The sequence below is a fragment of the Mesorhizobium sp. M7A.F.Ca.US.011.01.1.1 genome (assembly GCF_003998295.1).
In the GTDB taxonomy this organism is placed as follows: domain Bacteria; phylum Pseudomonadota; class Alphaproteobacteria; order Rhizobiales; family Rhizobiaceae; genus Mesorhizobium.
Genome location: NZ_RZRT01000004.1, coordinates 56,018 through 110,797, shown reverse-complemented (window position 1 = coordinate 110,797; position 54,780 = coordinate 56,018). Strand labels below are relative to the sequence as shown.

Below are 54,780 nucleotides of genomic sequence, written 5' to 3'. Positions count from 1 at the left end.
CGGCTCGAACCGGCCGGACGGATTGATGCCAGCTGACCTGCCGCGGTTGCGGTCCGGGCGGACACGCATGCCGCTCTGCTCGACCATCGCGTTGGCCATCTCGGCTCTTCCTGCTCCGAAAGCTGCAATGTCGGCGCGCACGATCTGTTCCATTTTCGCCCGCTCCCAGGGACTGTCCATGTTGTGTCGAATCGCTCTGCTCATGAAATTATTCCTATTTCGTTGAGAAGAACAAAGCAAGAACTTTCTATGGTGCGATGCAAAACTGGCGCTGTCGGGCGCTTTCCGCTATTCGGCTAAGGATGCTCAGTGTTCTCATCGAAACCCGCAATGACGAGGAGGGCCTCGCCCGCACGCTCGCCTCGCTGATTGGCGGCGCGGTCGAAGGCGTGGTGCGTGAAGTCATCGTCTGCGACACAGGCTCTACCGACCAGACGCATCATGTGGCGGAGCATGCCGGCTGTCAGTACGTGACGGGCGGTGTCGTTGCCGGCATCCGCCAGGCCAAGGGGGATTGGTTGCTGCTCCTGGAGCCGGGCGCGCGGCTGGTAGAGGGCTGGATCGATGAAGTTGTCGCCCATACGGCCAGGCAGACCATGGCGGCACGGTTTTCGCGCACGCGAGCCAGTCGCACGCCATTCCTGGCCCGGGTCTTTTCGGGAAACCGCGCCTTGGCCGACGGATTGCTGATCAGCAAGCGTCAAGCGGCGGCCGCGGCCAAGAGTGCCAGCAGTGCCGAGGCCATCGCCCGCGGCCTCGCGACGAAGCGGCTCGACGCTGAAATCTGGATGGCGCCGGCCAAGCAGGAGCGCCGCCCCTCGACGTGATTTTTTGCAGTTGCTCAGGTCATTGTGCATTGCACAAAATTTGACGCGGGGTTAGCTTCCGTTCAAGCGGGAATTGGGTTTGGGTCATGCCGAGAGGCGAGCCACCGATGCGGCATCGGTGGTGCTCTCATAGCCGAGGACCCAATGAAGCTTTCAACCCCCGACACATCCGGCGCGGTCAGTCTCGAGGCCATTGCGCGCAACGGCAGCCTGCTGCGGCGCATCGCCGTGCGTATTCCAACCTATCTGACGGACCTGCGTGAGAACCCTGCCTGGCTGCCGATGTTCGTGTTGGCGCGCACCATGCCCGGACGCCGCATGCATTGGCTCGGCGCAAAGCGCGCCCGCCCGGTCGCCCATGCCGGGGATACGATGTTTGCCGGTGTCGAACGGGGAGCGGTCGTCGATGCGTTGCGCTCCGACGGGCTGTTCTCAGGCCTGGTCCTGCCGCCTGATATCCATGAAGAGATCGCCGACTTCGCTGGGCGCACGCCTTGCTTCGGCAATTTCGACCGCCGTCTCGAATTCATGCCGGGGGAACATGCCGAGGCCGAGAAACGCCTTGGCCGCTCGCTGCTTAGCGGGCATTTTTTCGAGCGCATCCTCGACTGCCCGGCGGCGCTTGCCATCCAGCGCGATCCGCTGCTTCTGGATATTGCCGCGCACTATCTCGGCGGCCAGGCGAAACTGATCACGACGCGGGTCTGGTGGAGTTTTCCCACAGGTGCCGCTTCGGATGCCGACAAGAACCTCGCCTCGCTCGGCAAGTATCATTTTGACCTCGACGACTGGCGCATGCTGAAATTCTTCTTCTACCTCAAGCCGGTCGACGCCGACACCGGTCCGCATGTCTATGTCAGGGGCAGCCACAAGCGCCGCAGCCTCAAGCATCAGCTTACCCTTCTGGTCGGCCATCCCGCGCAACAGGTTCTGGATGTCTATGGCGAGCAGAGCCCGGTGACGCTGACCGGCGAGGCCGGTCTCGGCTTCGTCGAGGACCCCTTTGGCTTTCATATGGGCACCGTGCCGGCACGCACGCCGCGACTGATGATGGAAGTCGGCTTCGGCGTATCGCCGCCGTCGCGCCGACGGTTTCATGGCGAGCCGGTCATCCGCTGAGAGCTGCGTATCCGAAGCTCATCTCGACAGGTGTCCAGTGTGTGCGGCGTCTGGCTTGGCGCTGCGCCCTGTTTTCCGTATCGAAGTCGACACGGACCGGCTCCTGGTTGAACCGCTCGCGGTCGTCCAGGGCGTTGATGATGACGATCGCCCTTGCATCGTCATCTCCGGTGATTGCGGCGACGTAGACACCGCACTCCCGGCAGATCAGATAGTCGGCCGTCCTCAGCCCGAACTGATATCTCCGCAATTGCGTCTCGTCCTTGACCGAGATGACCAGTCTGCCATTCGGATCGGCAACGGCGCGCGAACCATGTCTGACACAGAACGAGCATTGGCAAGCGCGAACTTCGGTTTGCGGTGGGTCGAGCTCGGTTGAAAATCCAAGGCGTATGTTGCCGCAATGGCATCCACCGGTGTGCACGGTCATCGTAGCTGCCTTGTCGTGAACGGCGATGATCGCCTTCAGACAAGGTACTTTTCCGAGGTCCGGGTTGGAATGGGGTTTCGAAGGCGCCGGTGCTGTTTTGCCGGGCAAACGCGGCGTGCAACCGGCGCTTTGCCTCGGGTTTTACAGAGCCGATTTGCCGCGCCGCAAATGCTCGTCCAGGCGCGGCATGATCTCGACGAAGTTGCATGGCATGTGCCGGTAGTCGAGCTGCGCCTTCAGGATGCCGTCCCACGCGTCCTTGCAGGCACCTGGCGAACCCGGCAGCACGAAGACGAAGGTGGCGTTGACGACGCCGCCGGTCGCCCGGCTCTGGATCGTCGAGGTGCCGATCTTGTCGTAGGAAATCCGGTGGAACACTTCCGAAAAGCCATCCATGCGCTTTTCGAAGATCGGCTCCAGCGCGTCCGGCGTCACGTCACGGCCTGTGAAGCCGGTGCCGCCGGTGGTGATGACGACATCGATATTCTTGTCCTGTGACCACGCCAGAACCGTGTCGCGGATTTTCTCGCGGTCGTCGGTGACGATATTGCGGGCCCCCAGCAGATGGCCGGCCTCGGTGATGCGGTCGGCCAGCGTCTGGCCGGATTTGTCGTCGGCGAGGCTGCGCGTATCCGAAACGGTCAGCACCGCGATGCGCACGGGAATGAAGGAGCGGCTCTCGTCAATTCTGGCCATCTGCGCCCTCCGATGCGATGCTGCGCGTTGCGGCAACGAACCAGTCGGGCTGGCGGCCGCGGATTTCGGCGGCGGCGCGCTTGGCGACATTGCCGGTTTCGAACAGGCCGAAACATGTCGCGCCGGATCCCGACATCCGCGAGAACCCCGATCCGGCCTTGTTCAGCCAGGAAAGCGCCCTGCCGATTGCGGGTTGCACCTCCAGCGCCGCGGGCTCGAGATCGTTGCGGGTGATCTCCAGCCAGTTGCGCAGGCTGTGAAAATCGATGCTGCGCGGCAGCGGCGGTAAGGCCTCATTGTCGCGCCGGGAAAGCGCTGCAAAGACATCCGCCGTCGACACCGGGGTGCCTGGATTGACCAACACCAGGCCAAGCGCCGAAAAATCCGGCACCATCGACAGTTCATCCCCGATGCCGCGCGCCACCAGCGGCTTTGCCGCCAGGCACATCGGCACATCGGCGCCAAGCGAAAGGCCGATCCGCGCCAACTCGCTGCCATCGATGTCTAGCGCCCATGTCTCCATCAGCCCGCGCAGCACGGTCGCCGCGTCGCTCGAACCGCCGCCGACGCCGGAGGCAACCGGCAGGTTCTTTTCCAGCCGGATAGCGACCGGCGGTGTTCTCTCGTGCCCGGCTGTCTGCCGCAGGGCATCGCGCGCCTTGAGCACCAGATTGCTGGCGTCGAGAGGAACGGCCGGGGCGTAACGGCCGGATACGGTAAACTCATCGCCGTCGGCGGGCGCGATTTCGACCCTGTCGCCAAACCGTGTGAACACCGCCAGGCTCTCGATCAGATGATAGCCGTCAGGGCGCCTGCCGGTGACATGCAGCGCAAGATTGATTTTGGCGTGTGCGTGCCAGCTACGCGACCCGATGTCGGTGTCCACAATCGTCTGCGGGATGATGCTCAGTCCTTGGCCAGCCGGTATTCGCCGGTCTTCGGATCCTTGACCAAAGTGCCGATCGCGCCGTTGGCCGTCTGCTTTTCTGTGCGCCGCACCTTGGCGGTCACGCGCTCGGCTTCCCTAATGAAGGTGCGGTAGCCGAAATAGGCGGCAACGCCAACGACGGCGAAGAAAATGATCTGCGGCATGCCAAAACTCCTCCCACGCTGGGCCGGCGAAGGCGGCCGGTCGGGTCGGTTGGTGCATGTCGACCCGCTTTTGGGAACACGACATGCATGAAACTCAAGCTCTCATGCTAGACGGTTTTGCCGGGTTTTCAAAGCCCGAAGCGAGACCACAATGCGCGCTCTTCCGCCGCATCGATCACGCCGCTGGCGGCAGCGGCTGCGATATCGGGCGCTGAAAAGCCCTTGCTTGAGCCGAACAGGCCGAAGCGGCTAAGGAAACCCCGCGGTGTCGTGATCAGCCTGAGTTGGGTTTTCGCTCCGAAACGGGTCTTGAGCACAGTGCGCATGTCGCCGAGCGCATCGACCAGCCCGAGTTCGAGGCCCTTGATGCCGGTCCAGAACAGGCCGGTGAACAGGTCCGGATCGTCCTTCAGTTTCGTGCCGCGCCGCTCCTTGACGAGGTCGATGAAGGTTGCGTGCACCTCGAGCTGCAGCGCCTTCAGCCGCTCGACATCTTCCTTTTTCTCGGGCTTGAACGGATCGAGCACCGCCTTGTTCTGGCCAGCGGTGTGGACACGTCGCTCGATGCCGATCTTCTTCATCAGTTCCGGGAAACCAAACGAAGCCGAGACGACGCCGATCGACCCGACGATGGAGGACGGATCGGCAAAAATCTCGTCACCGGCGACCGCGATCATGTAGCCGCCCGACGCCGCGACATCCTCGACGAAGACCAGTACCTTTTTGTTCTTTTCCGTGGCCAGGTCACGGATGCGCTTGAAGATCAGCCTAGACTGCACCGGCGAGCCGCCCGGCGAATTGATCGAGATGGCGACCGCCGGCGCGTCGTAGGAAAACGCCTTCTCGATGAGGCCGGCGGTGGAGGCCAGCGACAGGCTCGGCCGGAACTGGCCACCGCCTGCCATGATGGTGCCGTGCAGCCGGATGACTGGAATGGTGACGACGGTGGAGCGCCAGGATTTCGGCAACAGGCGGTTGATGAGTCGTTTCACGAGGGCGCGGTCTCCGGTCGATAGGTTGCAGGCATGTAGGGATTTCCCGGCCAACGGCAATGTCGCCGGGCAGAATAGCTCAATCTCCGAACAGCGAGGCGAGGCCGTTGGTGATCATTTCGCTGCGCTCGTCGGGGCCGTTGCCTGATTGCGCGTGCAGCATCAGGGGCGGGCGGATGGCAAGCTTTCCCCGTGCCCCGAGCGCTGCCCGCACGACGATGCGTATTGCCGCCGCGTCGGGGCGAGGGTGGACGGCGAGCATCTCGGGATCGCCGAAGCGGCCGGCGATCGCATCGAGAATGGCGCCGAGCTGTTCGGGCCGGGCGATTACGGCGAGCCCGCCGCGCGGCCTGACCACCGCCGCCGCACTGCGGATCCAGCTCTCGAACACCCCGCCCTCCATGACATGGGCCTCTTTTCTGAGGCGATCGGGGGAGGCGCGGTCCCGGGGAGCGTTGAAGGGAGGGTTCATGATGACGAAGTCGAAGTCGTTGTCGGTGAGCCCGGCGGCCGCCCGCGCCCGACCCGATACGGTGACATCGGCGACCAGCACGGAGGCGCGATCGCTGAGATGAGCATTGCCGGGATGGGCAAGCGTGGCCGCCGCGAAGGCCGCCATTTCCGACGCTCGTTCGACAAGCACCGCCTCGGCGGCCGGGCAGCGCGACAGCACTGCCAGGCCGGCGGCCCCGGCACCGGCACCGAAATCGGCGAGACGACCGGCAAAGGAGGACGGCACGGACGCCGCCAGCATCATCGCATCCATGCCGGCGCGATGACCGCCATGTTTGGGCTGCACGAGCCAGAACCGGCCGCGATGGAAAGCGTCGACCGTATGGGCCGGCGTGTCCGGGACAAGGGCGGCGGGCGCGGCGGACATTATTTTCCGCGGATTTCGTTGGCGATGCCGGCATCCCTGAGGATGCGCCGTGCCGCGTCGGCCTGGTCGGCATCGACCATGACGCGTTTCTGCAAAAGGCCGATCGACCCTTCGAGAATGCTCATATTCTGATCGGCGACAAAGCAGGCGATGCCGGCGTCGCGCATCAGCGATTCAACAAAGGAGATGATCACGGCATCGTTGGTGCGGACAAGTTCTATCATCGTATGAAACTCGCAGTTTGCGCTATTGATGTAAACGGGCAGGGGATTCCGAGGCAGAGCCCCGTTCCCTGTCGGGTCCCCGTTCCCTCTCGGGTCGTTGACATTCCGTCATCGACGCCGCGCCAATTCGCCACTTGCCGTGGCCATGTCCGCCGCCCTAGAGTCCATGCAGGGACTAAGGGTGCCGTCGCACGCTCTATACCAAGACGGGAGTGATTGTCGTGGGTGTCGTTCTCAACATTGAAAACGGGAAGCGGGAGCCCGCCTCCATCAAGGATCTGATCGATCTGACGGCGGCCGACATGGGGCGCGTCAATGAATTGATCTTGTCCAAGGCCGGCTCCGACGTCGAGATGATCCCGGAGGTCGCCAATCATCTGATCTCGTCCGGCGGCAAACGGCTGCGGCCGATGCTGACGCTCGCCGCCGCGCAGATGTTCGGCTATACCGGCGAGGGCCACGTCAAGCTCGCCACCTCCGTCGAATTCATGCACACGGCGACGCTGCTGCACGACGACGTCGTCGACGAGAGCGGCATGCGCCGCGGCAAGAAGACCGCCCGCATGATCTGGGGCAACCAGGCGAGCGTGCTGGTCGGCGACTTCCTGCTCGGCCAGGCCTTCCGCATGATGGTCGATGTCGGCTCGCTCGAAGCGCTCGATATCCTGTCGAGTGCTGCCTCCATCATCGCCGAGGGCGAGGTTATGCAGCTTGCCGCCGCCAAGAACCTCGAAACCACCGAGGACGAGCATTTCGCCGTCATCAAGGCCAAGACCGCGGCGCTGTTTTCGGCTGCTGCCGAGGTCGGCCCCGTCATTGCCCAGGCGACTCGCAACGATCGTGCGGCGCTGCGCTCCTACGGCATGAATCTCGGCCTTGCCTTCCAGCTGATCGATGACGCGCTGGACTATGGCGGCACCAGCAAGGATCTAGGCAAGAATGTCGGCGACGATTTCCGCGAAGGCAAGGTGACCTTGCCGGTCATTCTCGCCTATCGGCGGGGCACGAAGGCCGAGCGCACTTTCTGGAAGCGTGCCATCGAGGACAATGTCACCGATGACGCCGGCCTGGAAAAGGCGACCGGCCTGATGACCCGCCACGGCGCCATTGCCGACACGATCGGGCGAGCCCGCCATTTCGGCGAGATCGCCCGCGACGCGCTGGCGCCGCTGGAAGCGACGCCGCAGAAATCGGCGCTGATCGACGTCATCGATTTCTGCATCAGCCGGGTGAACTGAGCGGCGTCACCCGGTTGCCGGTTACTTCCCCTTTCCCGGCAAAGCGAAGGCGGCCAGCAGGCTGACAAAGATGCCCGCCGCCGCCAGCCAGAAGGCGATCTTTATGCCATCGGCTATCGCGACCTTCAGTGCATCGCCTGTCAGCCCGCCGACACGGCTGTTGGCGATCGCGATCAATGTTGCCATGCCGATCGCGTTGCCGATGTTGAGCGTCGTGCAGGCCATCCCCGAGGCGACGCCCTGTTCGTCGTGAGCCACGCCTGACGCGGCCGCGATCCACATGGCGGTCCAGACGATGCCCTGTCCAACGCCGGAGATGACCAAGCCGGGAACGAGAGCCAGATAGAAGCTGTCGGCTGATGCTCCAAGGACCATCAGCGCTGTGCCGGCTGCCCCTATGACCATGCCGCCGACCAAGGTGGAGCGGGTCGAAAAGCGCGTCGCCAGGCGTTCACCGAGCTGCGTGCCGGCGGCGATGGCGATCGATGGCACCAGGAACGCCAAGCCTGTTTGCAGGGCGGTGAAGCCATGTACGGTCTGCAACAGCACGGTCAGGAAATAGGGCAGGGCTCCGAACGTTCCCATGAACAGAAAGGTGATCGTCATGCCGGCGACGAGGCTGCGATTGCGGAACAGCCGCAGCGGCATCAGCGGGTCAGCGCTCTTCGCCTCAATCAGCGCGAAGGCGATGATGAAGATCGCTGCCAGCGCGGCACTGGCGACGATCGCTGGCGAACCCCAGCCATATTCAGGTCCCTGGACCAGCGTGAAGACCAGCAGCGTGGCGCCTGCGGTGACGGTCAGCGCGCCCGGCAGATCGAAGTTGCGGTGCTCGCGCCGCTTGGGGTCGCGTGGAATGATGGCAAAAGCGGCGATGATGGCGAAGCCAGCCAGCAGCACATTGACGTAGAAGACCGACGACCAGCCGAAGGCGCCTGTCAGGAATCCACCGGCCAACGAGCCAAGGGTGAGCCCGCTCGCGCCGGCGCCGCCCCACACCGCCAGCGCCCGGTTGCGTTCCGGCCCTTCGGCGAACAGGCGATTGACCAGCGACAATGTCGCCGGAAACAGGAAGGCGGCGCCGATGCCTTGGACGGCACGCGCTGCGATGATGATCCCGGGCGACCAGGCGAGACCGCCGAGCAGGGATGACAGCGCATAGAGCCAGAGCGCGAAGATGAAAATGCGGCGCTGGCCGATGAGATCGGCGGCGCGGCCGCCGAACAATAGAAAGCCGCCGGTAAACACGGTGTAGGCGCTCACCACCCATTGCAAGGTCTGGCCGGAAAAGCCCAGCCCAGCCCCGATTTCGGGCAGCGCCACGAAGACGATGTTGATGTCGAGAGCGATGATAAGTTGGGCGAAGGCGAGCAATGCCAGCGTGGCGCCGCGCTTCGCGCCCGTTCCTCCCTGTGTCGCCGTGGCGCCGAACGGCACCCCTTGATCGAGTGTGCTCATGCCAATCTCCTTTTGATTCTTGATCGATCGACAAAGAATTGAATTTGCAATCCTGAGTCAAGCGGATTATTTGTTGATCGATAAAGAAATGGAGACTGCGATGGCGGGACGGCCAAGGGAGTTCGACAGAGCCCAGGCTCTGCAGAAAGCGCGCGATGCCTTCTGGACGCGCGGCTACGAGGGCACCTCGATGGCCGACCTGGTGTCCATGCTTGGCCTGGCATCGGCGCGAATCTATGCCGCCTTTGGCTCGAAGGAGGGGCTGTTTCGGGAGGCCGTTGTTCTCTACGAAACCAGCGAAGGAAGCTTCGCCACCAGTGCGCTAGCCGAGGAGCCGACCGCAAGGCTATTTGTCGAAAGGCTGCTGCGCGATGCTATCGATATCTATACGAGGCCGGATCTGCCGAAGGGCTGCATGGTTGTCTCGGCCGCCACCAACTGCGCCACTGAAAATGACGGCGTGCTGCATTGGCTGGCCGAGCGTCGACTGGCGCGCAATGCATTGATTGTCGAGCGCTTGAAAAAGGGCATTCGCGATGGCGACCTCAAGCCGGACACCGATCCCGAAGTGCTTGGCGACTACTACACCACGCTGTTGTTTGGCCTCTCTGTGCAGGCGCGCGACGGGGTGCCGAAGAAGCGGCTGCATGACCTGATCACCGTGGCGATGCCTGCACTCGACGGTTTCGTCTCACAGCCTTGAGTCTTGCTTCTGGCGCCTCGCGATTTCGACTGCAATTGGCTCGACAAGCTGCCCTGCCGCAAATTATCTATAAACATGGCAAAGGGCACGGACGACACCATCGCGGTGCGCATCAGCAAGGTTCTGGCGGACCGGATCATTTCCGGTGCGATCGAGCCAGGGGCCAGGCTTCGGCAGGATCATATCGCCGAGGAATTCCAAACCAGCCATGTTCCGGTGCGCGAGGCCTTCCGCCGTCTCGAGGCGCAGGGACTGGCCATCGGCGAGCCGCGCCGCGGCGTGCGTGTCGCGTCTTTCGATCTGGGCGAGGTCAAGGAGGTCGCCGAAATGCGGGCAGCACTCGAAGTGCTGGCGCTGCGCCACGCCGCGCCGCATCTGACATCGGCCATTCTCGATCTCGCCGAGGAGGCGACCAAGGCCGGCGACAAGTCCCGCGATGTCAGGTCGTGGGAAGAGGCCAACCGCGCCTTCCACCGCTTGATCCTGTCGCCATGCGGCATGCCGCGCCTGCTCGCGACCATCGACGACCTGCACGCGGCAAGCGCCCGTTTCCTGTTCGCGGCATGGCGGTCGGAGTGGGAGACGCGCACCGATCAGGACCATCGCGCGATCCTCACCGCCTTGCGGCAGGGAAACACCGAATCCGCGGCCGTCACACTGGGGCGGCACGTCCAATGGATTGGCCGCAAGCCGGTCAGGACGGCTTCCGGAACGACGCGCGAAGCCTTCGCCATAGTAGGTTAGACGGCCTCCGCCAAAGCCAGGGCTTGCAATCCCCAGGGAAGTGTGGATTCGATAATAGATCGAAAACAGAAATTATCTATAATTTGCAATCGATCGAAGGAATCCCAATGACAGACGTCGCATTCTCACCCGGCAAGCCGTCGTTCAGTCCGCTCCAGCTCCAGGATCGTTCTCTTGCCTGGCAGGTTGGAGCCGTCGTGCTTGGCACGCTGTTCCTGGCGCTGGCGTCCTATATCGAGGTGCCGATGGTGCCGGTCCCGGTAAACATGCAGACCTTTGCGGTGACACTGATCGGCGCCCTCTATGGCTGGCGGCTTGGCGCGCTCACCATCGCCGCCTGGCTGGTCGAGGGTGCGGTCGGCTTTCCGGTTCTGTCCGGAGGGGCAGCGGGTGCGGCGCATTTCGTCGGGCCGACGGGTGGCTATCTCTTCGCCTTCCCGCTTGTCGGCGCACTGGTCGGCTGGCTGGCCGAACGCGGCTGGAACGGCAAAAGGGTGATGCTTGCCTTCGTCGCCATGCTGCTTGGCAACCTTGCCTGCCTTGTGCTGGGCACAGCATGGCTTGCCGTCATGATTGGAGCCGAACAGGCCATCACCTTCGGCTTCCTGCCCTTCCTACTCGGCGGGTTGCTCAAGTCGGCGCTCGGGGCGGCGACCCTCATGGCCCTTCCCGGCGGCAAGGCGAAACCGGCCAATCCGTGACGATCAGGCTGCGTGCCCATCACCTCCTTTGCCTGCTCACCTATGTGGGCAAGGGATACAGTCCCGCCTTCACCGCCAATTATGATCGCGTCGCGGAGCGCCTGAGCCGGGGCGAGGACGTCCTCCTCGTTTCCGGCCCGGACGATGTCTGCGCCCCGTTGCTTGATGGGCCGGAACCGCACTGCCTCAACGAGAGCGTCGTCGAGCGGGACCGGCTCGCGGCGCAGGACGTGGAGGAATTGTTGGCACGGTCAATCCAGGTCGGCACCCGCCTTGATCTCGACACGGCGACCCTGGTCCGGATGCGGCAGGCGTTTTCGGCTGGCCTTGTACGCAAGGCCTGCGGCGGCTGCGAGTGGAACGAACTGTGCAGCACGATAGCGGCCGGCGGATATAGCGACACGCTGGTGCAGCGGTCCGCCTCGCCAGCCGAGGGCTGATATTGGCCCCGAGCCTTAGCGGTCGAAGCTGAGCTCAAGGGTCGAATCTGTGATATCTTCGGCGCCGCGTAGGCCATGGCCGAAATTCAAAATCGGAAAACTGCCCCCTGTCGCCATGGTTTGTTAATCGGGTGCCCGGATTGTGAATTCGAGGCGGATTGAAGCGCGACCCCAAAAAGGCCATGCTTTGCCTGGAAAGATCGAGTCTACGCCGATCCCGCTGACGCGGAGATGGCGCCTGGCTGAAAGGGATACGATGCGGCAAGGATGTGCGCGCTGGCTGACAAGGCTGGCAATTGTGACAGGCATGGCGATCTCGGCTTTGCCGGCCTATGCCAAGCAGACCAGCGAACCGGTCAAGATCACGTCGTTTTCGGGCGCCTATCTGGCAGCCCGGATCGCCGAAGGCGATAACGACCTCGACAGCGCCATCGCCTACTATAAGCAAGCATTGGCCTTTGACCCGAGCGACACCGGCCTGCAGCAGAGCCTGATGCTGTCGCTGATCGCGCAAGGGCGCTTCGACGAATCTCTGGTCTATGCCGACAAGCTCAAGGAAGTGCCTGACGTCGAGCGTTTCTCGCGCCTGGCGCTCGCCGTCGATTCCTTCCACAAGAAGGATTTCACCAAGGCGCAGTACTGGCTCAAGCTGTCGCTGGAATCCGATCTCGACCGGCTGATCTCCGGGGTGATGTCCGGCTGGGCGCAGCAAGGCGCCGGCGAGCCCGCCGATGCGATGGCGTCAATCGACAAGCTGCAGGGGCCGGATTGGTTCGGCCTGTTCAAGTCGTTCCACCGTGCCCTGATCGCTGATGCATCCGGCATGCCCGAAAAGGCCGAGGCGATCTATGCCGCGACCATGCAGGACACCGCCGCCGGTGGTGCCGCTCCCGAAACCTGGATGCGCAACGCCCAGGCCTACGCCTCGTTCCTGGTCCGCAAGGGCGACAAGACCAAGGCGCTGTCGGTGCTCGACCAGGCCGAGGCGTTTTCGCCGGGCAAGCTGGAAATCGTCGCCTTGCGCGACCGAATTGCAAAAGGCGACAAGATTGCGCCGCTGGTTGCCGGTCCATCCGATGGCGCCTCCGAAATCCTGCTCGACCTCGCCACCGCGCTCAACCGTGGCGGCGGCGAGCCCTTCGTCCGCCTCTATCTGCAATATGCGCTTGCTTTGAAGCCAGATAGCGACGCTGCCCTTGTGCAACTCGCCGCCGTGTCCGAGCAATTGAAGGACGGCGAAGGTGCCATCGCGCTCTATCGCCGGATTCCCGCCGCTTCGCCGCTGAAGGAGCTTTCGGACCTGCAACTCGGCCTCAATCTTGCCGACCTCGACCGTCACGAAGAAGCGATCACCCATCTGAAAGCCTTGGTCGACGCCCATCCCAATGACATGCGCGCCTATCTGGCGCTCGGTGGAGTCTATTCCTCGAAGGACGATTTCCGTTCGGCCGCCACTCTCTACGATAAGGCCGTCGAGGTGCTGAAGGCGCCGACCGCGGCCAACTGGAACATCTTCTACCAGCGCGGCATCGCCTATGAGCGCCTGAAGGAATGGCCCAAGGCCGAGCCGAACTTCCGCAAGGCGCTGGAACTGTTCCCCGACCAGCCGCAAGTGCTGAACTATCTCGGCTATTCCTGGGTCGACATGAACATGAACCTCAAGGAAGGCCTGGCGATGATTCAAAAGGCCGTCGACCTCAGGCCGAGCGACGGTTACATCGTCGATTCGCTGGGTTGGGCCTATTTCCGCCTCGGCAGGTTCGATGACGCGGTGCGCGAAATGGAACGCGCCGTGTCGCTGAAGCCGGAAGATCCGGTTCTCAACGATCACCTCGGCGACGCCTACTGGCGCGTCGGCCGCAAGCTGGAAGCCACCTTCCAGTGGAACCAGGCTCGCGACCTGAAGCCGGATCCCGATGTGCTGGCCAACTTGCAGCAGAAGCTGATGAAGGGCCTGCCGCCGATCGAATCCAACACGGCGCAGGAGACCCCGAAGGTCAAGCCGGAGCCGGTGCCCGCCCCGAAGGGATGAAGTCAGCCATTTGAATTCAACGCAAACGGGGCTCTTTTCGGAGTCCCGTTTTCGTTTGAACCGCCTATTCGGCTGGCTGCCTCAGAAGAGCTTGCGATAGACGACAAAGCCGGAGTGTTCGGCGACCTTGTCGTAAAGCTTCATCGCGGTGTGGTTGGTCTCGTGCGTCAGCCAGTACACGCGGCCCGAGCCGGCCGCCTGGGCGCGCTCGTAGACGCCCTCGATCAGCGCCCGGCCGATGCCTTTGCCACGCGATGCCTGCGTGGTGAAAAGGTCCTGCAGGTAGCAATTGGGCGCAATCGCCGTGGTGCTGCGATGGAAGAGATAGTGCACGAGGCCGAGAAGCTGTCCCTCGCCTTCGGCCACCAGCGCGTGGACCGGCTCATAGGCATCGAAGAAACGAGACCATGTCATCTGGGTAATCTCACCCGGCAGGGCCGTTTCGCCCGAGCGGCCATAAAATGCATTGTAGCCATCCCACAGCGGCAGCCATTGCTCGAAATCCTGTCGCGCGACAGGGCGGATGACGATCTGGCTGGGCATGGCTGAAACCTGTTGTTCGTTGCTGCACAGGCGAACAGAGCGCAGGCCCCAGAGATGGGCAATGGGCCAGCCCCTGCAAAGCTTTCAACATTGTCCATAATGTCGGGGCGACGGCATCGGCGTGCCTTGCTTGACGCTTTGCTGCTGGGTCTCTAGGACGTGCCGGCAAGCTAGCCTGTGCTGTCGAGGCCACCCGTGACAATTGAAATCCCCGCCCATATGCATCCCAGCCGCTCGTTCCAGGGGCTGATCCTGACCTTGCACAACTATTGGGCGGCCTATGGCTGCGTCATCCTGCAACCCTACGACATGGAAGTCGGCGCCGGCACCTTTCATCCGGCAACGACGCTGCGCGCGCTCGGCCCAAAACGCTGGAACGCTGCCTATGTCCAGCCTTCGCGTCGTCCCAAGGATGGCCGCTATGGCGAGAACCCGAACCGGCTGCAGCATTATTACCAGTATCAGGTGATCCTGAAGCCGAACCCGCCCAATCTGCAGGAGCTCTATCTCGGCTCGCTGGCGGTGATCGGCGTCGATCCGCTGCTGCACGACATCCGCTTCGTCGAGGACGATTGGGAAAGCCCGACGCTGGGCGCCTGGGGGCTCGGCTGGGAATGCTGGTGCGACGGCATGGAAGTCTCGCAGTTCACCTACTTCCAGCAGGTCTGCGGCATCGAATGCGCGCCGGTGGCCGGCGAACTCACCTACGGGCTGGAGCGGCTTGCCATGTATGTGCAGGGCGTCGACAATGTCTACGACCTCAACTTCAACGGCCGCGAAGGCGCCGACAAGGTGACCTATGGCGATATCTTCCTGCAGGCCGAGCAGGAATATTCGCGCCACAATTTCGAATACGCCAACACGGCGATGCTTTTGCGCCATTTCGAGGATGCCGAGGCCGAGTGCAAGGCGCTGCTCGATGCCGGCGCGCCGGCATCGAACGACAATCTGCCGATGCATCGTATGGTTTTCCCGGCCTACGATCAGTGCATCAAGGCCAGCCATGTCTTCAATCTGCTTGACGCGCGCGGCGTGATTTCGGTCACCGAACGGCAGAGCTACATCCTGCGGGTGCGCAATCTGGCCAAGGCTTGCGGTGAGGCATTTTTGAAGACGCAGGCGGGTGGCTTGGCGGCCTGAGTTTCAGGCCCGCTTCATCATCTCGAGCGTAGCGTGGATGGGCAGCACGGTCTGACCGCTGGCACCGTCGATCGTGCGCAATGCCTGCCGAACGCCCGGCATCGAGAAGGCGCCGTGAGCCTGCGCGGTGAAGCAGGCGCTGAGTGCGAGGATTTGCAGAAGTCTGGATGCCGTTTTCATGGTCGTTCAGCCAATAGTTCCCTGCCTGAGCGTGGGTCGCTTCAGCGCTGCGTTCGGTTCATGGAAATCTTTGATCTAAGGACGGGTGGCGCCGCCTCGTCCCGACAGGGCGGCCAAAATTTGTGTAAAGGGTGACAGCGGCCAGCCGAGTTGCTATGCCCCGCCCGGACCACTCTCCCGCATGAGCTGACCCCGATGCCTGACCTGCTTCTAGAACTTCGCTCCGAGGAAATCCCCGCCCGTATGCAGCGCAAGGCGGCGGGTGATCTCAGGAAGATGCTGACCGACGGTCTGGTCGAGGTGGGGCTGACCTATGAGGCGGCACGCGAGTACTGGACGCCGCGGCGTCTGACGCTCGATATCAGGGGCCTGACTGCGCGCTCGAAGGACATAAGCGAAGAGATCAAGGGGCCTTCGACATCGGCGCCTGAACAGGCGGTCCAGGGTTTCCTGCGCAAGGCCGGACTTTCCTCGATCGCCGAGGCGCATGTCCATTCCGATCCGAAGAAAGGCGATTTTTATGTCGCCCACATTTCGAAGCCGGGCAGGGCGGCGGAGGAGATCATCGCCGAACTGGTGCCGGGCATCATCCGCAATTTTCCGTGGCCGAAATCGATGCGCTGGGGGCCGGCCTCGGCCAAGCCCGGTTCACTGCGCTGGGTACGGCCGCTGCAATCGATACTGTGCACCTTCGGCCCGGAGACCGAGGAGCCTGTGGTGGTCGATTTCGAGATCGACGGCATCCGCTCCGGCAACATCACCTATGGCCACCGCTTCCATGCGCCTGATGCGATCACGGTGCGCCGCTTCGACGACTATGTCTCCAAGCTGGAAGCGGCCAAGGTCGTGCTCGATGCCGACCGGCGCAAGGAGATCATCCTTGCTGATGCCCGCAATCTCGCCTTCGCCAACGGGCTCGACCTGGTCGAGGACGAAGGGCTGCTGGAGGAAGTGTCCGGGCTGGTCGAATGGCCGGTCGTGCTGATGGGCGAGTTCGAGGAGGCATTCCTGGCCATCCCGGCCGAAGTGATCCGGCTGACCATCCGTGCCAACCAGAAGTGCTTTGTGACATCGCGCCCGATCTCCCCCCTAGAGGGGGAGATGTCGGCGACGCCGACAGAGGGGGGCGCTGTCCCGCCGTCCTCTCAGCGTGAGGCGCCCCCCTCTGGCCTGCCGGCCATCTCCCCCTCAAGGGGGGAGATCAGCCAACTTTCCAACCGCTTCATCCTAACCGCCAATATCGAGGCGAAGGACGGCGGCAAGGAGATCGCCCACGGCAACGGCAAGGTGGTGCGCGCCCGCCTGTCCGACGCGCTTTATTTCTGGACGACCGACCAGGGCGATTTGCCGGATCTCGACCAGTTGCGGGCATCGGCGGAAAGGTTCGAACTCGATCTGAAAAAACCGCTCGACCAGCGCATGGCCCGCCTCGACCATCTCGGCGTGACTTTCCACGCCAAGCTCGGCACGCAAGGCGAACGGGTGGAGCGGATTGCCCGGCTTGCCGAGGAACTGGCGCCGATCATCGGCGCCGATCCGGCACTGGCGCGGCGCGCTGCCGTCTTGGCCAAGGCCGATCTCACCACCGAAGTCGTTGGCGAGTTCCCAGAACTGCAAGGCGCTATGGGTCGCAAATATGCGCTGCTTCAGGGCGAGCATGCATCGGTCGCCGCTGCAGCGGAGGAACACTACAAGCCGCAGGGCCCGTCCGATCGCGTACCGAGCGATCCGGTGTCGGTCGCTGTCGCGCTCGCCGACAAGCTCGATACGCTGGTCGGCTTTTGGGCGATCGACGAAAAGCCAACGGGTTCGAAAGATCCGTATGCGCTGAGAAGGGCGGCGCTGGGAGTGGTTAGGATTCTGGTTGAGAATTCTCTGAACGTTGAGCTTACCGATGTTTTCTACGCACAGCGCGACTTCGAAATATCAAAAGAGGCTGACGCGATACGTGGGCGAATTGTTGACGGCGTGTTGTCTTCCCGCGAGGCAGCTGCGGAACACTTGGCCGAGACCGAAATCTTGGCGCATTTAGGGAAAGACGAATACCTGCATCTCTACACGCTCTTAGAGGCTGCAGAGAAAGCCAATCGGATTTCCCCTCTCGAAGAAGCAGATGCTCTCAAGATCGCCGACGCATACGTCAGCAGATACACGGCCGTCGAATACCAGGCCAACATGTCTTTGTTTGACGATCTAAGGTCGTTTTTCCACGACCGCCTGAAAGTCTACCTCCGCGATCGAGGCGCACGTCACGACCTCATCGACGCCGTCATAACGCCGCAGTCCGACGACCTCTTGCAGATCGTCCGCCGGGTCGAAGCGCTCGGCTCCTTCCTCGACACCGAGGAGGGCATGAACCTGCTCGCCGGCACCAAGCGTGCGGCGAACATTCTGGCCGCCGAGGAGAAGAAGAAAACGGCGGTCGCCGAAACCGTTGAGCCGGCGCTGTTGCGCGAGGATGCCGAGAAATCGCTGTTTGCGGCCGTGAATCAGGCTGAGAAGCAAGCCGGCGAAGCGATTCAAAACGATGACTTTTCCGCCGCCTTGCTGGCGCTTAGCGTGTTGCGCGAACCGGTTGATTCATTCTTTGAGCATGTTCTCGTGAATGATGAGGATCAGGCCGTGCGCGCCAACCGCCTGGCGCTGCTCGCCCGCATCCGCGCGGCCACCGGTCAGGTCGCGGATTTCTCGAAGATTGCCGGTTAAGGCGAAGAAAATATTCTCTGCCGCCGGCCGTTCGAGCCGGCTTACAGTCATATGGCGATGATCTCTCCGTGGCAAAAGGGACATGTTCCCCAACCCACGGAGGCTTCCATGAATTCCGATCACGAAATCGAAGTGACAGAAGAAACCCCGGCTCCCAACGAGGCGCTTGAATCCGCTTCCGAAACCATTCTCGATCATGCCGCCGCCGCAGCGGTCGAAGCCGCTGACCTGTCTGATGACGACGAAGACGGCGACGATGAAGAAGGCGAAGAGTCCGCCGAAGCTGCCACGCTCTCGGATGACGACGAAGAAGACGAGGACGAAGAAGACGCCGAGGACAGCGTGAAGGCTGAAGGCGACGAGTCCGAAGAAGACGACGACAAGGAAGAAGCGGCCTGATCTTTTCAGCCGCCGGTTCCATCGATGGCAAGGCGGCGCTGAGGCGTCGCCTTTTCCTATCAGCCGTCCCGAAGTCGACTTTGTCAGGCCCGGGCGACGGCCGGTCAGTTCTCGAGAATGCTGACGCGCACGCTGTTTTCGTAGACATCGACCTGAATCAGCGGTTCGCCATTGACGATGGCGCGCTTGGTCGAGGAACTCATGGCGCCGCCGCGTTCCAGCATGCGTTGCAGGTCGGCGCGCTGGCCGTTGGTCCTGAACCAGCCATCAGCCTCGTCGTCGCTGTCACGGCGGTGGAATTTGTGCCAGTTGGCGCGGTCCTGCCGCACCATCTGCGCGGCATTGTCCAGCGCATAGCCGTCACTCGCCTGATGGTCGCGATCGGAAATGCGCGCGACATAAGATCCCAGCATGTCGTCGGCATGAGCCGCGCCGACGCCAAGCAGTGACGCCAGCAGAAGGCCTGCCCCGGTTACGATTCCAGCTTTTCTCATGGTCCCCCCTTTACCACTAGTGATGAAATCCCGTCTGCCAAAACCGCCTGACGAAATACAGGCGATGGCATCCCGCGGCTGACATAAACCGAAACGGGGTTTGCCTGGCAATGGTGCGCCGGGCGCCAGACCGCCGTCAAGTCACGCCATCGATGTCAGCCTGTCTTTGAGCCGCGGCTACTTGGTGTAGCCGTTGGGAGGCATGCGCTGATCTGCTGCCGGCGCCGGAGCGCTCGGCGGGGTGGGTTGGTTTTCGGCGTTCCCCGAGGGGGCTGCGGAGGCGGTGGCCGTTGCCGGCGCGGTGCCAGCGGCCGGTGCGGCACCTGTCGCTGGTGCAGCGATTGGCGCGGGTGCCGGGAAATCGGGACCGGTAACGCCGCCACGAATGACCATCGGACTTGGCTGGAAGCCGTGCCCGGTCGCGGGCTTGTCCGGGATCGCGGCTACCTTTTCATCGGTGACGTCGGGCTGTGCTTCCCCTATTGCCACCACCGACCGTGCATCGCCGGCATTGACTGCATCGGCGGTTCCAGGCTGGTTGGGGGCGCCGATCCTGACGATCGATGGTGTGGAGGATGGCGCGCCTGGAAAAACCAGGGATGACGCCTGGGCTTCGCCGGCCGCAACAGCAAGAATGATACCCAGCAGGATACGCCCAGACACTGATGTCGCTCCCCTTTGCCCAGAAGCTGTTCGATAGCAGGGGGGAATTGATGCCGGCTTTTGCGGAAACATAGCATTTTAGGGATTGATAAATCGCCAATGCTCCTGCTCGCCCAACAATCGTTTACCCAACAGCGACTTGCCCAACGGCCGCCATCGTACTACGCAACCCGCAGCTGTGAGGTGACGAGAGTGGCTGAAATACTTGCCTCGGGCGAGGCGCTGGAGCGGGCGCTGGCGCTGCTCATGGAAGGCGATGTCGTCGCCATCCCGACGGAAACCGTCTACGGGCTGGCCGGCGACGCCACCAACGGCATCGGCGTCGCGCGCATTTTCGAGGCCAAGGGGCGGCCGCGCTTCAACCCGCTGATCGCTCATGTCGCAGACATGGTGATGGCAGAGCGCCTCGCGCTGTTCGATCCGCTGTCCAGGAAACTGGCGCTGGCATTCTGGCCAGGTCCGCTGACGCTGGTGCTGCCGCAACGGCCCGGCAACGGCATCCATCCGCTGGTCACCGCCGGGCTCGATACGATTGCCTTGCGCATGCCGAGGGGCTTTGGCGGCGACCTGATCGCCAGGCTCGGCCGCCCGCTTGCAGCGCCCAGCGCCAATTCATCCGGCAGGATCAGCGCAACGACCGCGCAAGCGGTGGCCGCCGATCTCGGCGCGCGGATCAAGCTGGTCGTCGATGGAGGCGCGACCGCGGTCGGGCTGGAATCGACGATTCTCAAGGCCGAGGGGGAAAGAATGCGGCTGCTGAGGCCGGGCGGCATCGCCGCCGAGGAGATCGAGGCCGCCATCGGCATGGAATTGTTGCGTGGCGGGGCCGCCGGCGTCGAGGCGCCGGGCATGCTTGCCTCGCACTACGCGCCAGGTGCTGCGATGCGGCTCAATGCGGGCACGGTCGGCGAGGGCGAGGCTTTGCTAGGCTTCGGCAGCCAGAGGGCGCAAGGCTGGCGCCGCGCCGAAGCCTTCCTCAATTTGTCCGAAACCGGTGACCTGCGCGAAGCGGCGAGCAATCTGTTCGCCTATATGCAGGAACTCGACCGCAGCGACGCGCGGACCATAGCCGTCGAGCCTATTCCCTTTGACGGGCTCGGCGAAGCAATCAACGATCGGCTGTCGCGTGCCGCCGCCCCTCGTGACATCACGCAGCCCACACCATAGTTTTCCCCCATGACCGAAATCATAGAGACACTCGATCCCGCTCTCATCGATCGCTTCACGGCGATCGTCGGCGAGAAATATGCACTGCGCGACGAGCGTGATATCGCGCCCTACCTCATTGAGCGGCGGGGGCTCTGGCACGGCGCGACATCGCTGGTGCTGCGGCCGGGCAGCGTCGACGAAGTCAGCCGGGTCATGCGGCTGGCGACCGAGACAGGCACGCCAATCGTGCCGCAAAGCGGCAACACCGGGTTGGTCGGCGCGCAGGTGCCGGACAGGTCCGGGCGCGAAATTGTCCTGTCGCTGTCGCGGCTGAACCGCATCCGCGAGATCGATGTCCTGTCCAACACGGTGACGGTAGAGGCCGGCGTCATCCTGCAGACGCTGCAGGAGGCGGCCGACGCCGCCGACCGGCTGTTCCCGCTGTCGCTGGCCGCGCAAGGCTCCTGCCAGATCGGCGGCAATCTTTCCTCCAATGCCGGCGGCACCGGCGTGCTTGCCTATGGCAATGCGCGCGAACTCTGTCTCGGTGTCGAGGTGGTGCTGCCGACCGGCGAGGTGTTCGACGACCTGCGCAAGCTGAAGAAGGACAACACCGGCTACGATCTGAAAAACCTGTTCGTCGGTGCCGAAGGCACGCTCGGCGTCATCACCGCCGCCGTGCTCAAGCTGTTTCCGAAGCCGAAGGGGCGCGAAGTCGCCTTCGCCGGCCTGTCGTCGCCCGAAGCCGCGCTCTCCCTGTTCAGCTTGGCAATGGACCGCGCCGGGGCAGCACTGACCGCCTTCGAACTGATCGGCAAGCGGCCCTACGACTTCACGCTGGCGCATGCCCAGGGCGTGGTGCGGCCCTTGGTCGACGACTGGCCGTGGTACGTGCTGATGCAGATTTCGTCCGGTCGTTCATCGGAGGATTCGAGAGCCTTGATCGAGGACGTGCTTTCGGCCGGCCTTGAACAGGAATTCGTCGGCGACGCCGTCATTGCCGCGAGTCTCGCGCAGGGCGATGCCTTCTGGAATTTCCGCGAGCTGCTGCCCGAGGCGCAGAAGCCGGAGGGCGCCTCGATCAAGCACGACATTTCGGTGCCTATTGCATCGATCCCGCGTTTCATCGCGGAGGCTGCCGGCGCCGTGGCGTCGGTGAGCGCCGGTGCCCGCGTGGTCTGCTTCGGCCATATGGGCGACGGCAATCTCCACTACAACATTTCGCGGCCCGTCGACGGCGATGATGAGGCCTTCCTCGCTCTCTATCACCCGATGAACAAGGCGGTGCACGATGTGGTGCGCAGCCTGCACGGTTCGATCTCGGCCGAGCACGGCATCGGCCAGTTGAAACGCGACGAACTGATCGCCACCGCGCCGCCGATGGCGATCGATCTGATGCGAAGGGTGAAGGCCGCTTTCGACCCGGCCGGCATCATGAATCCGGGTAAGGTTATCTGATCCTTTCGACATCTTGTGGCTGGTGGGATTCCGATAACCATCCCTGAGATCAGCAAAATTTAACCGACTTTCTTAAGCGGGGCGGTAAGGAGCCCGCGCTACTGTCTCCATACAAACGAGGCTGGAAAAACCGGCCCGGAGAGAACCGGACACCGGCTCTCAGGAGACAGACAGGAAGGCCACTCTATGAACACCGGACTGAAGCCAGTCTGGGCGGGACGCAACATGCGTCTCGACCCATTCCGCCTGCCGCAAGTGGTGAGCTACGCGACTCGCGACGACTACGGCGATGTAACCTTCACCATCGACCAGCGCGGCGCCGTGATCCGCCGCCTGCTCGAGATGAGCGGCCTGCCCGCAATCATCGTTCTGCCCTCCAATGCGTTCCGCGGCGTTGCCGCCCGCGCCATGGAAGACCCGGACGGCAATGTCACGGTGACCCTGGAACTCCTGCACAACGACCCGATGCTGTCGGTGCCGCTGCTTGTGGCCGACGATCTCGACGATGTCGCAGCCGACTGGCGCGCCTGGGCCGACGCTTACCGTCTGCCGATGCTGCTGATCGAATCGGACGGCGTTGCCCGCACCCTGGAAGAATCGCTCGGCGCCGCCATCAAGACGCTGCCGCCGCAGGATAGGCGCAAGGGGCGGATTTCGAACACGCGCCGCCCGCGTTTCCTCGCTCGCCGCAGAGCAGGCGCCCTCGGTCTCAGGCTGGTCATCGACGGCCAGGAGATTATTTCGCGGGAGTAGTTTCGCTTCACACGCGACGGCGATTGGCGAAACCGCCAATGACAGCCTTCTTCTCCCCGTCACTATACGGGGAGAAGTGCCCGGCAGGGCGATGAGGGGCGGCGCTGACCAAGCCGGTTGTCGATCTCAAAAAATCTGACGCATGCCATATCGCGGCCGTGAATTGCACCTTACCTGCGAGGTTGGCGCTGCCCCTCATCCGGCTGCCGCCACCTTCTCCCCGTATAGTGACGGGGAGAAGGGAGATTAAACCAGCGGCTTCAGCGCCACCCACACAGCGCCGCTGATCAGGCCGAGGAAGATCAGCCAGCCGACCTGGTTGTTCGACCTGAACAGCCGCAGGCATTGGTCTGGATTGTCGATATCCAGAACCGCGATCTGCCGCGCCATATGGGCGCCGGCGGCGATCAGTCCGGCCAGCGCCACCACCGGCGCCTGCGCCGACGCGAAAGCGATCGCAAAACAGATCAGCGCGCCGCCATACAGCCCGGCCAGCCACGACTTGGTGTTGTCGCCAAACAGGCGTGCCGTCGAGCGCACGCCGACGATGGCGTCATCTTCCTTGTCCTGATGCGCGTAGATCGTGTCGTAGCCGATCACCCACAGGATCGAGCCGATATAAAGCATGACAGCAGGCCCATCGAGATCGCCGAACTCGACCGCCCATCCCATCAGCGCGCCCCAGGAAAAGGCAAGGCCAAGCACCAGTTGCGGCCAGTTGGTTATCCGCTTCATGAATGGATAGATGGCGATGACCGCCAGTGAGCAGATGCCGAGCAGGACGGCGAAGCTGTTGAACTGGATGAGCACGACGAGGCCGACCAGGGCCTGCAGGACGAGAAACAGCCATGCCCGCCGGCGCGTCGCCTTGCCCGACGGCAGCGGTCGCGAGCGCGTGCGCTCCACCTGGCTGTCGATGTCCTCGTCGACCAGGTCGTTGTAGGTGCAGCCGGCGCCGCGCATGGCGATGGCCCCGACCAGGAAAAGCACGAGATACACTGGTGCCGGCAGCAGCGAGAGCAGCGGGTCGCCGGGACGCGGATAGGCGCTTGCCGCCAAGGCAGCCGACCACCAGCACGGCCACAGCAGCAGCTGCCAGCCGATTGGCCTGTCCCACCGCGCAAGCTGCGCATAGGGCCATATCGAGCGCGGCAGCACGCGGTAGACCCAATGGCCGTTCGGCGCATCGGCGACACGGCCCTGGGCCGCTTTCGACTGGATGTTTTCCATGTCCATGGAGTGGCAGCAGCGGCGGAAACCGTCAAGCGGCAAGCGGTGCTCGTCAGCCTTTCACGAGGCAAAGATGTCGCGGGTGGCGAACCAGTCCTTGGCCACCTCGACGAAGGCCAGCGCTGCATTAGACACACGCTGATGCGTGTCATAGGTGAGCAGGATCCGCTGCATGGGCAACGGATCGGACAGCGGTTTGCAGATGAGCGGCAGGCCATCATAGCTGCGGTCGCCGTGCGGGCGGGTGTAACTGACCGCGACGCCGAAGCCGTTGGCGACCATGGAGCGCTGCAGTTCGAACGAGCTTGTCGTCGTATCGGCCACCGGCGAAAGGCCGCGGCTGCGAAACAGGTCGAGCATGTGCTGCCAGCTGTGCGGCTGGTCCGTGGTGATCAGCGGATAGGCGGCCAGATCGGCAAGGCTGACCGATGGCCGGTCCGCCAGGGCATGGCCCGCCGGCAACAGGGCGTGCGGGCGAAGTTCGCGCAGCAGGATGCGGGCGAAATGCGTCGGCAGGCTGAGGTCATAAGTCAGGCCGAGATCGATGGCCGCATCCCCCAGCCGTCGTCCCAGCGTCTCGAACGTCTCGTCGCGAACGACGATTTTAACTGCCGGATAGCGTTCGGAAAAGGCGCGGATCAAAGCCGGCGCGAAGAAAGGCGCCAGATCCTCGAAGCATCCCAGCACCAACTCACCGCTGACAGCCGATTTGCTTGAACCCAGGCCGACGAGTTCGTCCGTTTCGGTGAGAACCTGCCTTGCCTTGGCCACGACGGCGCGGCCGAACGATGTCGGCGACACGCCGCTTCCGCGCTGGCGGACGAACAGCTTCTGGCCGAAATTCTTTTCGACCGCGTCGATCGCCACCGAAATCGACGGCTGAGAGACGTTCAGCATCTTTGCCGCGCCGGTGACGCTGCCGTGACGCGCCACGGCGACAAGATAACGCAATTGGGTCAGGGTTACATTCATAGGTTTGTCCTATGTATAAAATGGAAAGTTATTATTTTACTGAATGAGGGCGGGTTGCGATAGTCGGTTCTTTCCAAGAGGAGAACGACATGGTTTCCGCAACCGACACCCAGGCGATCGACACCCAGACAATCGATGCAAAGACAATCGCCGACTATCAGCGTGACGGCGCGGTCTGCATCCGCGGCGCCTTCAAGGGCTGGATCGACACGATCGCCGCCGGCATCGAACGCAACATGCAGAACCGCAGCGCCACCGCATCCGACATCGCCAACGGCCGCGGCAGTTTCTTCGACGACTACTGCAATTGGGAACGCATCCCCGAATTCGTCAGCCTGGTGCGGGACTCACCCGCCGCCAAACTGGCGGCGGCGGTGATGCAGTCGCGCACCGCGCAGTTCTTCCACGATCATGTGCTGGTCAAGGAGCCCGGCACGCAGAAGCCGACGCCCTGGCATCAGGACATCCCCTACTATTTCGTCGATGGCCAGCAGACGGTGAGCTTCTGGATACCCATCGACCCGGTGAAGGAAGCGACGCTGCGCCTGATCGCCGGCTCGCACAAATGGGACAAGATGATCCTGCCGGTGCGCTGGCTCGACGACAGCAATTTCTATGCCGGCGAGGGCGACTATCTGCCGGTGCCCGATCCCGACAAGGATCCGTCGATGAAGGTGCTCGAATGGGAAATGGAGCCGGGCGACGCCATCTTGTTCGACTTCAGGACCGCGCACGGCGCGCGTGGCAATATGACCGCGGCGCGGCGTCGGGCGCTGTCGCTGCGCTGGGTCGGTGACGATGCGCGCTATGTCGAGCGGCCGGGCCGCACCTCGCCGCCCTATCATGGCCACGGCATGCAGCCGGGCGAGAGGCTGCGCGAGGACTGGTTTCCGGTGGTCTACCAGGGCTGAGCGGCAGCCAGAATATGAGCGCCGGTATTCGACGCCCATATTCTGGCTGGGGTAACGTTCCCGTGCGCAATTCCGATCAAAACACCCTGATGCCTTGACCCGTCGCCCGGAGAGCAATAGCGGGTGCTCCAAGAGACTGTTTCGAAATTCGCGCTGGCGAGTCATATGGTGGTGGTTTCGAGAACCGTAGCGGAGCGGACATTTGGTCCGTGAGCAACGGAAGCGCAGAAAACGCCATCAGATGGCCGCCAGAGCAGAATTTCGGCATCAAGAGGTGGCCATGAACGTTCTTCTTCTGGGCTCCGGCGGCCGCGAACATGCGCTCGCCTGGAAGATTGCCGCATCACCGCTGCTGACAAAGCTCTACGCGGCTCCCGGCAATCCGGGCATCGGCAGCGAGGCTGAGCTGGTGAAGCTGGATTTAGCCGACCACGCCGCCGTGGCCGCGTTCTGCCGGGAGAAAAAAATCGACCTCGTGGTGGTCGGTCCGGAGGGGCCGCTGGTCGCCGGCATTGCCGACGATCTGCGCGCCGAAAATATCCGCGTCTTCGGTCCCTCCAAGGCTGCCGCACAGCTGGAAGGTTCGAAGGGATTCACCAAGGACCTCTGTGCCCGCTACGACATCCCGACTGCCGCCTATGGCCGCTTCAGTGATCTGGCCTCGGCCAAGGCCTATGTCGAAAAGACCGGAGCGCCGATCGTCATCAAGGCCGACGGGCTCGCTGCCGGCAAGGGCGTCACCGTCGCCATGACACTCAGTGAAGCACAGGCAGCACTCGATGCCTGCTTCGATGGTTCCTTCGGCGCCGCCGGCGCGGAAGTAGTGGTCGAGGAGTTCATGACCGGCGAGGAGGCGAGTTTCTTCTGCCTGTGTGACGGCACCACCGCGCTGCCCTTCGGCACCGCGCAGGACCACAAGCGCGTCGGCGACGGCGACACCGGTCCGAACACCGGCGGCATGGGCGCCTATTCGCCGGCACCGGTGATGACGCCGGAACTGGTCGAGCGCACCATGCGCGAGATCATCGAGCCGACCATGCGCGGCATGGCCGAACTGGGGGCGCCGTTCTCCGGCGTGCTGTTTGCCGGGCTGATGATCACGGACAAGGGGCCGAAGCTGATCGAATACAACACCCGTTTCGGCGATCCGGAATGCCAGGTGCTGATGATGCGGCTGAAGGATGATCTGCTGGTCCTGCTCAACGCGGCGACCGACGGCCAGCTTGCGCATACTTCGGTGCGCTGGCGCGACGAGGCGGCACTCACCGTGGTGATGGCGGCGAGAGGCTATCCCGGCACGCCGGAAAAAGGCTCGGTCATCCGTGGCGTCGAAGACGCGGCGAGCGACGGGGTCCAGATCTTCCACGCCGGTACCGCCATCAATGGCGGCGCACTGGTGGCCAATGGCGGCCGCGTCCTCAACGTCACGGCATCAGGCGCCACGGTCGGCGAGGCACAGAAAAGGGCCTATGCAGCGCTTGACCGCATCGATTGGCCGGACGGGTTCTGCCGCCGCGATATCGGCTGGCAGGCCGTGGCGCGCGAACAGGGAAACTGAAGTTCCGCGTTGGCTCACCGCTGGCCGCGATCGAGTTCGGTGGAAGCGGTGCTGAGTGGATCGGACACGGCAAAGGCAGCGTCGAGTTGTGCGGGTGAACGCCGTTCGGTCCGCTTCCAGGCGACATATTGGACAATGCCGAAGCCCGGCCGTCGCGGCACCGTCTTCACGACTGGCATGCGGAAGCCGTCGCGGAAACGGGACCAGCGTGTGCCCAACGCTGCAACCATGTCCTCGAAAGTCGGCGGCGCGGCCACAGACGCATAGGTGATGGTGACATTGCCGGCGAGGCCGGCCTCGCGTGAGACCGGAAGCGGTATCGAGGCGAGATAGTCCGGCGGCACGTCGATAAGCCCACCGAACGGCCATTGCGCGCGCAGCGTGGCGGCGTCCGTCGGCGCGACGTTGACGTCGATGTCGTTGGGCGTGCCGGCAACCCTGTAGGGGCAGCGGAATCGGCCGCAATTGGCTTGCGCGGAAAACTGCCACAGCGCGTAGCCTTGCCAGTTGCCCATCGGAAAATGCACGTCGATGTCGTTGGTGTAGCGCGCATACCAGAGCGGCAACCGCGACAGGAGCCGGTATCGGTAGCTGTTGTCGGCAATGTACTGGGCGGTCTTGCCGTTGGTGTAGAGCACCGGGAAACGGCCGATGCGCCGATGCACCTGGCGTACGAACTCCTCGGCATCGTCGAGCGACATCCATTGCGAGGGATCATTGCCCTCGATGTCGAGAGCCATGAGGTCGTCCGGTGCGGGCTCGGCGAAATCGAGGAAATTATTGGCCTGCTCGACCGGATTGCCGGGGCGGGCAAGGTGATAGGCGCCCCATTTCAGGCCAAGTGCCTTGGCCACCACCCGGCGCGTCTGGAACAGTTCGCGCGTCACCGCATGACGTTTCCACAGCGCCTTGCAAAGCTTCACCTCAATGTCGTTGCCCAGGCAGAAATAGGGCGGCGGCATGCCGTCGGAGGCCTTGTTGATGAAGCCGACGACCCGCTTGTCGGTGGCGAGCTGGGCCCAGTCGATGGAATTGTATTCGTAGGCATCGACGACCAGAGCGCGGTCGGCGTTCTTCCACGGCTCGGAAAAATCCGAGGCCGTTGCCGCCGTCGAAAGCGCCATCGTCGCCGCAAGAGCGAGGAGCGCCAGCGCATGCCGGCCAAAAGTGTGCAGCGGTTTTGGGGCAACGACATGCGCAGGAAACAGAGGCTTGAAGGGCGTCGGTACGACACTCTTCAAGCGGCGAAATAGGCGCGCCGTCCTTTTCAAAACAGGGAATCCCCGTTGATCAAAGACAAATCCTGAACGGCTATGGTTAAGGAAGTGCTTTCGGGGGCTGGCCTCAGAAAAGCTGGCGACGCATCAGCTGCTAGAATTCAAACGGGTCCGGCGCCGGCTCTTGCCGCAGCGTGCCTTCGGCGGCGCGTTTGCGGTGGTGGGCGAGCGAACATTGCGGCGAGCACAATATGCCGCGATCCGACCAGTAGGCGGCACCGTGGTCCAGTCTGCCCCCATGGTAGCAGAACCCCTCCGCTCGATAGGGCAGGCCGCATTCGATGCAGCGGTAAGCGTCGGGTCTGGCAAGCATGGGCGGTTCCGGTTGCTGGTTCTGATTCCATCGCCGGTCGACTTGATCCGGCATGGGTTGAACTTAATACGCGCCGCCGCGATTGCAAAATCCGCGTGACAAAATTTGACGTTTACGTAAAGAGAAGGTGGGAGACCGCTGATACGGCGGGTGGTTTTGCAGCGGCACCGGCTCTAGGGTTGGGCGGGCCGATGCATCAGAAGGAGTGAGCGGCATGTATAGGGCACCGGTCGAGGATATCGCCTTCACGCTCAAGCACGTGGCCGGCATGAAATCGGCGCTCGATGCCGGCACCTTCGGCGATCTCGGCGAGGATCTGGTCGATGCCGTTCTGGGTGAGGCCGGCCGTTTCGCCACCGAAGAGGTCGCACCGCTCTACACGATCGGCGATCGGCAGGGTGCGGTGCTGAAGGGCGCCGCCGTCACCACGCCGCCCGGCTGGAAGGAACTCTATCGCCGCTGGATCGAGGGCGGCTGGAACGCACTCTCCGGGCCTGAAGCCTATGGCGGGCAGGCGCTGCCGACCATGCTCGGCGTCGCCGCGCTCGAAATGTGGAACTCCGCCGCCATGGCCTTCGGCATCGGCCCGACGCTGACCATGGGCGCGGTCGAGGCGCTCGACAAACACGCTTCCGAAGACCTCAAGGCGAAATATCTCGAAAAGCTCGTCTCCGGCGAGTGGATGGGCACCATGAACCTGACCGAGCCGCAAGCCGGCTCGGATCTCGCCGCCTTGCGCGCCCGCGCCGAGCCGGTCGGCGACGGCAGCTACCGCATCTTCGGCCAAAAAATCTTCATCACCTATGGCGAGCACGATTTCACCGACAACATCATCCATCTGGTGCTGGCGCGGCTGCCCGACGCGCCGGCCGGCACGCGCGGCATATCGTTGTTCCTGGTGCCGAAATTCCTGGTCGGCGACGATGGCGCGCTCGGCGCCCGCAACGACGTCTTCTGTTCGGGACTTGAGCATAAACTCGGAATCCATGCCTCGCCGACCTGCACCATGATCTATGGCGACGGCTTCGAAGGTGCCGAACCCGGCGCCGTCGGCTGGCTGATCGGCGAGGAGAACAAGGGGCTAGCCTGCATGTTCACCATGATGAACAATGCGCGGCTTTGTGTCGGCATGCAGGGGGTAGCGGTCGCGGAAGCCGCAACGCAGAAGGCGATCGCCTATGCCAATGAGCGCCGGCAGGGCAAGGCCGCGAGCTACACTGGCACGGGTATGGCGCCTATCGTCCATCACCCCGATGTCCAGCGTAACCTGCTGACCATGAAGGCGCTGACCCAAACCGCACGCGCCATCAGCTATTCCTGTGCCCACGCCATCGACATGGCCCGTGTTTCCGCCGGTGACGAGGCGGCACACTGGCGCGACCGCGCCAATCTGCTGACGCCGCTGGCAAAGGCGTTCTCGACCGATATCGGCGTCGAGGTTGCCTCGCTCGGCCTCCAGGTTCATGGCGGCATGGGCTTCATCGAGGAGACGGGAGCGGCCGCCTTCTATCGCGATGCCCGTATCGCGCCGATCTACGAGGGCACCAACGGTATCCAGGCGATCGATCTGGTGATGCGCAAGCTGCCGCTCGGCGGTGGCGGCCATGTGCATGGTTACATCGCCGAACTGGCTGATGTGGCCGGAGCGGTGCGGACCTCGAACATGCCGGGTTTCGGCCGCACCGCCGACGCTCTCGACGCGGCACTTGGCGATCTCAGCGAAGCGACCCGCTTCCTGCAAAAACTGACGGCCGATGGCCGGTCGGAAGAGGCGCTGGCAGGCGCCACGCCCTATCTCAGGCTGATCTCGCTTGCCGCCGGCGGCGCCTATCTGGCGCGCGGTGCTCTTGCCGATCACAACCGCATAGCGCTTTGCCGTTTCTTTGCCGAAAACCTGCTCGGCGAGGTCAGCGCCTTGAGGGCGCGCGTCATCGATGGCGCCGAAAGCCTCGCCGCTGCCGGCAAGACGCTCGTCTCCGCCTGACGTGTCACAAGGAAAACACCGTGACAGACCATATCCTCGTCGAGCGCCAGGGCGCCATCCAGATTATCCGCATGAACCGGCCGGACAAGAAGAACGCGCTTACGCGCGCCATGTATTCGAAAATGTCAAAAACCCTGGCCGAAGGCGACGCCGACCCGGCGATCCGCGTCCACGTCTTTCTCGGCGTGCCCGGCGCTTTCTCCTCAGGCAACGACCTTGCCGACTTCATGGTCGTCGCCACCGGCGGCGACGGCGGCACCGAAGTCTGGGATTTCCTGATGGCCCTGGCCAAGGTCGAAAAACCCATGGTCTCCGGCGTCGACGGCATCGCGGTCGGCATCGGCACCACGCTCAATTTGCATTGCGACCTGACCTTCGCCACGCCACGCACCGTGTTCAGGACGCCTTTCGTCGACCTTGGCCTGGTGCCTGAGGCGGGATCGAGCCTGCTGGCACCGCGCATCCTCGGGCAGCAGGGTGCCTTCGCGCTGCTCGGCCTCGGCGAAGGCCTTTCGGCTGAACGGGCGAAGGCCGCCGGCCTGATCTACGAGGTGGTCGAGGAAGCAGCGCTGGAGGCCTCGGTACTGGCGGCGGCCGGGCAGATCGCGGCCAAGCCGCCGCAGGCGCTGAAGATCGCGCGCGACCTGATGCGCGGCTCGCGCGATGATCTCCTCGCCCGCATCGGCGAGGAAAGCGAGCATTTTCGCGAGCGCCTGAAATCGGATGAGGCCCGCGCCGCGCTCACCGCGTTCATGACGAGAAAGAAGGCCTGAGCCTCAGGGATAAAGCCGTGTCTTGTCCCAGCCGTCCTTCGCACTGCGCGTAAAAACGAGCCGGTCGTGCAGGCGGAACGGCCTGTCGTGCCAGAACTCGATGGTGCTGGGCACGATTCGGAAGCCGGACCAGTGCTTTGGCCGGGGGATCTCGCCGATCGGATAGCGTGCCGTGTATTCTGCCACCGCCGTTTCCAGCGCAAAGCGGCTTTCCAGCGGTCGCGACTGTTTCGAGGCCCAGGCGCCGATGCGGCTGCCGCGTGGCCGCGTCGCGTAATAGGCGTCGGCTTCGGCGTCGCTGACGATCTCCACCGGTCCGCGAATGCGCACCTGGCGGCGCAGCGACTTCCAATGGAAACACATCGCCGCCTTCATGCTGCCAAGAATCTCCTGGCCCTTGGCGCTCTCGAAATTCGTGTAGAAGACAAACCCGCCTTCATCGAACCCCTTGAGCAACACCATACGCACATCCGGCATGCCGTCGGCATCGACGGTCGCCAGAGCCACGCCGTTGGGGTCGTTCGGCTCGCTTTTCGTTGCGTCGTCCAGCCATGCGGCAAAGAGGCGAAACGGCTCGGCAGCCTCGGTAAAGTCACCGCTTGTTAACTCAGTGTCACTCATAGTTTTTCTCAAATTGTCACGAAGCCAAGATTCTTACAAAACCAAGATTCTTAACGAAGCAAGGGGGAGGCTGCCGATTGTCGCGTATCGCGCAAGCTTTTGACAGCAGGCAATGGAGCGTTATCGCTTCGGCCAGCGCGAAAGCCGCGATCGTGGCGGTCGCCTTGCCGCTTGCCGCTTGTGGCGCCGGCGGCTTCAGCCTGGAAAAAGCCGAAGTCGACCGTTCGATTCTGACCAGCAGCACGTCGGCCTCGGCCGCGCCGGCCAATTTGGATCGCGACTCCGACCAGACGACGATCGGCAATGCAGTCTCCTCGGCCGACATTGAGCAGCTCGGCGGGCAGGCCGTCCCATGGGCCAATGCCGATACCGGCTCGCGCGGTTCCATCACCGATCTGGCGGAATTGAAGGACAACGGCCAGACCTGCCGCCGCTTCAAGGCCTCGCGCGAAAGCTTTGACGGCGTTGCCATGTTCGAAGGCGAACTGTGCCTGGCCAGCGCCGGCGGCTGGCGCATGCAGGACTTCAAGGCACTCTGAGCCTGATCCGCAAGTCGATCGGACCGGCTCTGATTTCCGCGTCTGATATGCGGCTCCAGCACTGGAATTTCTTCCTATGCGAGCGCATATAGGGGGCAGCTAGAGACTCAACTCTTCTCCAGGGCAGTAAGCATGCGCGACCCCTATGAGGTGCTGGGCGTTGCCAAGAACGCATCGGCCAAGGATATAAAATCGGCGTACCGGAAACTCGCCAAGAAGCATCATCCGGATCAGAACCCGAATGATCCCAAGGCGAAGGACCGTTTTGCCGCGGCCAACCAGGCCTATGAGATCGTCGGCGACGAAAAGAATCGCGCTGCTTTCGATCGCGGCGAGATCGACGCCGACGGCAAGCCGCGATTCCAGGGCTTTGAAGGCGCTGCCGGTGGCGGCGATCCCTTTGGCGGCTTTCGCCGGCAGCAAGGTCCGGGCGGTTCGCGGTTCGAATTCCGCTCCGGCCGACCGGGTGGCGATCCGTTCGACGGCAACAGCGACATCTTCAGCCAGATTTTTGGCGACACCTTTTCGGGTGCGCGCGGTCCCGGCATGGGCGATCGTCGCCAGCAGGCGACAGCAGCCGATCTGAACGTCACGCTCGACATCACCATCGAGGAAGCGGCGACCGCCGAAAAGGTGACGGCGATGTTCCCCGACGGCCGCAAGGTGGCGGTCAAGCTGCCGGCCTATGTCGAGGATGGCCAGACCATCCGCCTTAAAGGCCAAGGCGAGCAGGGGCCGGGCCAGCCAGGCGACGCGCTGGTCAAGATCCATCTGCGCCGCCATCCACGCTACCGCATCGAGGGCCGCGACCTGCACGCCGATCTGCCGGTGGCACTGGCGGATGCGGTGCTCGGCGCCAAGGTGCCGGTCGAGACGCCGACCGGCAGGCTTGCGGTCAACATTCCGGCCTGGTCGAGTTCCGACAAGGTCCTGCGGCTGAAGGGCAGGGGCCTGCCGGAAAAGGCCGGCGGCCATGGCGACCTCTACGCCCATGTGCGGATCATGCTGCCGGAAGGAGGCGACAGCGCGCTCGAAGCGCTGTTGCGCAGCCAAAAAGGCTGATCGGCGGCTTTTGTCCCCTGAACTGTCCGTTTTGAGCGCTTGAAGGGGCTCTGTGCCTGTGCGATAGGGCAACCCACAAAGCTGAAATCTTGCGGAGAGCGCTCACATGGCGGGTGGACAGGGCCTAATGGCCGGCAAGCGCGGCCTCATTCTTGGCGTCGCCAACAATAGGTCGATCGCCTATGGCATCGCCAAGTCGTGCGTCGACCATGGCGCCGAGATCGCGCTGACCTATCAGGGCGAGGCGTTCAGGAAGCGCGTCGAGCCGCTGGCGGCGGAACTGGGCGCCTTTGTCGCCGGCCATTGCGACGTCACAGATCCGGCGAGCCTGGACGAGGTTTTCGCCAATGTCGCCAAACATTGGGGCAAGCTTGATTTCCTCGTCCACGCCATTGCCTTCTCCGACAAGGACGAGCTGACCGGCCGCTATGTCGAGACGACGCGCGACAATTTCCTGCGCACCATGGACATTTCGGTCTATTCCTTCACCACCATTGCCAAGCGCGCCGAGGCGCTGATGACCAATGGCGGCTCGTTGCTGACGCTGACCTACTACGGCGCCGAAAAGGTCATGCCGCACTACAACGTCATGGGTGTCGCCAAGGCGGCGCTCGAGGCCAGCGTGCGCTATTTGGCGGTCGACCTCGGCGCCAAGAAGATCCGCGTCAACGCCATTTCGGCCGGCCCGATCAAGACGCTTGCGGCCTCCGGCATCGGCGATTTCCGCTACATCCTGAAGTGGAACGAGTACAATTCGCCGCTGAAGCAGACGGTGACGCAGGAGGAAGTCGGCGATTCCGGCGTCTATTTCCTGTCCGACCTGTCGCGCGGCGTCACCGGTGAAGTGCATCACGTCGATTCGGGCTACCACGTCGTCGGCATGAAGGCGGTCGACGCGCCTGATATTTCGACGGTCAAGGACTAACACCCGGCCAACCGTCGTCCGTCCCGATCCCGCACCGGAAGACCTGATGTACCCGCTGGTTTATATCGCGCGCCACGGCCAGACCGCGTGGAACGCCGAAATGCGGCTTCAGGGGCAGGCCGACACCGATCTCAACGCTCTTGGCCGCGAGCAGGCGACCGGAAACGGGCTTCGGCTAGCCGCGTTGGTCCCAAATCCCTGGGAATTCGATTTCCTCGCCAGCCCGATGAAGCGGACGCGCGAAACGATGCAGCGTATTCGCGCTGCGATGAAGCTCGATCCGGGTGCCTATCGAACCGACCCGCGCCTCGTTGAAGTCAATTTCGGCGATTGGCAGGGATTTACCTTTCCCGAGCTCGAGACACGGTATCCCGGAGCGAGCATGACGCGGGCTCTGGACAAGTGGAACTTTCAGCCGCCCGGCGAAGGCGCCGAGAGCTATCAGATGCTGCTCGAACGGGTGAGGCCATGCTTCGACGCGATCGAAAGCCAGACGATATGCGTAACCCATGGCGGCGTCATGCGCACCTTGTTTCGCTTCGTTCTGGGGCTGGCCGAGGATGAGGCCGCGAACCTGGAAATACCGCAGGATCGCCTGCTCAAGCTCGAAGGCAAGAGTCTGGAGTGGCTTTAGGCCAGTTCGCACGCGGCTCGGCGAAAGCTGAACCGCAAACACTGCATTCAATTGAGGTTGGAAGCTCTAGTTGGCAGAGCTGTCCGGCAGTTCCATGTCGGTGACGATGTTTTCACCATTGGTTACATCGTAGGCGATGACGATGTCCATGCCCGGCTTCAGCGCGTCGAGATCGGTCTCGGCGTTCAGCTTGTAGGACTTGCCGTCATCCAGCGTCAGCGTCGCCGTGTCCTTGTCGATCTTCTTGATCAGGCCTTCGGTCTGGCCGGCGAAAGCGGCGGTGGAAAGCAGCAGCGTGGCGGCAATGGCGCCAATCAGGGTACGCATAATCGTTCCTCTTATCATTGCACCGGCACGGTGGCGGCGGATACTCAACGGCGGATGGAAGAAAGCAGAAACCAGCCGAATGTGTCAAAACTTAAACGGCTGGGATGACAGTTTGACCACTGCGAAAAACGCCAATAGAAGGCAGGCTTCAGCCGGCTCCGCTGCCGGGCAGGGCACTTTCCATGTCTCACAACACGTTCGGCCACCTTTTTCGCGTCACCACCTGGGGTGAAAGCCATGGCGCCGCCCTCGGCTGCGTGGTCGACGGCTGTCCGCCTGGCATCCGCTTTAAGCGCGACGACATCCAGGTCGAGCTCGACAAGCGCCGGCCGGGCCAATCACGTTTCGTGACGCAGCGTCGCGAACCAGATGAAGTGAAGATCCTGTCAGGCTTCATCCTCGACGAGGACGGCGAGACGATGATCACCACCGGCACGCCGGTGTCGATGCTGATCGAGAATGTCGACCAGCGCTCGAAGGACTATGGCGAGATCGCCCGCCAATACCGGCCCGGCCATGCCGACTACACCTATGACGTGAAATATGGGGTGCGCGATTATCGTGGCGGCGGCCGCTCCTCGGCCCGCGAGACGGCTGCCAGGGTGGCGGCCGGTGCCTTGGCGCGCAAGGTGGTTCCGGGCGTGGTGGTGCGCGGCGCGCTGGTGTCGATGGGCGAGAAATCGATCGACCGCGCCAACTGGAACTGGAACTTCATCGGCGACGCGGAAAATCCGTTCTTCACCCCCGATCCGGCTTCCGTTCCCGTCTTCACCAGCTATCTCGACGGCATCCGCAAGGCGGGCTCCTCGGTCGGCGCGGTGATCGAAATCGTCGCCGACGGCGTTCCAGCCGGCCTTGGCGCGCCGATCTATGCCAAGCTCGACCAGGACATCGCCTCCGGCCTGATGTCGATCAACGCCGTCAAGGGCGTCGAGATCGGCAATGGTTTCGAGGCCGCCCGTATCACCGGCGAGCAGAATGCCGACGAGATGCGCATCGGCAATGACGGCAAGCCGGTGTTCCTGTCCAACAATGCCGGCGGCATCCTCGGCGGTATCTCGACCGGCCAGGCGATCGTCGCCCGTTTCGCCGTCAAGCCGACCTCGTCGATCCTGACGCCGCGAAAGTCGATCGACAAGGACGGCAAGGACGTCGAGATCATGACCAAGGGCCGCCACGATCCATGCGTCGGCATCCGCGCCGTGCCGATCGGCGAAGCAATGGTTGCCTGTGCTATCGCCGATCATTATCTGCGGCATCGGGGACAGACGGGAAGGGAATAGGGGAATAGGGGAATATGTTGCGCTCTTAGCCCGGCCGGCCAAATCTTTTTGCTTTTCCCTACTCCCGTACTGCCCTACTCCCTTATTCCCCTGCGAGCGAAGCGAGTACCCATGCCTTACGACCAGAAGAAAATCGTCGAAGCCCTGCGTGCTTTCGAACGCGGCGAGATCGTCGTCGTCATGGATGATGACGGGCGCGAGAACGAGGGCGACCTGATCGTCGCCGCCGTCCACTGCACGCCCGAAAAAATGGCGTTCATCGTTCGCCACACGTCCGGCATCGTCTGCACGCCGATGCCGCGCGAAGAAGCCAAGCGGCTTAACCTTGCGCCGATGGTCGCCGACAACGATTCCGCCCATACAACGGCTTTCACCGTCAGCGTCGATTTCAAGCATGGCACCACCACGGGCATCTCGGCCGAAGATCGCACTTTGACCGTTCGCAATCTTGCCAACGGCAATGTCGGCGGCTCGGATTTCGTCCGGCCCGGCCACATCTTCCCTTTGATTGCGCGCGAAGGCGGCGTGCTGATGCGCTCCGGCCATACCGAAGCCGCGGTCGATCTGTGCAAGCTCGCCGGCCTGCCGCCGGTCGGCGTCATTTCCGAGCTGGTCAATGATGACGGCACCGTCAAGCGCGGCCCGCAGGTGCAGGCTTTCGCCGAGGAGCATGGGCTGAAGCAGGTTTCGGTCGCCGACCTCATCGCCTACCGGCAGCGCAAGGAAACGCTGGTCGAACGCGTCGCGTGCTCGGAAATCGACACGCTCGGCGGCAAGGCGCAGGTCTTCACCTACACGCTGCCCTGGGACTCCATGCATCACGTCGCCATCGTCTTCGGCGACATCCGCGACGGCGAGGAGGTCCCGGTGCGTCTGCATTCCGAGGATGTGGTGACCGATGTGTTCGGCACCAGCCACCGGCTCGACGCCATCATGAAGGCAATGGGCGAGCGCAGGCGCGGCGTCATCGTCTATCTCAGAGAAGGCTCCGTCGGCGTTGCGCATCAGGAACGCAAACGGCCGGCAAGCGGCGACCGCGAGGATCACGAAGAGGCTCGCCGCCGCGAAAACGAGTGGCGCGAGATCGGGCTCGGCGCGCAGATCCTCAAGGATCTCGGCATCTCCTCGATCAACCTGATCGCCTCGCGCGAACGCCACTATGTCGGCCTCGAAGGTTTTGGCATCCACATCGCAAAGACCGAGATACTCTAGGCAGCTAGCGCCCGGCTCGAAACCGGGCGCTATCTGATTATTCCGCGGCAATCGCGGCCGCTTCACATCCGTCCATCTCGCACTCAGTCGTGGCAAGGCTGCGCTGGCCAAGCAGCACCGTGGCCAGGGCGATGGTGCCTGAAGCAACCGACACCCAGAACCCGTTCTGTGCACCGAACGCATCCACCACCGCGCCGGCGGCAAAAGAGCCCAGCGCCATGCCGATGCCGATGCCGGTCATGACCCAGGTGATGCCTTCGGTCAGCATCGCTTCCGGCACATGCCGCTCGATCAGGCCGAAGGCCGTGATGAAGGTCGGCGAGATCGCCACACCGCTGATGAACACGGTCAGCGCCAGCAGCGGCACGGTGTCGGCGGCGAGCGGCAACAGCGTGCCGAGCGCGACGAGGGCGACTGCGATGGCGAGCTGGCGTCGCAGCGGCGCCTTCAGGCTGAGCGCGCCGACGATGATGCCAAGCACGAACGATCCCAGCGCATAAACGCCGATGACAAGGCTGGCGGCGCCCGGCTGGCCAAGCTCCTTGGTGATCGCCACGGTGGTCACTTCCGTCGTCGCGAAGGTTGCGCCGACGAAGATCAGGGCAAGCGTGATGATCTGAACCGGCCGCAGGCGGATCGCCGAGCCGCTTGAGCCATGGTCCACCGGCCGCACTTGCGGCTCCGTCGAGCGTTGCAGGATGAAGGCCGCTGATCCGAATGCGAGAAATAATGTGCTCACCAGAACACCGGCTTCCGGGAACAGAGCAGCACTGAGGCCGACCGACAGCGATGCCCCGGCGATATAGACCAGTTCATCGGCCACGGACTCGAAGGCGAATGCGGTGTTCATCTGCGGCCGTCCTCGGAAAATCTCTGTCCAGCGCGCCCGCACCATCGCAGGTATGCTTGGCATGGCGGCGGCCAGGAGTGCCGACACGAACAGCGTCCACACCGGCCAGTCCTGGTTGGCCGCCGCTATGAGGACGGCGAAAGCCAGCACCGCGATGATGGTGGTGGGCACGACGATTCGTGTCTGGCCCAGGCGGTCCACCAGTCTCGATATTTGCGGCGCGACGAAGGCGTTGGCCAGCGCGTATGTCGCCGAGACGGCTCCAGCCAGCCAATATTCGCCGCGCGCCTGCGACAGCATCGCCACGATGCCGATGGGAGCCATGGCGATCGGCAGGCGCGCTAGGAAGCCGGCGGCCGCAAAGCCCTTGGCGCCGGGGGCACGAAAGATTTCCGCATAGGGATTTTGCATCGGTTGGTTCCTCGACAAAGGACAATTGGACAATTACATACGGAGCGTATGATTATTAGATAGAGCATACGCCGCGTATGTCAATTGGCATACGAAGCGTATGTGAATAGGTCCAGGACACATGCACAAACCCCGCAAGGAGATGATCGCCGAGACGCGCGCCAAGCTGATCGCGGCGGCCCGCCACGCCTTTGGCACAACAGGCTATGCGGAAGCCTCGATGGATGATTTCACCGCTTCGGCCGGGCTGACGCGCGGCGCGCTCTATCATCATTTCGGCGACAAGAAGGGGCTGTTGCAGGCGGTCATAGCCCAGATTGACGGCGAGATGGCGGCGCGCATCAATGAGGTTGCGTCGAGAGCGCCGACCCGTTGGCAACATTTCGTCGACGAGTGCTCCACCTATATCGAGATGGCGCTGGAGCCGGAAATCCAGCGCATCATGTTCCGCGATGGCCCGGCCGTGCTGGGGGATCCAGCGCAATGGCCGAATGCCAGTGCGTGCATCGCTTCAATGACCGACCATCTGACCGCGCTGCAGGAGGAGGGGGTCGTTGTCTCCAGCCTCGACCCCGAAACGGCCTCGCGACTGATCAACGGAGCGAGCAGCCAGGCGGCGCAACGGATCGCCAATTCGACCGACCCCGAAGCGACGTCGAAGAAGGTGGTGACGGCGTTCAAGCAACTGCTCGAAGGCCTGCTCAAGAAGCCGGACCCGCAGTCGAATTGAAGTTCCCACCGGGCGTGGTGCCAGGCAGGGCTCCGAACTTAGCTTAACAAAAGGCCTGGCGGCAGCCAGTTCGGCGGTGTTGGCAGCTTTTGTGCCGGTAGCTTCTCGCGATAGGAATTTTTTTTTGACTGGGTGACCTCAGCTATGGTACATATTTGCCTATGGTGCTGATTTGCGCCAGTGACCCGCCGCACAGGCGGGTTTTTCGTCTAATGCTCCGTCAGCCAACGCGCCGGCGGGCTCCGAAGGAAACCGTTAACCCGAGTTCGTTGCACTGTGGCGCCAGGGCCGGCAATTGACAATCGCCGGGTTGAGTTCATCCTCTGCCATCATCTCTGAGGCGGAGATTCGGGGCATGTGGGATTTCGATATAGGCAGGTCGGTGTCCATCATGATGCGGACCTGGCCGTTCATCGTCTTTCGCATGATCGTCTATTTCGGCATCACGTTGGCCTACATCATGGCGACCGGCACCGGTGCCTCGGTCGGCTATGGTGTCGGGCATATCTCCACCGATCCCGACGGGCCCATGTCCTTTGCCCTGTGGGGCGGCGTGGTCGGGTTCGGCATCGTCTCGATCGCGGTCTACTGGATCCGCGAATACATCCTCTATATCGTCAAGGCCGGCCACATCGCCGTCATGGTTCATCTGATCGACGGCCGCGACATTCCCGGCGGTCAGGACCAGATCGCCTACGCCAGGGATGTCGTCACCCAGCGTTTTGCCGAAGCCAACATCCTTTTCGTCGTCGACCAACTCGTCAAGGGTGCCATCCGTGCCATCACCGGCCTGCTCGGCGGTATCGCCGCCTTCCTGCCGATACCAGGCCTGAGCGGCCTGGTCTCCTTCATCAACACGGTGATCCGTCTGTCGCTGACCTATGTCGACGAGATCATCCTCGGCTACAACATCCGCATCAATTCAGCCTCGCCCTTCGAGACGGCGCGCCAAGGCGTCGTGCTCTATGCCCAGAACGGCAAGGTCATGGTCAAGAACGCCGTCTGGCCGGCGGTCATCATGTGGGGCATGTCGTTCATCATCTTTCTGATCATGCTGGCGCCTGCCGGTGCGATTCTGTTCCTGATGCCTGGCCAACTCGCCGGCTGGGCTTTTGTGCTCGCCATCGTCTTCGCCTGGGCATTCAAGGCGGCGTTCATCGAGCCTTTCGCCATCGCCTGCCTGATGCAGGTCTATTTCAAGACCATCGCGGGCCAGGTGCCCGATCCGGCTTGGGACGCCCGGCTGGCCGAGGCATCGTCGAAGTTCAGGGAGCTCAAGGACAAGGCGCTCGCCTCCTTCGGCGGTTCGCGCTGGGATACGGCCGGCGCCACACCCTGATCGGCTGGGCGGGTGGTGTCTGGTGCGGCAGAAACGGTGTTGAGGCGCGCCACGGTGGATTTGAGCTGTGTCTCGCCTTGCCCGGAAAAGGTCTCGCTCATGATCAGCTCCGGCAGCGGCAGCCGCCGTCCCCAGCCATGCGTTTCAAGGTCCGGTTTGGGAGCGAACTCGGAAACACGGCCGACGCAGAGATAGGCGATCGGCGTTACGTGGTCCGGAATGGCCAACAGCCGCTTCAGCGCCTCAGCCTCGATGATGCTGACCCAGCCGACACCAACACCCTCGGCACGCGCGGCCAGCCAGAAATTCTGCACCGCGCAGACCGTGCTGTAGAGATCCATCTCCGGATTGTGCCAGCGTCCCAGCGGCGAACCCTTCGAGCGCTGCCGGTCGCAGGTGATGCAGATGTTGAGCGCGCTCTCGCAGATGCCTTCCAGCTTTAGCTTGCGATAGAGCGCCTGTTTTTCCGCCTCGATCGCCGGCAGTTCCTGCTCGCGCGCGGCCAGGAACAGGTCGCGCACCTCCGCCCGTCGTTTGACGTCGCGAATGACAATGAAATTCCATGGCTGCATGAAGCCGACCGATGGCGCGTGATGGGCGGCAAGCAGCAGCCGTGCCAGCACGTCGTCATCGATCGCGGTGGGCAGGAAATGGCTGCGCACGTCGCGCCGCGTGAACATGGCGCGATAGACCGCATCGCGCGCATCCTGGTCAAATCCATCGTCAATGGCAGCGGTCATGTGTTCCGGCATCGCTTGTCCCCTTGCGATTGCAGATTCAAAACTGACAGAGCGTACTTTGTGCGTCCAAGTAGACGCACGTCGCTCAATGCCATCCGCCTGACCACGCGGATGACAATGCCTGCCAGGCCGGTCTTCTGGCTCGGGATCAACCCGCGTCCGGTGCCTTCCCGTCATCGACAGTGGCATTTACCGGCGCGGTCCCCCTCACAGCGTTGGGCACGCCACGGAATTCAACCGTGTTCCCGATTCTCCCGCTTGCGGCGGGCACCAGGCAGTACCAGGGACCTTACGCCGAAGCGCCCGCGGGGCCAATGCCTGCGGCGACGCGAATGGACGCAGTCGCGATTTTCCCCAGTCATCGGCCGCCCGTGCATGGCCTTTGTCGATCCGGGTCACTAGATTAGGACGATGACCACCCGTCTCTACACCCATCCGATCTTCCTCGAGCATCTCACGCCGCCCGGACATCCCGAGCGGCCCGACCGCTTACGCGCCATCGAGCGCGTGCTCGACGACGAAGCCTTTGCCGGGCTCGATCGTATCCAGGCGCCCGAAGGCGACGAGGCCACCATCCTCTACGCGCATCCCGCCGATTTCGTCGCCCGCGTGCGCGCCGCCATCCCCGACGAGGGGATTGCCCGCATCGATGCCGACACCACTGCCAGCCCGAAGAGCTGGCAAGCGGCGATCACCGCGATCGGCGCCGCCAACGCCGCCGTCGATGATGTCTTTTCGGGTCGCGCCGACAACGTCTTCGTGGCCGCCCGGCCGCCCGGCCATCATGCCGAAAAGACCACGGCGATGGGCTTTTGCCTGTTCAACACGGCGGCGATCGCGGCGCGTTATGCGCAGAAGAAACACGGTGTCGAGCGCGTTGCCGTCGTCGACTGGGACGTGCATCACGGCAATGGCACGCAGGATATTTTCTGGGACGATCCGTCGGTGCTCTATTGCTCGACCCACCAGATGCCGCTTTATCCCGGCACCGGAGCGAAGACCGAAACGGGCGCCGGCAACATCGTCAACGCACCGCTGGCGCCGCAGACCGGCAGCGAAGTGTTTCGCGATGCCTTCCTGTCGCGCGTCCTGCCCGCGCTCGACAATTTCGCGCCCGACCTGATTATCATTTCGGCGGGGTTCGACGCGCACCACCGCGATCCGCTGGCCGAGATCAATCTGACCGAGGATGATTTCGATTGGGCGACCGGGCAGCTGATGCAGCGCGCGGCACGCCACAGCGGCAACCGGCTCGTCAGCCTGCTCGAGGGCGGCTACGATCTGCAGGGATTGGCATTTTCGGTCGCCGCCCATGTCGGGCGACTGATGAAAGGATGAATGATGGCCGATGAGACCAACGAAGACGTCAAGGCGATGAGCTTCGAGCAGGCACTCGATGCGCTGGAGAAGATCGTCGATGATCTGGAGCGTGGCGACGTGCCGCTCGACCAGTCGATCAGGATCTATGAGCGTGGTGAGGCGCTGAAGGCGCATTGCGACCGGCTGCTGAAGGCCGCCGAGGACAAGGTCGAGAAGATCAGGCTGTCGCGAGACGGCAAGCCGGTCGGAACGGAGCCACTCGACGCGGATTGAGGCCCGGTCCGAACGATGGCCTCGCATCACCGGTTTTTGGACATGATCATGATCGAGGATATAACTCGTTCCGCTTGAAACAGCTCAAGGACAAGAGGAGATACGGAAGCGATGTGCAGAAACATCAAGACCCTGTTCAATTTTGATCCGCCGGCAACCAATGACGAGGTGCGCGACGCGGCTCTTCAGTTCGTCCGCAAGCTGAGCGGAACCACGCGACCCTCGAAGCAGAACCAGCACGCCTTCGACCATGCCGTCGAAGCCATCGCGGCCTCGGCGCGCGAACTGCTCGATTCCCTGGAAACCCATCACCATCCGCGTAATCGCGAAGAGGTGGCGGCCAAGCTGCGGGCAAAGGCAGCCATCCGCTTTGCCTGATGCGGCCAGGCGGCCTTCGACCACCGACAAGGAGAGTCCATGAGCTTCTTCCCCGGGAAAGACCCTGAGGCAGGCGATGCCTTCGCCAGCGATCAGATCGAATTGATGGTCATCCCGAACGCCAAGGACATCGGTGGTTTTCAGGTGCGCCGCGCCCTGCCGACGGCAAAAAGGCGGCTGGTCGGGCCTTTCATCTTCTTCGACCGCATGGGCCCGGCGATCCTGCGCGCCGGCCAGGCGCTCGACGTCCGTCCGCATCCGCATATCGGCCTGTCGACGGTCACCTATCTGTTCGACGGCAAGATCCGGCATCGCGATTCACTCGGCACCGAAATGGTCATTCAGCCCGGCGACGTGAATTTGATGACCGCCGGCCGCGGCATCGTCCATTCGGAGCGTACGCCGGAGGAACTGCGTGGCGCGCCGATGTCGGTATCCGGCCTGCAGACATGGCTGGCGCTGCCGGACGACAAGGAAGAGGTGGCACCGGTTTTCGAGAATACCGCAGCGCTTCGGCTTCCCGAGATCGAAGCCGAAGGCGTCAACGGGCGCCTCATCATCGGCGATTTCCAGGGGTTGCGGTCTCCGGTCAGGGCCGACTCGGAGACGCTCTACGCCGACCTGCGCCTGGCGCCCGGCGCCAGCGTGAAAATCCCTGCCGATGCGGAAGAGCGCGCCATTTACACGCTGGAGGGCGAGGTCTCGATTTCGGGTGATGTGTTCCCAGCCGAACGGCTGCTGGTGTTCCGTCCCGGTGACGAGATCGTCGTGTCGTCGCAGACCGGGGCGCATTTCATGCTGTTCGGCGGCGCCTCTCTTGGTTCGAAGCGTTACATCTGGTGGAATTTCGTCTCGTCGTCAAAGGAGCGCATCGAACAGGCGAAAGAGGAATGGAAGACGGGCCGCTTCGACATCGTTCCCGGAGACGAGGAAGAGTTTATTCCGCTGCCGGAAAGCTGATGCCTGTCCACCCAAAAGTGGCAGAACGAAATGCATAGACAAAAGACTAGGGCCTGATCCGCGTCACTGACACGCATTTACTTTCGCCGGCCGGCGGCCTATTCGCCCATCAACCGAAAGCCCGAGCACCGTGAACGCAACGCCGCATACGCCGCTTCTCGACAAGGTCCGCATCCCGGCCGACCTGCGCACGCTTGCCGAGAGTGAACTGCCGCAATTGGCGTCCGAGCTTCGCGCCGAGCTGGTCGACGCCGTGTCCCGCACCGGTGGTCATCTTGGCGCCGGGCTTGGCGTGGTCGAGCTGACAGTGGCGCTGCACTATGTCTTCAACACCCCCGATGACAGGCTGATCTGGGATGTCGGCCACCAGGCCTATCCGCACAAGATCCTGACCGGCCGCCGCGACCGTATCCGCACGCTGCGCCAGGAAGGCGGCCTGTCCGGCTTCACCCGCCGCGCCGAAAGCGAGTACGATCCCTTCGGTGCCGCCCACTCCTCGACGTCGATATCGGCCGGCCTCGGCATGGCCGCCGCCCGCGATCTCTCCGGCGGCCGCAACAACGTCATTGCCGTCATCGGCGACGGCGCCATGTCTGCCGGCATGGCCTACGAGGCGATGAACAATGCCGGCGCGCTCGATGCACGGCTGATCGTCATTCTCAACGACAACGACATGTCGATCGCGCCGCCGACCGGCGCGATGAGCGCTTATCTGGCGCGGCTGGCCTCCGGCAAGGCCTATATCGGCCTGCGCGATTTCGGCAAGAAACTGACGTCCTATCTCGGCAAGCGCGCGGATCGTGCGATCACAAGGGCGGTCGAGCATGCACGCGGCTATGTCACCGGCGGCACGCTGTTCGAGGAACTCGGCTTCTATCACATCGGCCCGATAGACGGCCACAATCTGGAGCATCTGATCCCGGTCCTGAAAAACGTCCGCGACAATGGCGAAGGCCCGGTGCTCATCCATGTCGTCACCCAGAAGGGCAAGGGCTATGCGCCGGCCGAAGCCGCTGCCGACAAATATCACGGCGTCAACAAGTTCGACGTCATCACCGGCGCGCAGGCCAAGGCGCCGGCCAACCCACCGGCCTACACCAAGGTGTTCGCCGAAAGCCTGGTCCAGGAGGGCCGCGAGGACGACCGTATCGTCGCCGTCACCGCAGCCATGCCGAGCGGTACCGGCCTCGACCTGTTCGGCGAAGCGTTCCCGTCGCGCACCTTCGATGTCGGCATCGCCGAACAGCACGCGGTGACCTTCGCGGCGGGCCTTGCCACCGAAGGCTACAAGCCGTTCGCGGCCATCTATTCCACCTTCCTGCAGCGCGCCTACGACCAGGTCGTCCACGACGTCGCCGTCCAGAAATTGCCCGTGCGCTTTCCCATCGACCGCGCCGGCTTCGTCGGCGCCGATGGCGCCACCCATTGCGGCGCCTTCGACACCACCTTCCTGGCGACACTGCCGGGTTTCGTGGTGATGGCGGCCGCGGACGAGGCGGAGCTGCGCCACATGGTACGCACCGCGGCGAGCTATGATGAGGGCCCGATCGCCTTCCGCTATCCGCGTGGCAACGGCGTCGGCGTCGACATGCCGGAGCGCGGCTCGGTTCTCGAAATCGGCAAGGGCCGCATCGTCAAGGAGGGCACCAAGGTTGCATTGCTGTCCTTCGGCACGCGGCTGCAGGATTGCCTGATCGCCGCCGAGGAGCTAGGTGCTGCCGGGCTGTCCACGACGGTCGCCGACGCTCGTTTCGCCAAGCCGCTCGACGAGGATCTGATCCGGCGGCTGGCCCGCTCGCATGAGGTTCTGGTAACGGTGGAGGAGGGCGCAGTCGGCGGCTTCGCCAGCCACGTGCTGCAGTTCCTTGCCCATGAGGGCCTGCTGGAAAGCGGCCTGAAGGTGCGTCCGCTGGTGCTGCCCGATGCGTTCACCGACCACGCCAAGCCGGAAAAGATGTATGCCGATGCCGGGCTCGATGCCGCCGGCATCGTGCGCACCGTGTTCGTGGCACTCGGGCACACAGTCCACGCCCAGCGCGCCTGAATCAAAGTCTCAATGACTTGAATCGGTTTGCCGTCCAACGATCTTAACGCGTTGTTTACGCTGACGTTTGGCGCTTTGCTTACCGTGTCTGTTGGCCGTTTTTCAATGGCGCCCTGCTAGATCGTGATCAGGCAGGGAGACAAGAACAATGAAAACGCTTCTGTGCGGTGCAGCGCTTTGCGCCGTCATCGTCGCGCCGGCCACAGCCGAAACGCGCTATGATCGCAGCCTCGAAAAGGCGGCGATGGGCATCATCGCTGGCAAGATGGGCGACATCCGCGGCGGCTTTTCATTCAAGCAGGTGCCGCAACTGGTGGTTCTGCCGGCCCCTGTTCCCGCGCCTGCGGTTGCCATCGAGCCTGCACGCGAGCAAGCTTCAGGAGGGCGTGAGGATGGGTTGTCTCCAGCCGTCGAGCGTCCGGTTCCGCGAAGCGTATTCTGAGCTGGAGAGCAGCAAGCCTTGATCGGGATTGCCCGATCGTTTCAATGTGCTTGCCGCTGTGCGGGTGATCTAAGAAGGCGCTGGCAATGCTACTCCGCCGCCACCAACTCCGCTTGTTGCGCCGGTTTCTCGGGGCGCCAGGATTGCGCCGCGTGGCGGGCGCGGTCTGCCAGGGCGGCTAGGCGTCCGCGCAGGTTTCGTCCACCCACCACTGACGACAACGTCACCGAATGCGTCGCAAAGCGGCGCTTGAAATCCTCGCCCCCGCAGAGAAAATCGATCGTGGTCAAGCCCCGGTCAAACGACCACTGGATGTAATCCATCATCAAGACCATGCCCGGCGAGGCCCGTTCGAAGGCCGGATCATAGGTGGTGACGAAAGCCATCATCGTTCCATGCTGCTCGAAATTGATCGATATGGCGATGATCTCGTCTTCGCGTTCGAGCACGAAGATGCGCAGCAATCCAAGCTTGGCCAGAACGGATATGAGTGCCGCCAGCGCGGGGGAACCTTCGTCGAAGAGGTCCGAAACGCGGCCGTGTTTTGCAAGCCATACCCGCTTCAGCGCCGCGACGCGCTCCAGCACCGGCTCGCGGGCTTCGTGCGCATCCATCAGGCGGAAACGCAGCGCGCCGCCTTCCTCCATGAATTTGTAGCCACGGCGATAGTTTTGCCGGGTTTTCTTCGACTGGCTTTCAAACCATTGTGCGCCGCGTTGCCCGGCGCCGGAAACTCGATAGCTGACCTCGCTGCGGTGGCTTGGCTGCAAGATATTGTCTTGGCCTGGGGCGGCGGGACCGAGCAGGGTCCGAAATCGGGCATCGGGCAACAGACGATTGAGGTAGGCAAGATCGAAGCCGCCATCGTCGAGGATATGTTGCCAGAGTTGCGGCAGGATCTGTGGCTCGGCATCGGGAGCAAGCAGGACATCGCCATAGTCGCAGTGATCTTTCGCCGCCCATTCCAGCATACGGATGCCCGAGCGCCAGAAGGTCGCGAGCGCAATGACGGCCTCGAGGCGCTCGCCGCTCCAGACCAGGCCGATCCTGAGACCGCGACGGTCCTGATGCGGTGTGGTGTGCCACCAGGCCGAGATCCAGTCGGGATGCTGGAAAACGAGGCCGCCGGCGCGTTGCCAGAGCGCTGCCCAGGCGGGCGCGATTTCTGCCAGTCGCGCTGGCGAGGTCGCAATTTCGATCCGGTGCGTTTGCGGCATCCGGAACACGGCGGGTCCGTTCATGGCTTCCCCCTTTGCGGCGATTGCTGTGGCTCGGGCTTGTCGGTGCGGAAATGTCTGGCGATCTGCCGCCACATCCGCTTCAGCGGCAGGACATAGAGGCCTGCGAGCGACTGGTAGTCGCGCACGTTGCGTTCGATCAAACCGAACTTGAAGTCCTCGTCGGGTCTCGGGACGCACAGAGTTCCGAAGAGCCGATCCCAGAACGAGAAGAGCAGCCCGAAGTTCTTGTCGTAGTGGCGCGGGTCGGTGCTGTGGTGCAACTGATGCCAGTGCGGGCACAGGATCAGATTGTTCAACGGCCCGAACGAGATCTTGAAATGCGTGTGCCTGACGAAATCCATCATCAGGATGTTGCGTATGATGTAGACGTTGACGCCGAAGACCGTCAGCTCGACGAGGTTCAGCGACACCAGCGACCAGATGCCGAAGCAGATGCCGGGAATCACACCGTCCCAGGCCCGGTTCATCAATTCGTCGAGCGGGTGGACGCGATCCTTGGTGATGCCAACCATCACCTCGGCCGAATGGTGGACCTTGTGCAGTTCCCAGAGCACCGGGTAGCGGTGCTGGGCGACGTGATAGAGATAGTACGAGATGTCGTAGGCAAGCAGCATGGTGATGGTGAAGATCGTCACCGTCACCGGCCCTGCCGGCCCTTCGATCAGGGGCGGCTGGATTGCCAGCAGCGTGGAGAGCAACCAGTTCGTCGCATAGCCGACGGCGCTGACGAAGACGACGCCGGCGGGCAGCATGAGGAATGGCATCAGCGCCTTCCGCGTCACCCAGAACAAAAGGTCGGCTTTCGCCGAAGGGTGCGTGATGACCTCATGCGGGACTGCGAACTCGAAGAACTCTTTCCAGCTCTTTTTCTCGACCGTGCGCCAGTAGGCGACCAGGGCGCTGACCAAAGCAGTCAGCAACAGAAGTCCGGTCGCCAGCAGGCCGGCGCCGGAAATCCGGTCAAGAACCTTGTAGACGATATCGCTGGCCATTTCCAAGGTTACCGCCTCTCCATCCGGGTTTTCCGGTCGTCGCGGTCATAACATTGAAGTCCTCAAGCAAATGCGATGAAAATTGGTTAAGAAATCATGAGGCTTTCTAGGTGTTTGGTATTTATCCGCAGGCGGCGAGGCCCCATGCTTCGGCGGTCATCCGTCTCAACGGGCGTAACGCATGGATATTCATAAGGATGGTCGGCGGGACGGAACGCCTCACCATCGTCGCGGTCCAAGATGCTGGGCGTGATGATGGGAACGGGAGACGAAATGCTTCCAGCCGGCGCTCTTGCCATCGTCGTCCGCTTTCGCCATGAAGGCCGATGAATTCCCCTCTGCCAGCCAGCGCACGCCAGCGGCTCGACGACCTCCTCGTCCAGCGCGGGCTGTTTGCCAGCCGCTCACGTGCCCGCGACGCGGTCGAGCGCGGCACGGTGACCGTCGACGGCGTCATTGCGCGCAAGCCCGGCCAGAGCGTTTTGCCGCAATCCCACGTTACCATCGATGATCCGGCGCAAGGCTATGTGTCGCGCGCGGCACTCAAGCTGATCGGTGGGCTCGATCATTTCGGCCTTGACCCTGCCGGCCGCGAAGCGCTCGACATCGGCGCCTCGACCGGCGGCTTCACCCAGGTGTTGCTCGAGCGCGGTGTGGCCCATGTCACCGCCGTCGATGTCGGTCATGGCCAGATGCATCCTGATATCGGCGGCGACCCGCGTGTGACGGTGATCGAAGGGCTGAACGCCCGCGACCTCGCCCTCGCCGATCTCAGCGGGCGTATTCCGGATTTCATCGTGTCCGACGTCAGCTTCATCTCGCTGAAACTGGCGCTGCCGCCGGCGCTTGGTCTGGCGAAGGCTGGCGCCAAGGCCATGTTTCTGGTCAAGCCGCAATTCGAGGCGGGCCGTGATGCGATCGGCAAGGGTGGTCTGTTGAAAGACCCCTACGACGCCTCCCGTGTCGCCGGCCTGCTGCAGGATTGGCTGGACTCCGTTCCCGGCTGGCGTTCGCTGGGGTTGCATTTGTCGCCGATCGAGGGCGGCGACGGCAATCGCGAATTCCTGCTCGGTGGGATCAAGGACCGATGAGCGCGCGCTTCAGCATCAGGAAACTTGGCGCTCAGGGCGACGGTATCGCCGAAACCGAGACAGGCGATCTGTTCATTCCCTTCACACTGCCCGGTGAAACGGTCACCGCCGCGCGCGAAAGGGAGCGCGCCATGCTGATGGCGGTGCTGGAAGCATCGCCGCTTCGCATCGATCCCGCCTGCCGCCATTTTACCGAATGCGGCGGTTGCGCGCTCCAGCATTTCGAAGCCGAAGCCTATCGCCAGTGGAAACGCGAAAAGGTGGCGCACGCCTTGAAGGGCAAGGGCATCGATTGCGAGATCGGCGAACTGGTCGCCTGCGCGCCGCAGACGCGCCGCCGTGTCGTGCTTGCCGCCCGCCGCACCGATACAGGCATGCTGCTCGGCTTCCATCGCCATCTGTCGCCAGAGATCATCGCCATATCGGAATGCCCGATCTCGCTGCCGGAGATCGTCGCTTCGCTCGATCGCTTGAGGGCGCTGGCCGAATTGGTCTGCGCCACCACCAAATCGTTCCGCATGACGGTCACCGTGACCGGTTCGGGGCTCGATGTCGCGGTTCACGAATCCGGCAAGCTCGGCGAGCACCAGCGCCGTATCGCGGCCAATTTCGTCATGGCGCAGGACTTTGCCAGGCTATCCATCGATGACGAAATCATCATCGAGCCGAGGAAGCCGGTCGTCATGTTCGGCAGCGTCGCTGTCGCCTTGCCCCCGGGCGCGTTCCTGCAGGCAACCGAGGCCGCCGAACAGGCGATGGCCGATATCGTCGGCGGGCATCTGAATCGTGCCAAGAAGGTGGCGGATCTTTTCGCCGGTTGCGGCAGTTTTGCTCTGCGCCTGGCCGCGAAGTCTGAAGTCCATGCGGTGGAGGGTGATGCGGCAGCCCTTTCGGCGCTCGACCGGGGATCACGCTTCGCCACTGGCCTGAAGCGGGTGACGGGCGAACGCCGCGACCTGTTCCGCCGGCCGCTGACGTTCAAGGAGTTGAATGCGTTCGACGGTCTGGTGTTCGATCCGCCACGCGCCGGCGCCGAGGACCAGTCGAAGCAGATCGCCCGCTCGGATGTTCCCTACGTTGCGGCGGTGTCCTGCAATCCGGTGACGCTCGCGCGGGATTTGCGCATCCTGCTCGACGGTGGCTACACCTTGAAAAGCGTCACCCCGATCGACCAGTTCCTGTGGTCGCCGCATGTCGAGGCAGTGGCGCTGCTGGAGAAGCCGAAGAAGAGGCGGTAGATCATTCGCTGGTTTGGCGACGCCGTGCTTCCGCGAGCACGCCCGTTTCCATTTCTCTCAATGTTTCCGACTTGCCTCTGTTGGGCAGCGACCCGAACACATCCTCGGGTCGCGTTGGGGAAAGACTGGAGCAGGCCGTGTGACCTGATCGTCGGTTGAACTGGAGGCAACGGATTTTTCTCCAGTGGCCATCGCATCAGACCCGCGTGCCGCCGACCGTCATCTGATTCATGCGCAGATGCGGCTGGCCGACGCCGACGGGCACGCCCTGTCCGGCCTTGCCGCACATGCCGATGCCGGTGTCGAGCTTCATGTCGTTGCCGATCATCGACACGCGGTGCATGGCGTCCGGGCCGTTGCCTATCAGCATCGCGCCCTTGATCGGCTGCGTCACCTTGCCGTTCTCGATCATGTAGGCCTCGGTGCAGCCGAACACGAATTTGCCCGAGGTGATGTCGACCTGGCCTCCACCGAAGGAGACGGCATAGATGCCGGTCTTGACCGAGGCGATGATTTCGTCCGGCTCCATGTCGCCTGATGTCATATAGGTGTTGGTCATGCGCGGCATCGGCTGGTGTGCGTAGCCTTCGCGGCGGCCGTTGCCGGTTGCCTTCATGCCCATCAGCCGGGCGTTCTGGCGATCCTGCATGTAGCCGACCAGCTTGCCGTCTTCGATCAGCACATTTCGGGCCGAAGGCGTGCCTTCGTCGTCGACGGTCAGCGAGCCGCGCCGCTCGGACATCGTGCCGTCGTCGACGACGGTCACCCCCTTGGCGGCGACCTGCTGGCCCAGCAGACCGGCGAAGGCCGAGGTCTTCTTGCGGTTAAAATCGCCTTCCAGCCCATGGCCGACGGCCTCGTGCAGCATGACGCCCGGCCAGCCGCTGGACAAGACGATGTCGAAAGTGCCGGCCGGGGCCGGTATGGCCTCGAGATTGACCAGAGCTTGCCTGAGCGCCTCCTTGGCGGCGTGCTTCCAGCTGTCCTCGACCAGGAATTCGCCAAACGCCTTGCGGCCGCCCATGCCGTAGGAGCCGCTCTCCTGGCGGTCACCATCGCCGACCACGACGGAGACGTTGATGCGGACCAGCGGGCGGATGTCGCGCACCATTTGGCCATCAGCGCGCACGATCTCGACATGCTGCCAGGATGCGGCGAGCGATGCCGAAACCTGCCGCACGCGCGGATCCTCGGCGCGCAGCCAAGCATCGATTTCCTGCAAGAGCTTTGCCTTGGCCTCGAAGGAAGGCGAGGGGATCGGGTTCTCTTCGCCATAGAGATGGCGGTTGGTGCGGGCGGGTGCCGCGGCAAGCGTGCCGGAATAGCCGCCCTTGACGGTCGAAACGGCATCGGCCGCGCGCAGCAGCGAGGCCTCGGACAGGTCACTGGAATGGGCATAGCCGCTGGCTTCGCCGGCAACCGCACGCAGACCAAACCCTTGGTCGGTGTTGAAGTTGGCGGTCTTCAGCCGGCCGTTGTCGAACATCAGCGCTTCGCTCTCGCTGTATTCGAGGAACAGCTCGCCGTCATCGGCGCCGTTGATGGTCTCAGCGACGATCTGCTTGATGCGATCGTCTGAAATGTCGAATTGGCCGATCAGGCTGTTCATGGCGCGTCCGTTCACAGGAGGAATGGGTCTTTGCCACGATGTAGGCGCGAAGGTGCACCGAGACAATCGTTCTGCCGCATTGTGAAGACAAAAGCGGTTTGCCAGCAGCCGGCCGATGTCACTTCTGGTTGATGAAGTCGGTGATGTCGCCGGGCTGTCAGGGGAGCGCGGCGAAGCCGTCGGCAAAACCCTTGAGGTCGACCGGGATGCCGATGCCTTCTTCCGGGGTCTGGAAGACGATGAAGGTGGCCGACGTGCCGGTCTTCAGCGTGTCGAGAAGCGGCTTTTCGAGAATGACCTCGGCATAGCAGCCGTCCTGGAAGCAGCGCACGAAATAGGCGCGGCCGATATCCTTGCCGTCGACATTGAGGCCGAGCCCGTTGGGCAAAAGCACGCCGAGCGGCGCCAGCACGCGCAGGATCTCCGCTTTGTTGTCAGCG

General features: G+C 63.2%; 58 protein-coding genes, 1 pseudogene and 1 riboswitch (2 of these 60 only partly in view). Of the genes and pseudogenes, 34 read left to right on the top strand and 25 right to left on the bottom strand.

What is annotated here, in order from left to right; genetic code table 11:
* On the bottom strand, positions 1-153 hold the beginning of the coding sequence (locus EOA13_RS07380; protein ID WP_023808673.1) for a PA0069 family radical SAM protein. The gene continues 1,002 nt to the left of window position 1, outside the view; the window shows 153 of its 1,155 coding nt (coding positions 1-153); the start codon lies at positions 151-153; its stop codon lies off the left edge, out of view.
* 149 nt (positions 154-302) lie between these two features.
* On the opposite strand from EOA13_RS07380, the gene EOA13_RS07375 reads away from it, so the two are divergent.
* Both EOA13_RS07375 and EOA13_RS07370 read left to right on the top strand, forming a co-directional pair.
* Entirely contained in the window at positions 303-827 is a 525-nt protein-coding gene (locus EOA13_RS07375) for a glycosyltransferase (protein ID WP_127290950.1), read from the top strand.
* Between the two features lie 144 nt (positions 828-971).
* Entirely contained in the window at positions 972-1,946 is a 975-nt protein-coding gene (locus EOA13_RS07370) for a hypothetical protein (RefSeq protein ID WP_127290948.1), read from the top strand.
* Here the strand turns inward: EOA13_RS07370 and EOA13_RS07365 are convergent.
* The 7 genes from EOA13_RS07365 to EOA13_RS07335 form a co-directional block, all read right to left on the bottom strand.
* On the bottom strand, positions 1,936-2,376 hold the full coding sequence (locus tag EOA13_RS07365) for an aldehyde-activating protein (protein WP_127290946.1): 441 nt from the start codon (positions 2,374-2,376) through the stop codon (positions 1,936-1,938). The two genes, EOA13_RS07370 and EOA13_RS07365, sit on opposite strands and share 11 nt — an antisense overlap.
* Positions 2,377-2,517: 141 nt before the next feature.
* On the bottom strand, positions 2,518-3,072 hold the full coding sequence (moaB, locus tag EOA13_RS07360; RefSeq protein WP_127290944.1) for a molybdenum cofactor biosynthesis protein B: 555 nt from the start codon (positions 3,070-3,072) through the stop codon (positions 2,518-2,520).
* Positions 3,059-3,958, bottom strand: a complete 900-nt coding sequence (locus tag EOA13_RS07355) for a 4-(cytidine 5'-diphospho)-2-C-methyl-D-erythritol kinase (RefSeq protein WP_127290942.1) — start codon at positions 3,956-3,958, stop codon at positions 3,059-3,061. The genes moaB and EOA13_RS07355 overlap by 14 nt, the downstream gene beginning before the upstream one ends.
* Positions 3,959-3,978: 20 nt before the next feature.
* Complete coding sequence (locus EOA13_RS07350) at positions 3,979-4,164, bottom strand: membrane protein (RefSeq protein WP_023808667.1); 186 nt, start codon at positions 4,162-4,164, stop codon at positions 3,979-3,981.
* Positions 4,165-4,292: 128 nt separating this feature from the next.
* Positions 4,293-5,156, bottom strand: a complete 864-nt coding sequence (locus EOA13_RS07345) for a S49 family peptidase (RefSeq protein WP_023808666.1) — start codon at positions 5,154-5,156, stop codon at positions 4,293-4,295.
* 79 nt (positions 5,157-5,235) lie between these two features.
* Positions 5,236-6,036: a methyltransferase gene (locus EOA13_RS07340; protein WP_127290940.1), complete on the bottom strand. Its 801-nt coding sequence runs from the start codon at positions 6,034-6,036 to the stop codon at positions 5,236-5,238.
* Positions 6,036-6,260 (bottom strand): DUF2007 domain-containing protein, encoded by a 225-nt coding sequence (locus EOA13_RS07335; protein ID WP_063167652.1) that lies wholly within the window; start codon positions 6,258-6,260, stop codon positions 6,036-6,038. Before EOA13_RS07335 ends, EOA13_RS07340 begins: the two co-directional genes overlap by 1 nt.
* A 221-nt stretch (positions 6,261-6,481) precedes the next feature.
* On the opposite strand from EOA13_RS07335, the gene EOA13_RS07330 reads away from it, so the two are divergent.
* Positions 6,482-7,498: a polyprenyl synthetase family protein gene (locus EOA13_RS07330; RefSeq protein WP_127257013.1), complete on the top strand. Its 1,017-nt coding sequence runs from the start codon at positions 6,482-6,484 to the stop codon at positions 7,496-7,498.
* Positions 7,499-7,519: 21 nt separating this feature from the next.
* On the opposite strand, the gene EOA13_RS07325 is transcribed toward EOA13_RS07330, so the two are convergent.
* Positions 7,520-8,956, bottom strand: coding sequence for an MFS transporter (locus EOA13_RS07325; RefSeq protein WP_127290938.1), 1,437 nt, complete (start codon positions 8,954-8,956; stop codon positions 7,520-7,522).
* Positions 8,957-9,056: 100 nt separating this feature from the next.
* Between EOA13_RS07325 and EOA13_RS07320 the strand changes: the two genes are divergently transcribed.
* The 5 genes from EOA13_RS07320 (at position 9,057) to EOA13_RS07300 (ending at position 13,576) form a co-directional block, all read left to right on the top strand.
* Entirely contained in the window at positions 9,057-9,659 is a 603-nt protein-coding gene (locus tag EOA13_RS07320) for a TetR/AcrR family transcriptional regulator (RefSeq protein WP_127290936.1), read from the top strand.
* A gap of 75 nt (positions 9,660-9,734) precedes the next feature.
* The gene (locus EOA13_RS07315; RefSeq protein ID WP_127290934.1) at positions 9,735-10,403 is read left to right on the top strand and encodes a GntR family transcriptional regulator; all 669 of its coding nucleotides are present in this window, start codon (positions 9,735-9,737) and stop codon (positions 10,401-10,403) included.
* A 107-nt stretch (positions 10,404-10,510) separates the two neighbouring features.
* Positions 10,511-11,104, top strand: a complete 594-nt coding sequence (locus EOA13_RS07310) for a biotin transporter BioY (protein ID WP_127290932.1) — start codon at positions 10,511-10,513, stop codon at positions 11,102-11,104.
* Positions 11,101-11,544 carry a DUF1284 domain-containing protein gene (locus tag EOA13_RS07305; RefSeq protein WP_127290930.1) on the top strand — a complete coding sequence of 148 codons (444 nt, stop codon included), beginning with the start codon at positions 11,101-11,103 and terminating at the stop codon, positions 11,542-11,544. The genes EOA13_RS07310 and EOA13_RS07305 overlap by 4 nt, the downstream gene beginning before the upstream one ends.
* A 256-nt stretch (positions 11,545-11,800) precedes the next feature.
* A complete protein-coding gene (locus tag EOA13_RS07300) occupies positions 11,801-13,576 on the top strand; it encodes a tetratricopeptide repeat protein (RefSeq protein WP_127290928.1) in 1,776 nt (591 codons plus the stop codon).
* Positions 13,577-13,657: 81 nt separating this feature from the next.
* Here the strand turns inward: EOA13_RS07300 and EOA13_RS07295 are convergent, their stop codons facing one another.
* On the bottom strand, positions 13,658-14,119 hold the full coding sequence (locus tag EOA13_RS07295) for a GNAT family N-acetyltransferase (protein ID WP_127290926.1): 462 nt from the start codon (positions 14,117-14,119) through the stop codon (positions 13,658-13,660).
* A gap of 219 nt (positions 14,120-14,338) precedes the next feature.
* On the opposite strand from EOA13_RS07295, the gene EOA13_RS07290 reads away from it, so the two are divergent.
* The gene (locus EOA13_RS07290) at positions 14,339-15,259 is read left to right on the top strand and encodes a glycine--tRNA ligase subunit alpha (protein ID WP_206535268.1); all 921 of its coding nucleotides are present in this window, start codon (positions 14,339-14,341) and stop codon (positions 15,257-15,259) included.
* 3 nt (positions 15,260-15,262) lie between these two features.
* Here EOA13_RS07290 and EOA13_RS37850 read toward each other — a convergent pair whose 3' ends face one another.
* On the bottom strand, positions 15,263-15,439 hold the full coding sequence (locus EOA13_RS37850) for a hypothetical protein (protein ID WP_164780009.1): 177 nt from the start codon (positions 15,437-15,439) through the stop codon (positions 15,263-15,265).
* Between the two features lie 195 nt (positions 15,440-15,634).
* On the opposite strand from EOA13_RS37850, the gene EOA13_RS07285 reads away from it, so the two are divergent.
* On the top strand, positions 15,635-18,145 hold the full coding sequence (locus EOA13_RS07285) for a glycine--tRNA ligase subunit beta (RefSeq protein WP_127290922.1): 2,511 nt from the start codon (positions 15,635-15,637) through the stop codon (positions 18,143-18,145).
* 108 nt (positions 18,146-18,253) lie between these two features.
* Complete coding sequence (locus tag EOA13_RS07280) at positions 18,254-18,544, top strand: ATPase (RefSeq protein WP_127290920.1); 291 nt, start codon at positions 18,254-18,256, stop codon at positions 18,542-18,544.
* 104 nt (positions 18,545-18,648) lie between these two features.
* Here EOA13_RS07280 and EOA13_RS07275 read toward each other — a convergent pair whose 3' ends face one another.
* Positions 18,649-19,038 (bottom strand): hypothetical protein, encoded by a 390-nt coding sequence (locus EOA13_RS07275; RefSeq protein WP_127290918.1) that lies wholly within the window; start codon positions 19,036-19,038, stop codon positions 18,649-18,651.
* Between the two features lie 177 nt (positions 19,039-19,215).
* Entirely contained in the window at positions 19,216-19,701 is a 486-nt protein-coding gene (locus EOA13_RS07270) for a hypothetical protein (protein WP_127290916.1), read from the bottom strand.
* A gap of 192 nt (positions 19,702-19,893) precedes the next feature.
* Between EOA13_RS07270 and EOA13_RS07265 the strand changes: the two genes are divergently transcribed.
* The 3 genes from EOA13_RS07265 to EOA13_RS07255 all read left to right on the top strand — a co-directional run bounded on the left by EOA13_RS07265 (position 19,894) and on the right by EOA13_RS07255 (position 23,061).
* Entirely contained in the window at positions 19,894-20,868 is a 975-nt protein-coding gene (locus EOA13_RS07265) for an L-threonylcarbamoyladenylate synthase (RefSeq protein WP_164780008.1), read from the top strand.
* 9 nt (positions 20,869-20,877) lie between these two features.
* Positions 20,878-22,308 carry an FAD-binding oxidoreductase gene (locus EOA13_RS07260; protein WP_127290912.1) on the top strand — a complete coding sequence of 477 codons (1,431 nt, stop codon included), beginning with the start codon at positions 20,878-20,880 and terminating at the stop codon, positions 22,306-22,308.
* Positions 22,309-22,494: 186 nt separating this feature from the next.
* Positions 22,495-23,061, top strand: a complete 567-nt coding sequence (locus tag EOA13_RS07255) for a DUF6101 family protein (RefSeq protein WP_127290910.1) — start codon at positions 22,495-22,497, stop codon at positions 23,059-23,061.
* A gap of 246 nt (positions 23,062-23,307) precedes the next feature.
* On the opposite strand, the gene ubiA is transcribed toward EOA13_RS07255, so the two are convergent.
* Together ubiA and EOA13_RS07240 are read right to left on the bottom strand one after the other, a co-directional pair.
* Positions 23,308-24,291, bottom strand: coding sequence for a 4-hydroxybenzoate octaprenyltransferase (ubiA, locus tag EOA13_RS07245; RefSeq protein WP_164780018.1), 984 nt, complete (start codon positions 24,289-24,291; stop codon positions 23,308-23,310).
* 60 nt (positions 24,292-24,351) lie between these two features.
* Entirely contained in the window at positions 24,352-25,263 is a 912-nt protein-coding gene (locus EOA13_RS07240) for a LysR family transcriptional regulator (RefSeq protein ID WP_127290908.1), read from the bottom strand.
* 89 nt (positions 25,264-25,352) lie between these two features.
* Here EOA13_RS07240 and EOA13_RS07235 point away from each other — a divergent pair, with 89 nt between their 5' ends.
* Entirely contained in the window at positions 25,353-26,174 is an 822-nt protein-coding gene (locus tag EOA13_RS07235; protein ID WP_127290906.1) for a phytanoyl-CoA dioxygenase family protein, read from the top strand.
* A gap of 280 nt (positions 26,175-26,454) precedes the next feature.
* Positions 26,455-27,732, top strand: a complete 1,278-nt coding sequence (gene purD / locus EOA13_RS07230; protein ID WP_127290904.1) for a phosphoribosylamine--glycine ligase — start codon at positions 26,455-26,457, stop codon at positions 27,730-27,732.
* A 14-nt stretch (positions 27,733-27,746) separates the two neighbouring features.
* Here the strand turns inward: purD and EOA13_RS07225 are convergent, their stop codons facing one another.
* Positions 27,747-28,856: a glycoside hydrolase family 25 protein gene (locus EOA13_RS07225; protein ID WP_164780017.1), complete on the bottom strand. Its 1,110-nt coding sequence runs from the start codon at positions 28,854-28,856 to the stop codon at positions 27,747-27,749.
* A 247-nt stretch (positions 28,857-29,103) separates the two neighbouring features.
* Complete coding sequence (locus EOA13_RS07220) at positions 29,104-29,322, bottom strand: hypothetical protein (protein ID WP_013532811.1); 219 nt, start codon at positions 29,320-29,322, stop codon at positions 29,104-29,106.
* Positions 29,323-29,536: 214 nt separating this feature from the next.
* On the opposite strand from EOA13_RS07220, the gene EOA13_RS07215 reads away from it, so the two are divergent.
* Both EOA13_RS07215 and EOA13_RS07210 read left to right on the top strand, forming a co-directional pair.
* A complete protein-coding gene (locus EOA13_RS07215) occupies positions 29,537-31,306 on the top strand; it encodes an acyl-CoA dehydrogenase (protein ID WP_127290900.1) in 1,770 nt (589 codons plus the stop codon).
* 20 nt (positions 31,307-31,326) lie between these two features.
* The gene (locus tag EOA13_RS07210) at positions 31,327-32,079 is read left to right on the top strand and encodes a crotonase/enoyl-CoA hydratase family protein (RefSeq protein ID WP_127290898.1); all 753 of its coding nucleotides are present in this window, start codon (positions 31,327-31,329) and stop codon (positions 32,077-32,079) included.
* 3 nt (positions 32,080-32,082) lie between these two features.
* Here the strand turns inward: EOA13_RS07210 and pdxH are convergent, their stop codons facing one another.
* Positions 32,083-32,700 (bottom strand): pyridoxamine 5'-phosphate oxidase, encoded by a 618-nt coding sequence (gene pdxH / locus EOA13_RS07205; protein WP_127290896.1) that lies wholly within the window; start codon positions 32,698-32,700, stop codon positions 32,083-32,085.
* Positions 32,701-32,777: 77 nt separating this feature from the next.
* On the opposite strand from pdxH, the gene EOA13_RS07200 reads away from it, so the two are divergent.
* From EOA13_RS07200 to EOA13_RS07185, 4 genes are all read left to right on the top strand, one after another.
* Positions 32,778-33,239 (top strand): RT0821/Lpp0805 family surface protein, encoded by a 462-nt coding sequence (locus tag EOA13_RS07200; protein ID WP_023808636.1) that lies wholly within the window; start codon positions 32,778-32,780, stop codon positions 33,237-33,239.
* 132 nt (positions 33,240-33,371) lie between these two features.
* Positions 33,372-34,301, top strand: coding sequence for a J domain-containing protein (locus EOA13_RS07195; protein WP_127290894.1), 930 nt, complete (start codon positions 33,372-33,374; stop codon positions 34,299-34,301).
* A gap of 106 nt (positions 34,302-34,407) precedes the next feature.
* Entirely contained in the window at positions 34,408-35,226 is an 819-nt protein-coding gene (fabI, locus tag EOA13_RS07190; RefSeq protein WP_127290892.1) for an enoyl-ACP reductase FabI, read from the top strand.
* 46 nt (positions 35,227-35,272) lie between these two features.
* Positions 35,273-35,860, top strand: coding sequence for a histidine phosphatase family protein (locus tag EOA13_RS07185; protein WP_127290890.1), 588 nt, complete (start codon positions 35,273-35,275; stop codon positions 35,858-35,860).
* A 66-nt stretch (positions 35,861-35,926) separates the two neighbouring features.
* On the opposite strand, the gene EOA13_RS07180 is transcribed toward EOA13_RS07185, so the two are convergent.
* On the bottom strand, positions 35,927-36,187 hold the full coding sequence (locus EOA13_RS07180) for a DUF1344 domain-containing protein (protein WP_027035965.1): 261 nt from the start codon (positions 36,185-36,187) through the stop codon (positions 35,927-35,929).
* Between the two features lie 182 nt (positions 36,188-36,369).
* Here EOA13_RS07180 and aroC point away from each other — a divergent pair, with 182 nt between their 5' ends.
* Entirely contained in the window at positions 36,370-37,470 is a 1,101-nt protein-coding gene (aroC, locus tag EOA13_RS07175; protein WP_127290888.1) for a chorismate synthase, read from the top strand.
* 111 nt (positions 37,471-37,581) lie between these two features.
* Complete coding sequence (gene ribB, locus EOA13_RS07170; protein WP_127268178.1) at positions 37,582-38,682, top strand: 3,4-dihydroxy-2-butanone-4-phosphate synthase; 1,101 nt, start codon at positions 37,582-37,584, stop codon at positions 38,680-38,682.
* Between the two features lie 37 nt (positions 38,683-38,719).
* Here the strand turns inward: ribB and EOA13_RS07165 are convergent, their stop codons facing one another.
* On the bottom strand, positions 38,720-39,943 hold the full coding sequence (locus EOA13_RS07165) for an MFS transporter (protein WP_127290886.1): 1,224 nt from the start codon (positions 39,941-39,943) through the stop codon (positions 38,720-38,722).
* A gap of 121 nt (positions 39,944-40,064) precedes the next feature.
* On the opposite strand from EOA13_RS07165, the gene EOA13_RS07160 reads away from it, so the two are divergent.
* Both EOA13_RS07160 and EOA13_RS07155 read left to right on the top strand, forming a co-directional pair.
* Positions 40,065-40,673, top strand: a complete 609-nt coding sequence (locus tag EOA13_RS07160) for a TetR/AcrR family transcriptional regulator (RefSeq protein WP_127290884.1) — start codon at positions 40,065-40,067, stop codon at positions 40,671-40,673.
* Positions 40,674-41,028: 355 nt separating this feature from the next.
* Positions 41,029-42,012 carry a hypothetical protein gene (locus tag EOA13_RS07155; RefSeq protein ID WP_245490323.1) on the top strand — a complete coding sequence of 328 codons (984 nt, stop codon included), beginning with the start codon at positions 41,029-41,031 and terminating at the stop codon, positions 42,010-42,012.
* 122 nt (positions 42,013-42,134) lie between these two features.
* Here the strand turns inward: EOA13_RS07155 and bluB are convergent.
* Positions 42,135-42,752 (bottom strand): annotated as a pseudogene (bluB, locus tag EOA13_RS38590) (5,6-dimethylbenzimidazole synthase); the annotation flags it as partial.
* Between the two features lie 109 nt (positions 42,753-42,861).
* Positions 42,862-43,042: riboswitch (cobalamin riboswitch) on the bottom strand.
* A gap of 121 nt (positions 43,043-43,163) precedes the next feature.
* Here bluB and EOA13_RS07145 point away from each other — a divergent pair.
* The 6 genes from EOA13_RS07145 (at position 43,164) to EOA13_RS07120 (ending at position 48,169) form a co-directional block, all read left to right on the top strand.
* On the top strand, positions 43,164-44,090 hold the full coding sequence (locus tag EOA13_RS07145) for a histone deacetylase family protein (RefSeq protein ID WP_127290880.1): 927 nt from the start codon (positions 43,164-43,166) through the stop codon (positions 44,088-44,090).
* A 3-nt stretch (positions 44,091-44,093) separates the two neighbouring features.
* Positions 44,094-44,345, top strand: a complete 252-nt coding sequence (locus EOA13_RS07140) for an exodeoxyribonuclease VII small subunit (protein WP_023808624.1) — start codon at positions 44,094-44,096, stop codon at positions 44,343-44,345.
* A gap of 111 nt (positions 44,346-44,456) precedes the next feature.
* Entirely contained in the window at positions 44,457-44,723 is a 267-nt protein-coding gene (locus EOA13_RS07135; protein WP_127290878.1) for a DUF2277 domain-containing protein, read from the top strand.
* Positions 44,724-44,762: 39 nt separating this feature from the next.
* Positions 44,763-45,683, top strand: a complete 921-nt coding sequence (locus EOA13_RS07130) for a pirin family protein (protein ID WP_127290876.1) — start codon at positions 44,763-44,765, stop codon at positions 45,681-45,683.
* 130 nt (positions 45,684-45,813) lie between these two features.
* Positions 45,814-47,727: a 1-deoxy-D-xylulose-5-phosphate synthase gene (gene dxs / locus EOA13_RS07125; RefSeq protein ID WP_127290874.1), complete on the top strand. Its 1,914-nt coding sequence runs from the start codon at positions 45,814-45,816 to the stop codon at positions 47,725-47,727.
* A 148-nt stretch (positions 47,728-47,875) separates the two neighbouring features.
* Positions 47,876-48,169: a hypothetical protein gene (locus EOA13_RS07120; protein ID WP_127290872.1), complete on the top strand. Its 294-nt coding sequence runs from the start codon at positions 47,876-47,878 to the stop codon at positions 48,167-48,169.
* An 89-nt stretch (positions 48,170-48,258) separates the two neighbouring features.
* On the opposite strand, the gene EOA13_RS07115 is transcribed toward EOA13_RS07120, so the two are convergent.
* A complete protein-coding gene (locus EOA13_RS07115) occupies positions 48,259-49,140 on the bottom strand; it encodes a GNAT family N-acetyltransferase (RefSeq protein ID WP_245490322.1) in 882 nt (293 codons plus the stop codon).
* Positions 49,141-49,406: 266 nt separating this feature from the next.
* Positions 49,407-50,402, bottom strand: a complete 996-nt coding sequence (locus tag EOA13_RS07110) for a sterol desaturase family protein (RefSeq protein WP_164748752.1) — start codon at positions 50,400-50,402, stop codon at positions 49,407-49,409.
* A 326-nt stretch (positions 50,403-50,728) separates the two neighbouring features.
* Here EOA13_RS07110 and EOA13_RS07105 point away from each other — a divergent pair, with 326 nt between their 5' ends.
* Both EOA13_RS07105 and EOA13_RS07100 read left to right on the top strand, forming a co-directional pair.
* On the top strand, positions 50,729-51,493 hold the full coding sequence (locus EOA13_RS07105; protein ID WP_127290868.1) for a TlyA family RNA methyltransferase: 765 nt from the start codon (positions 50,729-50,731) through the stop codon (positions 51,491-51,493).
* Positions 51,490-52,731, top strand: coding sequence for a class I SAM-dependent RNA methyltransferase (locus EOA13_RS07100; protein ID WP_127290866.1), 1,242 nt, complete (start codon positions 51,490-51,492; stop codon positions 52,729-52,731). Before EOA13_RS07105 ends, EOA13_RS07100 begins: the two co-directional genes overlap by 4 nt.
* A 196-nt stretch (positions 52,732-52,927) precedes the next feature.
* Here EOA13_RS07100 and tldD read toward each other — a convergent pair whose 3' ends face one another.
* Complete coding sequence (gene tldD, locus EOA13_RS07095; protein ID WP_127290864.1) at positions 52,928-54,340, bottom strand: metalloprotease TldD; 1,413 nt, start codon at positions 54,338-54,340, stop codon at positions 52,928-52,930.
* 157 nt (positions 54,341-54,497) lie between these two features.
* Positions 54,498-54,780: the 3' portion of an invasion associated locus B family protein gene (locus EOA13_RS07090; protein WP_023808613.1), read on the bottom strand. 272 nt of this gene lie beyond the right edge of the window; the window shows 283 of its 555 coding nt (coding positions 273-555); the start codon falls outside the window, past its right edge; the stop codon is at positions 54,498-54,500.

What these genes read in the sequence shown, in the direction of transcription:
- EOA13_RS07375 (WP_127290950.1), top strand. Translation starts at nt 303, where the DNA reads ATGCTCAGTGTTCTCATCGAAACCCGCAATGACGAGGAGGGCCTCGCC.
- EOA13_RS07370 (WP_127290948.1), top strand. Translation starts at nt 972, where the DNA reads ATGAAGCTTTCAACCCCCGACACATCCGGCGCGGTCAGTCTCGAGGCC.
- EOA13_RS07365 (WP_127290946.1), bottom strand. Translation starts at nt 2,376, where the DNA reads ATGACCGTGCACACCGGTGGATGCCATTGCGGCAACATACGCCTTGGA.
- moaB (WP_127290944.1), bottom strand. Translation starts at nt 3,072, where the DNA reads ATGGCCAGAATTGACGAGAGCCGCTCCTTCATTCCCGTGCGCATCGCG.
- EOA13_RS07350 (WP_023808667.1), bottom strand. Translation starts at nt 4,164, where the DNA reads ATGCCGCAGATCATTTTCTTCGCCGTCGTTGGCGTTGCCGCCTATTTC.
- EOA13_RS07340 (WP_127290940.1), bottom strand. Translation starts at nt 6,036, where the DNA reads ATGTCCGCCGCGCCCGCCGCCCTTGTCCCGGACACGCCGGCCCATACG.
- EOA13_RS07335 (WP_063167652.1), bottom strand. Translation starts at nt 6,260, where the DNA reads ATGATAGAACTTGTCCGCACCAACGATGCCGTGATCATCTCCTTTGTT.
- EOA13_RS07325 (WP_127290938.1), bottom strand. Translation starts at nt 8,956, where the DNA reads ATGAGCACACTCGATCAAGGGGTGCCGTTCGGCGCCACGGCGACACAG.
- EOA13_RS07320 (WP_127290936.1), top strand. Translation starts at nt 9,057, where the DNA reads ATGGCGGGACGGCCAAGGGAGTTCGACAGAGCCCAGGCTCTGCAGAAA.
- EOA13_RS07315 (WP_127290934.1), top strand. Translation starts at nt 9,735, where the DNA reads ATGGCAAAGGGCACGGACGACACCATCGCGGTGCGCATCAGCAAGGTT.
- EOA13_RS07310 (WP_127290932.1), top strand. Translation starts at nt 10,511, where the DNA reads ATGACAGACGTCGCATTCTCACCCGGCAAGCCGTCGTTCAGTCCGCTC.
- EOA13_RS07300 (WP_127290928.1), top strand. Translation starts at nt 11,801, where the DNA reads ATGCGGCAAGGATGTGCGCGCTGGCTGACAAGGCTGGCAATTGTGACA.
- EOA13_RS07295 (WP_127290926.1), bottom strand. Translation starts at nt 14,119, where the DNA reads ATGCCCAGCCAGATCGTCATCCGCCCTGTCGCGCGACAGGATTTCGAG.
- EOA13_RS07290 (WP_206535268.1), top strand. Translation starts at nt 14,339, where the DNA reads ATGCATCCCAGCCGCTCGTTCCAGGGGCTGATCCTGACCTTGCACAAC.
- EOA13_RS37850 (WP_164780009.1), bottom strand. Translation starts at nt 15,439, where the DNA reads ATGAAAACGGCATCCAGACTTCTGCAAATCCTCGCACTCAGCGCCTGC.
- EOA13_RS07285 (WP_127290922.1), top strand. Translation starts at nt 15,635, where the DNA reads ATGCCTGACCTGCTTCTAGAACTTCGCTCCGAGGAAATCCCCGCCCGT.
- EOA13_RS07280 (WP_127290920.1), top strand. Translation starts at nt 18,254, where the DNA reads ATGAATTCCGATCACGAAATCGAAGTGACAGAAGAAACCCCGGCTCCC.
- EOA13_RS07275 (WP_127290918.1), bottom strand. Translation starts at nt 19,038, where the DNA reads ATGAGAAAAGCTGGAATCGTAACCGGGGCAGGCCTTCTGCTGGCGTCA.
- EOA13_RS07260 (WP_127290912.1), top strand. Translation starts at nt 20,878, where the DNA reads ATGACCGAAATCATAGAGACACTCGATCCCGCTCTCATCGATCGCTTC.
- EOA13_RS07255 (WP_127290910.1), top strand. Translation starts at nt 22,495, where the DNA reads ATGAACACCGGACTGAAGCCAGTCTGGGCGGGACGCAACATGCGTCTC.
- ubiA (WP_164780018.1), bottom strand. Translation starts at nt 24,291, where the DNA reads ATGGAAAACATCCAGTCGAAAGCGGCCCAGGGCCGTGTCGCCGATGCG.
- EOA13_RS07240 (WP_127290908.1), bottom strand. Translation starts at nt 25,263, where the DNA reads ATGAATGTAACCCTGACCCAATTGCGTTATCTTGTCGCCGTGGCGCGT.
- EOA13_RS07235 (WP_127290906.1), top strand. Translation starts at nt 25,353, where the DNA reads ATGGTTTCCGCAACCGACACCCAGGCGATCGACACCCAGACAATCGAT.
- purD (WP_127290904.1), top strand. Translation starts at nt 26,455, where the DNA reads ATGAACGTTCTTCTTCTGGGCTCCGGCGGCCGCGAACATGCGCTCGCC.
- EOA13_RS07225 (WP_164780017.1), bottom strand. Translation starts at nt 28,856, where the DNA reads ATGGCGCTTTCGACGGCGGCAACGGCCTCGGATTTTTCCGAGCCGTGG.
- EOA13_RS07220 (WP_013532811.1), bottom strand. Translation starts at nt 29,322, where the DNA reads ATGCTTGCCAGACCCGACGCTTACCGCTGCATCGAATGCGGCCTGCCC.
- EOA13_RS07215 (WP_127290900.1), top strand. Translation starts at nt 29,537, where the DNA reads ATGTATAGGGCACCGGTCGAGGATATCGCCTTCACGCTCAAGCACGTG.
- pdxH (WP_127290896.1), bottom strand. Translation starts at nt 32,700, where the DNA reads ATGAGTGACACTGAGTTAACAAGCGGTGACTTTACCGAGGCTGCCGAG.
- EOA13_RS07195 (WP_127290894.1), top strand. Translation starts at nt 33,372, where the DNA reads ATGCGCGACCCCTATGAGGTGCTGGGCGTTGCCAAGAACGCATCGGCC.
- fabI (WP_127290892.1), top strand. Translation starts at nt 34,408, where the DNA reads ATGGCGGGTGGACAGGGCCTAATGGCCGGCAAGCGCGGCCTCATTCTT.
- EOA13_RS07185 (WP_127290890.1), top strand. Translation starts at nt 35,273, where the DNA reads ATGTACCCGCTGGTTTATATCGCGCGCCACGGCCAGACCGCGTGGAAC.
- EOA13_RS07180 (WP_027035965.1), bottom strand. Translation starts at nt 36,187, where the DNA reads ATGCGTACCCTGATTGGCGCCATTGCCGCCACGCTGCTGCTTTCCACC.
- aroC (WP_127290888.1), top strand. Translation starts at nt 36,370, where the DNA reads ATGTCTCACAACACGTTCGGCCACCTTTTTCGCGTCACCACCTGGGGT.
- ribB (WP_127268178.1), top strand. Translation starts at nt 37,582, where the DNA reads ATGCCTTACGACCAGAAGAAAATCGTCGAAGCCCTGCGTGCTTTCGAA.
- EOA13_RS07165 (WP_127290886.1), bottom strand. Translation starts at nt 39,943, where the DNA reads ATGCAAAATCCCTATGCGGAAATCTTTCGTGCCCCCGGCGCCAAGGGC.
- EOA13_RS07160 (WP_127290884.1), top strand. Translation starts at nt 40,065, where the DNA reads ATGCACAAACCCCGCAAGGAGATGATCGCCGAGACGCGCGCCAAGCTG.
- EOA13_RS07155 (WP_245490323.1), top strand. Translation starts at nt 41,029, where the DNA reads ATGTGGGATTTCGATATAGGCAGGTCGGTGTCCATCATGATGCGGACC.
- EOA13_RS07145 (WP_127290880.1), top strand. Translation starts at nt 43,164, where the DNA reads ATGACCACCCGTCTCTACACCCATCCGATCTTCCTCGAGCATCTCACG.
- EOA13_RS07140 (WP_023808624.1), top strand. Translation starts at nt 44,094, where the DNA reads ATGGCCGATGAGACCAACGAAGACGTCAAGGCGATGAGCTTCGAGCAG.
- EOA13_RS07135 (WP_127290878.1), top strand. Translation starts at nt 44,457, where the DNA reads ATGTGCAGAAACATCAAGACCCTGTTCAATTTTGATCCGCCGGCAACC.
- EOA13_RS07130 (WP_127290876.1), top strand. Translation starts at nt 44,763, where the DNA reads ATGAGCTTCTTCCCCGGGAAAGACCCTGAGGCAGGCGATGCCTTCGCC.
- EOA13_RS07120 (WP_127290872.1), top strand. Translation starts at nt 47,876, where the DNA reads ATGAAAACGCTTCTGTGCGGTGCAGCGCTTTGCGCCGTCATCGTCGCG.
- EOA13_RS07115 (WP_245490322.1), bottom strand. Translation starts at nt 49,140, where the DNA reads ATGCTGGAATGGGCGGCGAAAGATCACTGCGACTATGGCGATGTCCTG.
- EOA13_RS07110 (WP_164748752.1), bottom strand. Translation starts at nt 50,402, where the DNA reads ATGGCCAGCGATATCGTCTACAAGGTTCTTGACCGGATTTCCGGCGCC.
- EOA13_RS07105 (WP_127290868.1), top strand. Translation starts at nt 50,729, where the DNA reads ATGAATTCCCCTCTGCCAGCCAGCGCACGCCAGCGGCTCGACGACCTC.
- EOA13_RS07100 (WP_127290866.1), top strand. Translation starts at nt 51,490, where the DNA reads ATGAGCGCGCGCTTCAGCATCAGGAAACTTGGCGCTCAGGGCGACGGT.
- tldD (WP_127290864.1), bottom strand. Translation starts at nt 54,340, where the DNA reads ATGAACAGCCTGATCGGCCAATTCGACATTTCAGACGATCGCATCAAG.